The 57,117-nt window shown below is 70.0% G+C and carries 49 protein-coding genes, 2 tRNA genes, 1 pseudogene and 1 riboswitch (1 of these 53 only partly in view); of the genes and pseudogenes, 29 read left to right on the top strand and 23 right to left on the bottom strand.

Annotation, left to right across the window (positions count from 1 at the left end):
• The 4 genes from ACHUEU_RS13925 to ACHUEU_RS13910 form a co-directional block, all read right to left on the bottom strand.
• Positions 1 to 409: the 5' portion of a single-stranded DNA-binding protein gene (locus ACHUEU_RS13925; protein ID WP_394216729.1), read on the bottom strand. Its footprint begins 134 nt before the window's first position; only the first 409 of its 543 coding nucleotides appear in the window; its start codon is at positions 407 to 409; its stop codon lies off the left edge, out of view.
• 56 nt (positions 410 to 465) lie between these two features.
• Positions 466 to 756, bottom strand: a complete 291-nt coding sequence (gene rpsF, locus ACHUEU_RS13920; protein WP_394216728.1) for a 30S ribosomal protein S6 — start codon at positions 754 to 756, stop codon at positions 466 to 468.
• Positions 757 to 960: 204 nt separating this feature from the next.
• A complete protein-coding gene (locus ACHUEU_RS13915; RefSeq protein WP_394216727.1) occupies positions 961 to 3,522 on the bottom strand; it encodes a transglycosylase domain-containing protein in 2,562 nt (853 codons plus the stop codon).
• A 230-nt stretch (positions 3,523 to 3,752) separates the two neighbouring features.
• Positions 3,753 to 5,240, bottom strand: a complete 1,488-nt coding sequence (locus tag ACHUEU_RS13910) for a CCA tRNA nucleotidyltransferase (protein ID WP_394216726.1) — start codon at positions 5,238 to 5,240, stop codon at positions 3,753 to 3,755.
• A gap of 117 nt (positions 5,241 to 5,357) precedes the next feature.
• Here ACHUEU_RS13910 and ACHUEU_RS13905 point away from each other — a divergent pair, with 117 nt between their 5' ends.
• The 6 genes from ACHUEU_RS13905 to ACHUEU_RS13880 all read left to right on the top strand — a co-directional run bounded on the left by ACHUEU_RS13905 (position 5,358) and on the right by ACHUEU_RS13880 (position 13,950).
• Positions 5,358 to 7,718, top strand: a complete 2,361-nt coding sequence (locus ACHUEU_RS13905) for a DUF6049 family protein (protein WP_394216725.1) — start codon at positions 5,358 to 5,360, stop codon at positions 7,716 to 7,718.
• A complete protein-coding gene (gene murJ, locus ACHUEU_RS13900) occupies positions 7,715 to 9,454 on the top strand; it encodes a murein biosynthesis integral membrane protein MurJ (RefSeq protein ID WP_394216724.1) in 1,740 nt (579 codons plus the stop codon). The genes ACHUEU_RS13905 and murJ overlap by 4 nt, the downstream gene beginning before the upstream one ends.
• Before the next feature lie 54 nt (positions 9,455 to 9,508).
• Positions 9,509 to 11,797, top strand: coding sequence for a protein kinase family protein (locus tag ACHUEU_RS13895; RefSeq protein ID WP_394216723.1), 2,289 nt, complete (start codon positions 9,509 to 9,511; stop codon positions 11,795 to 11,797).
• An 86-nt stretch (positions 11,798 to 11,883) separates the two neighbouring features.
• Positions 11,884 to 12,360, top strand: a complete 477-nt coding sequence (locus ACHUEU_RS13890) for a hypothetical protein (RefSeq protein ID WP_394216722.1) — start codon at positions 11,884 to 11,886, stop codon at positions 12,358 to 12,360.
• Positions 12,361 to 12,457: 97 nt separating this feature from the next.
• On the top strand, positions 12,458 to 13,519 hold the full coding sequence (trxB, locus tag ACHUEU_RS13885) for a thioredoxin-disulfide reductase (protein ID WP_394216721.1): 1,062 nt from the start codon (positions 12,458 to 12,460) through the stop codon (positions 13,517 to 13,519).
• Positions 13,516 to 13,950: a hypothetical protein gene (locus ACHUEU_RS13880; RefSeq protein ID WP_394216720.1), complete on the top strand. Its 435-nt coding sequence runs from the start codon at positions 13,516 to 13,518 to the stop codon at positions 13,948 to 13,950. Before trxB ends, ACHUEU_RS13880 begins: the two co-directional genes overlap by 4 nt.
• A gap of 2,584 nt (positions 13,951 to 16,534) precedes the next feature.
• Here ACHUEU_RS13880 and ACHUEU_RS13875 read toward each other — a convergent pair.
• The 8 genes from ACHUEU_RS13875 to rpmH all read right to left on the bottom strand — a co-directional run bounded on the left by ACHUEU_RS13875 (position 16,535) and on the right by rpmH (position 22,854).
• Positions 16,535 to 18,292, bottom strand: coding sequence for a ParB/RepB/Spo0J family partition protein (locus ACHUEU_RS13875; RefSeq protein WP_394216719.1), 1,758 nt, complete (start codon positions 18,290 to 18,292; stop codon positions 16,535 to 16,537).
• A gap of 88 nt (positions 18,293 to 18,380) precedes the next feature.
• Entirely contained in the window at positions 18,381 to 19,262 is an 882-nt protein-coding gene (locus ACHUEU_RS13870) for a ParA family protein (protein WP_394216737.1), read from the bottom strand.
• Positions 19,263 to 19,296: 34 nt separating this feature from the next.
• On the bottom strand, positions 19,297 to 19,971 hold the full coding sequence (gene rsmG / locus ACHUEU_RS13865; protein ID WP_394216718.1) for a 16S rRNA (guanine(527)-N(7))-methyltransferase RsmG: 675 nt from the start codon (positions 19,969 to 19,971) through the stop codon (positions 19,297 to 19,299).
• A gap of 8 nt (positions 19,972 to 19,979) precedes the next feature.
• Entirely contained in the window at positions 19,980 to 20,747 is a 768-nt protein-coding gene (locus ACHUEU_RS13860; protein ID WP_394216717.1) for a R3H domain-containing nucleic acid-binding protein, read from the bottom strand.
• A gap of 68 nt (positions 20,748 to 20,815) precedes the next feature.
• Positions 20,816 to 21,919, bottom strand: a complete 1,104-nt coding sequence (gene yidC, locus ACHUEU_RS13855) for a membrane protein insertase YidC (protein ID WP_394216716.1) — start codon at positions 21,917 to 21,919, stop codon at positions 20,816 to 20,818.
• 85 nt (positions 21,920 to 22,004) lie between these two features.
• Entirely contained in the window at positions 22,005 to 22,310 is a 306-nt protein-coding gene (gene yidD, locus ACHUEU_RS13850; RefSeq protein WP_394216715.1) for a membrane protein insertion efficiency factor YidD, read from the bottom strand.
• The gene (rnpA, locus tag ACHUEU_RS13845; protein WP_394216714.1) at positions 22,307 to 22,675 is read right to left on the bottom strand and encodes a ribonuclease P protein component; all 369 of its coding nucleotides are present in this window, start codon (positions 22,673 to 22,675) and stop codon (positions 22,307 to 22,309) included. The genes yidD and rnpA overlap by 4 nt, the downstream gene beginning before the upstream one ends.
• A 41-nt stretch (positions 22,676 to 22,716) precedes the next feature.
• Positions 22,717 to 22,854, bottom strand: a complete 138-nt coding sequence (rpmH, locus tag ACHUEU_RS13840; protein WP_394216713.1) for a 50S ribosomal protein L34 — start codon at positions 22,852 to 22,854, stop codon at positions 22,717 to 22,719.
• Positions 22,855 to 23,268: 414 nt separating this feature from the next.
• Between rpmH and dnaA the strand changes: the two genes are divergently transcribed.
• The 11 genes from dnaA to ACHUEU_RS13785 all read left to right on the top strand — a co-directional run bounded on the left by dnaA (position 23,269) and on the right by ACHUEU_RS13785 (position 38,622).
• The gene (dnaA, locus tag ACHUEU_RS13835) at positions 23,269 to 24,969 is read left to right on the top strand and encodes a chromosomal replication initiator protein DnaA (RefSeq protein WP_394216712.1); all 1,701 of its coding nucleotides are present in this window, start codon (positions 23,269 to 23,271) and stop codon (positions 24,967 to 24,969) included.
• 642 nt (positions 24,970 to 25,611) lie between these two features.
• Positions 25,612 to 26,736 (top strand): DNA polymerase III subunit beta, encoded by a 1,125-nt coding sequence (gene dnaN / locus ACHUEU_RS13830; RefSeq protein ID WP_394216711.1) that lies wholly within the window; start codon positions 25,612 to 25,614, stop codon positions 26,734 to 26,736.
• Between the two features lie 19 nt (positions 26,737 to 26,755).
• Positions 26,756 to 28,015: a DNA replication/repair protein RecF gene (recF, locus tag ACHUEU_RS13825; protein WP_394216710.1), complete on the top strand. Its 1,260-nt coding sequence runs from the start codon at positions 26,756 to 26,758 to the stop codon at positions 28,013 to 28,015.
• Entirely contained in the window at positions 28,012 to 28,779 is a 768-nt protein-coding gene (locus ACHUEU_RS13820) for a DciA family protein (RefSeq protein ID WP_394216709.1), read from the top strand. The genes recF and ACHUEU_RS13820 overlap by 4 nt, the downstream gene beginning before the upstream one ends.
• 126 nt (positions 28,780 to 28,905) lie before the next feature.
• A riboswitch (FMN riboswitch) is annotated at positions 28,906 to 29,035 on the top strand.
• A 124-nt stretch (positions 29,036 to 29,159) separates the two neighbouring features.
• Positions 29,160 to 30,221 (top strand): bifunctional diaminohydroxyphosphoribosylaminopyrimidine deaminase/5-amino-6-(5-phosphoribosylamino)uracil reductase RibD, encoded by a 1,062-nt coding sequence (ribD, locus tag ACHUEU_RS13815; RefSeq protein WP_394216708.1) that lies wholly within the window; start codon positions 29,160 to 29,162, stop codon positions 30,219 to 30,221.
• 15 nt (positions 30,222 to 30,236) lie between these two features.
• Positions 30,237 to 30,851, top strand: coding sequence for a riboflavin synthase (locus tag ACHUEU_RS13810; protein WP_394216707.1), 615 nt, complete (start codon positions 30,237 to 30,239; stop codon positions 30,849 to 30,851).
• Positions 30,848 to 32,098, top strand: coding sequence for a 3,4-dihydroxy-2-butanone-4-phosphate synthase (ribB, locus tag ACHUEU_RS13805; protein ID WP_394216706.1), 1,251 nt, complete (start codon positions 30,848 to 30,850; stop codon positions 32,096 to 32,098). Before ACHUEU_RS13810 ends, ribB begins: the two co-directional genes overlap by 4 nt.
• Positions 32,095 to 32,586: a 6,7-dimethyl-8-ribityllumazine synthase gene (gene ribH, locus ACHUEU_RS13800; protein ID WP_394216705.1), complete on the top strand. Its 492-nt coding sequence runs from the start codon at positions 32,095 to 32,097 to the stop codon at positions 32,584 to 32,586. The genes ribB and ribH overlap by 4 nt, the downstream gene beginning before the upstream one ends.
• A gap of 415 nt (positions 32,587 to 33,001) precedes the next feature.
• The gene (gene gyrB / locus ACHUEU_RS13795) at positions 33,002 to 35,119 is read left to right on the top strand and encodes a DNA topoisomerase (ATP-hydrolyzing) subunit B (protein ID WP_394216736.1); all 2,118 of its coding nucleotides are present in this window, start codon (positions 33,002 to 33,004) and stop codon (positions 35,117 to 35,119) included.
• Between the two features lie 86 nt (positions 35,120 to 35,205).
• Positions 35,206 to 38,004: a DNA gyrase subunit A gene (gyrA, locus tag ACHUEU_RS13790; protein WP_394216704.1), complete on the top strand. Its 2,799-nt coding sequence runs from the start codon at positions 35,206 to 35,208 to the stop codon at positions 38,002 to 38,004.
• A gap of 3 nt (positions 38,005 to 38,007) precedes the next feature.
• Positions 38,008 to 38,622: a DUF3566 domain-containing protein gene (locus ACHUEU_RS13785; RefSeq protein ID WP_394216703.1), complete on the top strand. Its 615-nt coding sequence runs from the start codon at positions 38,008 to 38,010 to the stop codon at positions 38,620 to 38,622.
• A gap of 89 nt (positions 38,623 to 38,711) precedes the next feature.
• Here ACHUEU_RS13785 and ACHUEU_RS13780 read toward each other — a convergent pair whose 3' ends face one another.
• Complete coding sequence (locus ACHUEU_RS13780; protein ID WP_394216702.1) at positions 38,712 to 39,185, bottom strand: aminoacyl-tRNA deacylase; 474 nt, start codon at positions 39,183 to 39,185, stop codon at positions 38,712 to 38,714.
• Between the two features lie 88 nt (positions 39,186 to 39,273).
• Between ACHUEU_RS13780 and ACHUEU_RS13775 the strand changes: the two genes are divergently transcribed.
• Both ACHUEU_RS13775 and ACHUEU_RS13770 read left to right on the top strand, forming a co-directional pair.
• Positions 39,274 to 40,101 (top strand): hypothetical protein, encoded by an 828-nt coding sequence (locus ACHUEU_RS13775; protein ID WP_394216701.1) that lies wholly within the window; start codon positions 39,274 to 39,276, stop codon positions 40,099 to 40,101.
• 40 nt (positions 40,102 to 40,141) lie between these two features.
• Entirely contained in the window at positions 40,142 to 41,533 is a 1,392-nt protein-coding gene (locus ACHUEU_RS13770) for a cryptochrome/photolyase family protein (protein WP_394216700.1), read from the top strand.
• A gap of 35 nt (positions 41,534 to 41,568) precedes the next feature.
• Here the strand turns inward: ACHUEU_RS13770 and ACHUEU_RS13765 are convergent, their stop codons facing one another.
• The 4 genes from ACHUEU_RS13765 to ACHUEU_RS13750 all read right to left on the bottom strand — a co-directional run bounded on the left by ACHUEU_RS13765 (position 41,569) and on the right by ACHUEU_RS13750 (position 45,496).
• On the bottom strand, positions 41,569 to 43,155 hold the full coding sequence (locus ACHUEU_RS13765) for a molybdopterin-dependent oxidoreductase (protein WP_394216699.1): 1,587 nt from the start codon (positions 43,153 to 43,155) through the stop codon (positions 41,569 to 41,571).
• Positions 43,152 to 44,051, bottom strand: coding sequence for an anti-sigma factor domain-containing protein (locus ACHUEU_RS13760; protein WP_394216698.1), 900 nt, complete (start codon positions 44,049 to 44,051; stop codon positions 43,152 to 43,154). The genes ACHUEU_RS13765 and ACHUEU_RS13760 overlap by 4 nt, the downstream gene beginning before the upstream one ends.
• Entirely contained in the window at positions 44,048 to 44,680 is a 633-nt protein-coding gene (sigK, locus tag ACHUEU_RS13755) for an ECF RNA polymerase sigma factor SigK (RefSeq protein ID WP_394216697.1), read from the bottom strand. Before sigK ends, ACHUEU_RS13760 begins: the two co-directional genes overlap by 4 nt.
• A 93-nt stretch (positions 44,681 to 44,773) precedes the next feature.
• Positions 44,774 to 45,496, bottom strand: a complete 723-nt coding sequence (locus ACHUEU_RS13750; RefSeq protein WP_394216696.1) for a fasciclin domain-containing protein — start codon at positions 45,494 to 45,496, stop codon at positions 44,774 to 44,776.
• A 241-nt stretch (positions 45,497 to 45,737) separates the two neighbouring features.
• On the opposite strand from ACHUEU_RS13750, the gene ACHUEU_RS13745 reads away from it, so the two are divergent.
• The 5 genes from ACHUEU_RS13745 to ACHUEU_RS13725 all read left to right on the top strand — a co-directional run bounded on the left by ACHUEU_RS13745 (position 45,738) and on the right by ACHUEU_RS13725 (position 47,967).
• Positions 45,738 to 45,811, top strand: a tRNA-Ile gene (locus ACHUEU_RS13745).
• Positions 45,812 to 45,832: 21 nt separating this feature from the next.
• Positions 45,833 to 46,015, top strand: coding sequence for a DLW-39 family protein (locus tag ACHUEU_RS13740; RefSeq protein WP_394216695.1), 183 nt, complete (start codon positions 45,833 to 45,835; stop codon positions 46,013 to 46,015).
• A gap of 12 nt (positions 46,016 to 46,027) precedes the next feature.
• Positions 46,028 to 46,103: transfer RNA gene (locus ACHUEU_RS13735), tRNA-Ala, on the top strand.
• A 315-nt stretch (positions 46,104 to 46,418) separates the two neighbouring features.
• Positions 46,419 to 47,198 (top strand): CHRD domain-containing protein, encoded by a 780-nt coding sequence (locus ACHUEU_RS13730; RefSeq protein WP_394216694.1) that lies wholly within the window; start codon positions 46,419 to 46,421, stop codon positions 47,196 to 47,198.
• A gap of 1 nt (position 47,199) precedes the next feature.
• Positions 47,200 to 47,967, top strand: coding sequence for a class F sortase (locus tag ACHUEU_RS13725; protein WP_394216693.1), 768 nt, complete (start codon positions 47,200 to 47,202; stop codon positions 47,965 to 47,967).
• Positions 47,968 to 47,988: 21 nt separating this feature from the next.
• Here the strand turns inward: ACHUEU_RS13725 and ACHUEU_RS13720 are convergent, their stop codons facing one another.
• Positions 47,989 to 48,417: an Lrp/AsnC family transcriptional regulator gene (locus ACHUEU_RS13720; protein WP_394216692.1), complete on the bottom strand. Its 429-nt coding sequence runs from the start codon at positions 48,415 to 48,417 to the stop codon at positions 47,989 to 47,991.
• Between the two features lie 161 nt (positions 48,418 to 48,578).
• On the opposite strand from ACHUEU_RS13720, the gene ACHUEU_RS13715 reads away from it, so the two are divergent.
• Positions 48,579 to 49,199 carry a LysE family translocator gene (locus tag ACHUEU_RS13715; RefSeq protein ID WP_394216691.1) on the top strand — a complete coding sequence of 207 codons (621 nt, stop codon included), beginning with the start codon at positions 48,579 to 48,581 and terminating at the stop codon, positions 49,197 to 49,199.
• Positions 49,200 to 49,211: 12 nt separating this feature from the next.
• On the opposite strand, the gene ACHUEU_RS13710 is transcribed toward ACHUEU_RS13715, so the two are convergent.
• Positions 49,212 to 50,699 carry a helix-turn-helix domain-containing protein gene (locus ACHUEU_RS13710; RefSeq protein WP_394216690.1) on the bottom strand — a complete coding sequence of 496 codons (1,488 nt, stop codon included), beginning with the start codon at positions 50,697 to 50,699 and terminating at the stop codon, positions 49,212 to 49,214.
• A 159-nt stretch (positions 50,700 to 50,858) separates the two neighbouring features.
• Here ACHUEU_RS13710 and aceA point away from each other — a divergent pair, with 159 nt between their 5' ends.
• Entirely contained in the window at positions 50,859 to 52,196 is a 1,338-nt protein-coding gene (gene aceA / locus ACHUEU_RS13705; RefSeq protein ID WP_394216689.1) for an isocitrate lyase, read from the top strand.
• A gap of 123 nt (positions 52,197 to 52,319) precedes the next feature.
• Positions 52,320 to 54,005 carry a malate synthase A gene (gene aceB, locus ACHUEU_RS13700; RefSeq protein ID WP_394216688.1) on the top strand — a complete coding sequence of 562 codons (1,686 nt, stop codon included), beginning with the start codon at positions 52,320 to 52,322 and terminating at the stop codon, positions 54,003 to 54,005.
• 75 nt (positions 54,006 to 54,080) lie between these two features.
• Here aceB and ACHUEU_RS13695 read toward each other — a convergent pair whose 3' ends face one another.
• The 4 genes from ACHUEU_RS13695 to fdxA form a co-directional block, all read right to left on the bottom strand.
• Positions 54,081 to 55,061 carry an RNA polymerase sigma factor gene (locus ACHUEU_RS13695; RefSeq protein WP_394216687.1) on the bottom strand — a complete coding sequence of 327 codons (981 nt, stop codon included), beginning with the start codon at positions 55,059 to 55,061 and terminating at the stop codon, positions 54,081 to 54,083.
• Positions 55,058 to 55,465, bottom strand: coding sequence for a YciI family protein (locus ACHUEU_RS13690; protein WP_394216686.1), 408 nt, complete (start codon positions 55,463 to 55,465; stop codon positions 55,058 to 55,060). Before ACHUEU_RS13690 ends, ACHUEU_RS13695 begins: the two co-directional genes overlap by 4 nt.
• Positions 55,466 to 55,569: 104 nt before the next feature.
• Positions 55,570 to 55,956, bottom strand: a complete 387-nt coding sequence (locus ACHUEU_RS13685; protein WP_394216685.1) for a MerR family transcriptional regulator — start codon at positions 55,954 to 55,956, stop codon at positions 55,570 to 55,572.
• A 52-nt stretch (positions 55,957 to 56,008) separates the two neighbouring features.
• Positions 56,009 to 56,338 (bottom strand): ferredoxin, encoded by a 330-nt coding sequence (gene fdxA / locus ACHUEU_RS13680; protein ID WP_089065084.1) that lies wholly within the window; start codon positions 56,336 to 56,338, stop codon positions 56,009 to 56,011.
• A gap of 82 nt (positions 56,339 to 56,420) precedes the next feature.
• On the opposite strand from fdxA, the gene soxR reads away from it, so the two are divergent.
• Together soxR and ACHUEU_RS13670 are read left to right on the top strand one after the other, a co-directional pair.
• Positions 56,421 to 56,909, top strand: a complete 489-nt coding sequence (gene soxR / locus ACHUEU_RS13675) for a redox-sensitive transcriptional activator SoxR (RefSeq protein ID WP_394216684.1) — start codon at positions 56,421 to 56,423, stop codon at positions 56,907 to 56,909.
• A gap of 81 nt (positions 56,910 to 56,990) precedes the next feature.
• Positions 56,991 to 57,117 (top strand): annotated as a pseudogene (locus ACHUEU_RS13670) (superoxide dismutase); the annotation flags it as partial.

Here is a 57,117-nt window from a genome sequence, read left to right as displayed (position 1 = left end):
GGGGGGCGCCGCCGCCGAAACCGCCGCGACCTCCGCCGCCCCCGCGCTGGACCTTGTTGGCCTTCGCGGTGGCGTACTTGAGGGAGGGGCCGATCTCGTCGACGTCCAGCTCGATGCTGGTGCGGTTCTGACCTTCACGGTCGGTGAACGAGCGCTGCTTGAGACGGCCCTGCGCGACGACGCGGGTGCCCTTCTCGAGCGACTCGGCCACGTTCTCCGCGGCGTCGCGCCAGATGGAGCAGCGCAGGAACAGCGCCTCGCCGTCTTTCCACTCGTTCGCCTGACGGTCGAACATGCGGGGGGTCGACGCGATGGTGAACGACGCGACCGCGATGCCGGACTGCGTGAAACGCAGCTCGGGGTCGGCGGTGAGGTTGCCGATCACCGTGATGACGGTGTCATTCGCCATGGGTGCTCCTCTGCTCCGGGATGGGGTGGGGTGGTGCGGGTGTCAGCGGCAGCGGATCAGGCTGCGTCCAGACGCATGACCTTGGTGCGCATGACGGACTCGTTGAGCCCGAGCTGGCGATCCAGCTCCTGTGCGGTGGGGGCCTTCGCGGTGAAGCTGAGGACGATGTAGATGCCCTCGGACTTCTTGTCGATCTCGTAGGCGAACTTCCGCTTGCCCCAGACGTCGACGTTGTCGATGGTGCCGCCCTCGGTCGGAATGACCTGGACGAGCTTCTCGAAAGTTCCGGTGACGGTCCGCTCATCGACGGACGGGTCGAGGATGACGACCATTTCGTACTTGCGCATGTTCTGGTACCCACCTCCTGTGGTCTCTGCGGCCACGGTCTCTCCGTGGCAGGAGGGTTCATGCCATCCGGTCCGGGCATCGGCGATACCCGTCTCGGACCGGCCCAGCGTACCCGCGACGCCCCCCATCGGCCAGGGAACACCGCGGGGTGCGCGACGCATCACAGGCGAACACCCGGTGAGGGCGACCGATCGGGGCTCGCGTCAGAGTGTGTCGCCGTCGCCCTCGCCGTTCGCGGAGCCATCGCCCTGGCCGCCGGCGCTGGCCTCCTCGTCGCCGCCCTGCGCCTCTTCCTTCGGATTCTCGGTGGGCTGGGTGTTCTCGCCGCCCCCGTCGCCGGGCTCGGTGGTCGGCTGCTTCGTCGGCTTCTCGCTGGGCTCCTCGCTGGGCTCCTCCGACGGCTCCTCACTGGGCTCCTCGGACGGCTCCTCACTGGGCTCCTCCGACGGCTCCTCACTGGGCTCCTCGGACGGCTCCTCGCTGGGCTCCTGCGTCGGCTCGGGCGCCCGAGTGGTCGGCGGCGGCGGGGGCGGCGGCACGTAGCTGCGCTCCTGGGTCTCGTTGTCCAGCCGGACCTCGTCGGGGAAGTCGAGCATCTCCTGCCCCTCGAGGGAGGTGGACATGATGTCGCCCCAGACGTCGGCGGGGAACTGGCCGCCGGTCATGCTCTGCACGCCTCCGAAGGGGGTCAGCTGCTGCTCGGAACCGTCCTCCCCGGGCTGGAACATGCCCACGGCGGTGACCAGCTGCGGGGTGAAGCCCACGAACCAGGCGGAGCGGAAGCTCTCCGAGGTGCCGGTCTTGCCGGCGACCGGTCGGCCGTTCATGACGCCCTGCAGGCTCCGGGCGGAGCCCTCCGTCGGAGGTCCCTGGAGGGCGACGGTCGCATTGATCGCGACCTCCTCGTCCAGCATCCTCTCGTCCCCTCCCTCGTGCTCGTAACGGGTGGAGCCGTCGGAACGGGTCACCGACTCGACGATGTAGGAGTCGTGGTGCACGCCGCCGGAGGCGATGGTCGCGTAGACCTCGGCCATCTCGCTGACCGTCGGTGAGGCCGAGCCCAGCACGTTGGAGGGCACCGGCTCCAGGCCGGGGGTGTCCTCCGGCAGTCCGAGCTGGATGGCGGTCTCCATCGTGTTCTCCGGGCCGACCTCGATGTTCGCCTCGGCATAGGCGGTGTTGATCGAGCTGGTGGTCGCCTTCTGGAGGGACACCCGGCCGTAGTCGGTGTCGTTGTAGTTGTTGACCGTCCAGCCGCCGGGGACCTCGGAGAAGCTCTTGGGGGAGTTGCCGTCCCAGCGCGAGTCCAGCGGGAATCCCTGCTCGAGGGCGGTGATCAGGGTGAAGGTCTTGAAGATCGACCCGGCCTGCATGCGGGACTGGGTGGCGTCGTTCCGTGCCTGGGCCACGTAGTCCGCACCGCCGTACATCCCGCGGATCGCGCCGGTGGTGGGGTCGAGCGTCACGGTGCCGAGCCGGTTGTTCTCCGGGCGGTCATCGGGCAGGTTCTCGACGGCCTGGACGGTGTTCTCCTGGACCGCCGGATCGATCGTGGAGACGATGCGGAGACCACCGGTGTTGATCTCCTCCTCGGTGAAGCCCTGCGCGATCAGCTCCGTGCGCACTTCCGTCAGCAGGTACCCCTCGGGACCGCCGAGGGAGTTCTCGGTGTTCGGCTCAACGGTCTCGGGGAACTCGAGGGCGTCGGCCTCCGCCGGGGTCATCTGCTCCTCCGCGACCTGCCGGGTGATCACCCGGTCCCAGAGGTTCGTGGCCGTCTCGAGGTCGTTGTCGGGGTCGTAGGTCGAGGGGCTGGGGATCACGGCGACCAGCAGGGCCGCCTCGGCGTCGGTGAGCTCGGAGGCGTCCTTGCCGAAGTAGGCCTGCGAGGCCTCCTGCACGCCGTACGCACCGCGCCCGAAGTAGATGGTGTTGAGATAGCGCGAGAGGATCTCGTCCTTCGGCAGCTCCTGGTCGATCTTCAAGGCCATGATCGCTTCCTTGGCCTTGCCCACGTAGGAGGTCTCGGTACCCGTGTAGTACCGCTCGACGTACTGCATGGTGATCGTCGAGCCGCCCTGCCGGTCCCCGCCGACGACATTGTTGACCAGTGCGCGCACGATGCCGCGGGGGGAGACGCCGCGGTTCTCGTAGAAGCTCGCGTCCTCGCTGGCCACCACCGCCTGCTTGATGTTGTCGGGGATCTCGTCGGCCGGCAGCTCGGTGCGGTTGATCTCGCTGAACTGCCCCATCTCGGTCTCGCCGTCGGCGTAGTAGACGCGGGAGGTCTGGGCGAGGGCGAAGTCGGAGGGCTCGGGCACCTCGGTGTCGTTGTACAGCCAGACGGCGAAGCCGAGACCGGCCAGCACCATCAGCGCCATCGCGCCGACGATCAGCCGCAGCGAGGGGATCCAGCGCCAGGGGCTCTTCGCGCCGGCGCGCGGATAGTTCAGGAAGTTGGTGGCGGCGGCCTTCTTCGCGCGGCCCTTGGGCGCGGCGGCGGCGGCCGACGCGACCCCGGCGTGACGGGCCTTGACCGAGGTGCGCGAGGTGGGCGGCTTCGGAGCACCGGCGGCCGACGTCCGGCGACCGGTGCGGCTGCTGCCCTTGGAGGCAGGCGCTGTGCCGGAGGTCCTGGGAGCGGAGGACTTGGGCGTCGAGGCGCGACGCACTCCGGCGGCACGGCGGGCACCACCGGTCGTCGGCTTCGTCGATCGGCGCGATCGATCCGACGAGCCGCGGGACGAGCGTCGAGAGTCGCTCATGGCTGCTCCTGGTCCTTCGGGGGGCTCGGACATGTGCGGGCGCCGCGATCGTTCTCTTGCGCACCCAGCCATTCAGTATGACCACGACAGCACGCCGGACGGAACGACCCGGCGGCGAAGCACACAGGGTGTGCACGTCCGGTGCGGTGCCGCTCACATCGGTGCGGGCGGGCCCTCACACGACCTCCACACCCCACGGGAGGCGGCGCCACCGACCGAGCTCGCACCGGTCAGGATCCTTCGCGGGCCGCCCACCAGGTGCGGAGCTCCTCGATCGCCCGCTCCTCACCGAGCGGGCCGTGCTCCATCCGCAGCTCGAGCAGGTGCGTGTACGCCTCGCCGACCAGCCGACCGGGCGGAAGGTCGAGGAGCTCCATGATCCGGTTGCCGTCCAGGTCGGGGCGGATCCTCCCGATCTCCTCCTGCTCGGCGAGCTGATCGATCCGGGCCTCGAGCTCGTCATAGGCGCGGGCGAGGGTGCGGGCCTTGCGCCGGTTGCGGGTGGTGACATCGGCCCGGGTGAGACGGTGCAGGTGCTGCAGCAGGTCCCCGGCGTCGGTGACGTAGCGGCGCACCGCGGAGTCGGACCACAGCGAGTCGACGTAGCCGTGGAAGCGCAGATGCAGCTCGACCAGGCGGGCCACCTTCTTGGTGGTGTCCTTGTCGAAGGTCAGGGCCTTCATCCGCTTCGCGGCCATCTTCGCGCCCACGGTCTCGTGGAAGCGGAAGGTGACCACCCCGCCCTCCTCGAAGCGACGGGTGGCGGGCTTGCCGATGTCGTGCAGCAGCGCGGCCAGGCGCAGCACCAGGTCAGGAGCCTCGCAGGGGCCGGCGGAGCCGGCCGGGCTCTCCAGGTCGATCGCCTGATCCAGCACGGTGAGGGTGTGCTGGTAGACGTCCTTGTGGTGATGGTGCTCATCGATCTCGAGCTGCAGCGCGGGCAGCTCCGGCAGCACGTGCGCGGCCAGGCCCAGCTCGGTGAGCAGCTCGAGCCCGCCGCGCGGATGGGCACCGAGCATCAGCTTGACCAGCTCCTCCCGCACCCGCTCCGCGGAGACGATGGTGATCCGCTCGGCGAGCGCCTCGATCGCGTCGGCCGTGGCGTCCTCGATGCGGAAGCCGAGCTGGGCGACGAAGCGCACCGCACGCATCATCCGCAGCGGGTCGTCCGCGAAGGACTGCTCGGGGCCGACGGGGGTGCGCAGCACGGTGCGGGACAGGTCGGCGAGTCCGTCGAAGGGGTCCACCAGCTCGAGCGAGGGCAGGCGCACCGCCATCGCGTTGACGGTGAAGTCCCGCCGCGAGAGGTCGCCGGCCAGGGTGTCGCCGAACTCGACTTGCGGCTTGCGGCTGGTGGGGTCGTAGGACTCGGTGCGATAGGTGGTTATCTCGACCTTCACGCCGTCGCGCACACCGCCCAGCGTCCCGAAGTCGCGGCCCATGTCCCAGATCGCGCCGTCCTGGGTCCACTCCCGCAGGATCTGCTCGGTCTGCTCGGGGCGGGCGGACGTGGTGAAGTCGAGATCGGCGCTCGAACGGCCCAGCACCGCGTCCCGCACCGGCCCGCCGACGAGGGCGAGCTCGTGCCCGGCCGCCTCGAACATCCGCCCCAGCACGTGGATCTCCTCGGGCAGGGCCTGGAACATCGAGGCCGCGCGGCGGCGGGCGGTGTCGAGGCGCGGGGCGGTGCCGGCAGTCTCGTCGACGGGATCGGTCACGGGGGGTCCTGTCCTGGGTCGGGGCGCGGAGAGCGGGGACCTGCGCTGCATCACTGCCTTGTAGAGGTCTCGTGCACCTGCAGGCTCCCTACGGTAACGGCCGCTTACAGTGTCATCATGCCGTCGTCCCCGCCGTCCGTGCGCCCGATGCTCGCGGCGCTGCTGACGGTCCTGCTCCTCACCTCATCAGTGCTGGTGAGCGGCCCGGCGACCCTGCTTCCTGCTGCTCATGCCGCGCCCGGAGCCCTCACAGAGCTCACTCCTCGCGTCCCGTCCGCGCCCCCGCCCACGGCCGAGGACTCGCCGGTGAGCATGGATCTCGTCTCCCTCACCCCCACCTCGCTGGCCCCCGGCGGCACCCTCGAAGCACAGATCGACGTGACCAACACCTCCTCCGAGCCGCTGCCCGCCCTCACCCTCGAGCTGCGCACCCGCACTGCCCGGGTCACGGACCGCGAGGTGCTGTCGACCTGGCAGTCCGACACCTCTGCACAGCCCGTCGGCGAGGCGATCGCGAGCTCCGGGGCCCGCGACCGGCTCGACCCCGGGGAGTCGACCGTGCTCACGGTGCAGATCGATGCTGCGGAGCTCGGCTACTCCGAGGCGCCGTACTACTGGGGCACCCGCCGCCTCGCGCTCACCGTCGCCGCCGAGGAGGATCCGCTGGCCACGCTGCGCACCTTCGTGGTGTGGCGACCCCTGGAGGCGGAGGACAGGATCACGCAGTCCGTGCTGCTGCCGTTGGCCTCGGAGGATGCCTCGGCCATGGTCACGGACCCCGAAGGCTTCGAGACCTCCCTCGCAGCGGGACGGCTGGCCTCGGTGCGCGAGCTCGCCCGGCGCGAGGGCGTGGACTGGTGGATGGACCCGGCCCTGCTGGATCCCCCGAGGATGCCTGTGGACGCCGACGGGACGAGCTCGACCCCGCCCCCCACCGAGGCCGAGGACGCGCAGACGATCCCCGAGTACGCCCCCGAGCCGCGCTCCGCCGAGCTCGCAACCCTCCTCGAGGATGCGGCCGACGAGCGCACCGTGCTGTCCATGCCCTACGCCCGGTCCGACACGATCAGCCTGCGGGCCGCCGGCGCCGAGCAGCTCACAGAGGTGGTCCGCGAGCGCGGCGACCAGGCATGGGAGGACTCCGGCATCGCACCGCGAGGCTCGGCGCTGCGGGTCGACGGCGCCCACGCGGACGCGGACGCCCTCGAGGCGGTGCTCGCCGCGGGCGGCACCGCCGCGATCGTGCCCTCGAGCTCCCTGCGTCGCGACCCGAGCTCCTCCGTGACCCCCAGCTCCGTCGGGGTGTACCCCTCGACCCGCGAGGAGGGGGACGAGCTCACGCTGCTGGCCCCGGATCCGGAGCTCTCCTCCGAGTTCTCCCTGCTCACCGGCAGTTCCGACGCGGAACAGATTCGGCAGCGCCTGCTCGCGGAGACCGCGACCATCGCCTCCGAGTACACCCTGGCGCCGCGCCACCTGCTGATCTCCCCCTCGACCGATGCGGTGCTGGACCCCGCCGCGGCCGGTGCCGCCCTCGATGCGATGGAGGAGGCGCCCTGGCTCGTCAGCGGCAGCACGAGCACGCTGCTGGATGCCGCCGACCAGCAGGAATGGACCGGGGATCCGCGCAGCGAGAGCGGTGAACTGTACGCACTGGGCCGGATCGACCCCGTCGGGGTCCATCCCAGCGGGCCCTCCGAGACCGGGAGCTGGGAGCACTTGGCCGGCGCCGAGGATCCGCAGCTGCTGGACCCCGCAGCGCTCACCGAGCTCCAGGACGCCTGGACCGAGGTGGACACGCTCGCCACCGCGATGGAGGACGACGCCCCGCTGGACGCACCGCGCCGGGAGATCCTCGCCGGCACCTCGATCCGCTGGCGCGGTGCGCCCGAGATCCCGGCGACCCGCGCCCAGGAGGCCTCCGCCCTCTCCACCGCGCTGCAGGACCGCATCCAGGTGGTGCCCGCCTCCGGCTACAACGTCATCTCGGATGCGGTGAGCGTCCCGATCACGATCAGCAACGGACTGGACACCCCGATCACGGTGCGGATCGAGGTCACCTCCGACAAGCCCTTGGTGCAGGTCGGGAAGCCGGCGGTGGTCGAGGTCCCCGCCCGGGGCCAGCTCGATGCCGCGGTCGATGTCGAGGCGATCGCGAACGGCTCCGTCACCCTCACCACCGTGGTCACCACCACCGACGGTCGACCGCTGACCGCTCCGGTGCGCGTGCCCCTGACGGTCAACCCGTCATGGGAGAACTGGACCACGCTGCTGCTGGTCATCGCGATGGGTCTGCTGGTGGTGCTCGGAGTCGCCCGCGCCCGTCGCACCGGGGCCGCCACTCGGGCCCCGGGCTTCGCCGGCCCGGAGGATCCCGAGGAGCTGGCCCGTTCCGGGAGATCCACCCCGGATCGGGCTCCCGGTGCGGACCCCGCTCCCGACCCCGCATCCGCACCGACCGAGGAGGACCGCTCATGAGCACTGCCCGCCGGGTCCATCACGTCCCTCGTCACCGTCGTCACGGCATCCCCTCCAGCAGCTCTGCGCTGCTGCGGGCCAGCGTGGTGATGGCGGCGGGATCGATGATCTCGCGGCTGCTCGGCTTCGTGCGGAACTTCTTGTTCGGCGCGATCCTCGGCGGGTCGATGTCCGCCGCGGCGAACGCCTTCAGCGCGGCGAACACGCTGCCCAACACGATCTGGCTGCTGGTGGGCGGCGGCACGCTGAACGCGATCCTGGTGCCCGCGATCGTGCGCGCCGTGAAACGACCGGACCGCGGCAGCGACTACGTCTCGCGCCTGATGACCCTGGTGGCTGCGGTGTCCCTCGGGATCACCGCGGTGTGCCTGGTCGCGGTCCCGCTGCTGCTGACGCTCACCAGCGGCCTGCTGCCCACCGCGACCTACGCGCTCGCGGTGCAGATGGGCTACTGGATGATGCCGCAGATCTTCTTCTCGGCGCTCTATGTCATGTGCGGGCAGCTGCTGAACGCCCATGACTCCTTCGGCCCGTACCAGTGGGCTCCGGTGGTCAACAACCTCGTGGGCATCCTCGGCGCCGCCCTGTTCCTGGGACTGTGGGGCACCGTCGGCGATCCCGGCCAGTGGACGATGACGATGATCGTGACGATCGCCGCGATCAACGTGGGCGGCTCCGCGGCCCAGGTGCTGTTCCTGTTCTGGTACGTGCAGAAGCTGGACCTGCGGCTGCGGCCGAAGTGGGGGCTGCGCGGGCTGGGGCTGGGCAAGCTCAGCCGGATCGGGCTGTGGTCGCTGGCGATGCTGGGGCTCGGCCAGCTCGGCATCTGGGCCACGCGCTGGGCGACCGGCGGGGCGGTCCGGATGACGGAGCAGCTCCAGGACCAGCCGGACCTCGCGGCGAAGTATCCGGCGCTGCTCACCATGGAGTGGGCCTACCTGGCATTCATGATTCCCCAGGGGATCATCGCGGTCACCCTGGTCACCGCCGCGTTCCCCTCCATCTCCCGCAGTGCGGCCGACGCCGACCACGGCGGCGCCCTGGAGCGCTACAGCCGGACGAACCGGATGCTGGCAGTGCCGATGATGCTGTGCACGGCCGTGTTCATCGCCCTGTCGGGCCCGATCATGTGGGTCATCGGCGGCGGCACCGGCGAAGCCGCGGCCCGGGCCAACGGCACCGTGCTGGTCGCCTACATGCTCGGCCTGGTGCCCTTCGCCTCGCTGTACCTGATCAAGCGGGTGTTCTACGCCTATGAGGACGCCCGCACCCCGTTCATGGCGCAGATCCCGATCGCGGCGCTCACGGTGCTCTCCGTCCCGCTCATCCTGGCGCTGGTCGATCCGATGTACGCGGCGGCCTCCGCCGCCGGCACCATGAGCCTGGGCAGTGCGGTGGCGTGGCTGGTGGGCATCGGCCTGCTGCGCCGTCACGCCGGCCGGCACGGCACGCAGCCGCCGAGCACCCGCGCCGGGATGTCGCTGTTCTGGCGACTGGCGGCCTCCGCGCTGGTCAGCTGGGCCGCCGGAACCGGTCTGGTGCTGCTGGCGGAGGATCTGCTGTGGAGCCATCGCCTGCTGGCGGTGCTGCTCGGGGCGCTCATCGCCGGGGTGATGACCGTGGTGTTCACCGTGGTCGCCTACCTGCTGCAGGTGTCCGAGGTGCGGCGGCTGGTGGGGATGACACGGCGCAAGCTGGATGAGCTGACCCGCCGCACCACGAGAGTGACCTCGTAGCATGGTCGATGCACGCGACGGGCATCTCCCGCCGGACGACGAGAAGGACGGTCCGTGAACACGAACCCACAGCCGGACGCACTGCGCTCCCGGTGGACGCTGGAGGGACGCGTCCCTCTCTCCGGCGTCGCCGACGGTGCCGTGTGGCATCGTGCGCGCTCGATCTCCACCGGGGAGGGCGTGGTGCTGTTCGTGGTGCGGGGCGAGGCCGCCCTGGAGGCCGCCGACGCCGTGCGTCGCGCTTACCTGGTCGAGGATCCGCACCTGCTCGCGGTGAAGGACATCGTCGTGTTCGACGATCCGCGGGACACCAGGCCGGACCCGCCCGCCTCGGGTTCGGCGGACGGTCCCACGACGGTCGTCGAGTACTCGCTGCCGCCCGCCCCGCCGCTCGCCGCTCTGCTGGCCGAGGGGCCGCTGCACCCCGAGACCGCCCGCGCGATCATCGGGGAGGCCGCGACCGGGCTGGAGGCCGCCCGCCGGCGCGGGGTGCGCCACCAGTTCCTGGACTCCAACCGCGTCTTCGTCGACACCCGGTCCGGTGCGGTGGTGCTCCTGGGCATCGGGGTGGAGGCGGCCGCGCACCCCGGCCTCGACCGCTCCCGGGAGGTGGCGTCATTCCAGGACACCGCCGCCCTGGTCGCACTGCTGTACCGGGCGCTGACGGGGCGCAGCCCACGACACGACGCCACCGGCATCGTCCCCCGTCCCTCCACGCTCGTGGACACCACGATCACGGAGGACCTGGATCTGCTGTGCGACCTGGTGCTCAACGAGTCGGCTGACGAGATCCCCGAGACCACCCGTGAGCTGATCGAGGCGCTGCAGCCGTGGCAGTCCATCCCGGTGACCCTCGAGGCGTACTCACGCTCCGCGGAGCCCGCACCCGAGGCGGAGAGCACCTCGGACGACGAGCTGGAGAGCACGGCGCTGATGGCCGCCGTCCAGGACGAGGAATCCGCTCCTGACCAGGACACCGCACAGGATCAGGAAACCGCACCGGACCGGACCGACGAGGTGCAGCCCGACTCGGCGGCGGCGAAGGCGCTCGTCGAGGACCTCCACCTCGATCAGAAGCGGAGCACCAGTCCGTTCCCGGGGCATCTGGAGATCACTGCTCCTCCGGAGCCGACGACGGAGGGCGCTCCGACCACCGGACGCGGTGCTCAGGCTGCCGGCGGTGCCGCCGTCGGAGCGGCAGCGGCTGGCACAGCGACGGGCGCAGCGGCCTCCTGGGAGGTGGCCGACCGGACACCCGACCTCCCTTCCCGCACCGCCGGATCCCAGTGGCCGCTCGTCGGCACCGATGCCGGGGATGCACCGCTGGCCCCCGCATCCCCCACCCAGGGGGTGCCGGACCGGGTGCCGCAGAACGTCGGCCAGGCATCCACCCCCGCGGCGACGACCCCGGGCGGTTCCGCTGCGACGCCGTCGAGTCCCGTCGCCCACAGCGCGGATGCCGCGGCGACCACTCCGGTCCCGGTCACCGGGCGCACGGACCAGGTGGCTCCTGAGCGCGGGGACGGCCCGATCGTGATCCACGGGCGCGACCGCTCGGTGCTCGAGGAGCCCGAGCAGAGCACCGTGCCGTTCCAGCGCAGCTCCCTGCTGCGGGACGTGGTCGGGGTCGCGGTGAACACCGACGCCCCCGAGACCTACGCGATGGGCCCGCGGGACCAGGAGAAGCGCTCGCTGCAGTCGCAGTGGATCATCATCGGCGGCGCCATCGTGGTGATGATCGCGCTGGTCTTCGCACTGACCACGATCACCAGCGATATCCGCGACATCCTCGCGGATCCCCTGGCCACCTCCCCGGCGGCGACGACGGCCGCGCCCACCGAGGAGGAGACCGGAGAGGCCCCGGCCGAGCCCACCGAGGAGGTGACCGAGGAGGCGCTGCCCGCGCCCCAGATCGACGGCGTCGAGCTGCTCGCCCTGCCGGACGGGGAGGAACCGGACCATACCGATCAGCAGGAGCGGCTCACCGACGGCGACACCTCCACCTACTGGTCCACCCAGCACTACGCCAGCCCCGACTACGGCGGCCTCAAGGAGGGGGTGGGGATCCGGCTGCACTTCGCCGAGCCCTCGACCTTCACCGCCGTCACCGTCACCACGGCGCTGAACAACGGCGGCGCCATCGAGCTGCATGCCGTGAACGAGGACGGGTCCCCCGGGGAGGTGCTGGCCACCGGTGAGTTCGTCGCCGACGGCGAGGTCCGCCTGGAAGCACCGGAGACGATGGAGACGGACACGGTGATGCTGTGGATCCCGGATCTGCCGCCGGACAGTTCCGAGGACGGCCGCTTCCGGGCACGTATCGCGGAGATCCAGGTCGAATGAGCGAGCGGACGCCCGACCGTCCCTCCTCGCCGACCGGGAAGGGACGTGGATCGCGCCTCGGCTCCCTCCTCGGAATCCCTGTGCCCGTGGTGCTCCTTGCACTGATCGCCTCTGCACTGATGGGGGTCCAGCTGGCGGCTGCCCTGGAGCAGACCACCGCCACCCACGTCCGGGCCGGTTCGACCGCTGCCGACTCGCTGGGCGGGACCGGGAAGGTTTCCGTCGGCGTTCCCGTTGTCACGGAGAAGACCCTCGGCACCGAGGTGCAGCGCCTGATCGACTCCGGCACGATCCAACCGATGACGAGCTTCGACGCGGCGACCTGCCTCCAGGCGCAGGGGATCCCGGATTCGATCCTGATCATGGAGGAGGTCGCATGGGGCGGCGAGCAGACAGCAGGCTGGCTGCTGGTGCACGGACCGTCGGATCGCGAGACGCTGCGAGCCAACGGCGGCATCGTCTCCGCGACCGTCGTGCTTCCCACCTGCGGATCCACCGACAACGACCTCACACCCCAGCAGAACCGGCTCTGGTCCGGGGACGTGATGATCGGCTCCCTCTGACCTCGTTCCACGCGCCGGCCGCCGAGGGCGACCTGCTCCATACTTGGAGGCGGTCCTCCCGCTGACCGCCCGACCTCCCCATGGAAGGACAACCACCATGACGCAGCCCATCCAGGCTCTCGACATCCTCGGCGGCCCCGCCCCGGTCGCACAGCCCGCCGCCGCCGCGGGCACCCCGCAGGACGACACGATCCACGAGGTCGTGATCGTCGGCTCCGGCCCGGCCGGATACACCGCAGCCATCTACACCGCACGGGCAGAGATGAAGCCGATCGTGATCGCCGGCGCTCTCGATGCCGGCGGTGCCCTGATGACCACCACGGATGTGGAGAACTTCCCCGGTTTCCCCGAGGGGATCCAGGGGCCCGAGCTGATGACGAACCTGCAGGAGCAGGCCGAGCGCTTCGGTGCCGAGATCATCTACGAGGATGCGGTGGATCTGCAGCTGGCGGGCGCGGTCAAGCGGGTCACGCTCGAGGACGGCACCGTCTACCAGGCCAAGTCGCTGATCATCAGCACCGGCTCCGCCTATCGCAAGCTGGGGATCGACGGCGAGGACACGCTCTCCGGCAAGGGCGTGAGCTGGTGCGCGACCTGCGACGGCTTCTTCTTCAAGGACCAGGAGATCGTGGTCGTCGGCGGCGGAGACAGCGCGGTCGAGGAGGCCACGTTCCTGACCCGTTTCGGGAAGTCCGTCACCCTCGTCCACCGCCGGAATGCCCTGCGCGCCTCCAAGATCATGGCGCGGCGCGCCGAGGCGGATCCGAAGCTGAGCTTCGCGTGGAACAGCGAGATCGTCAGCATCAACGGCGCCGACAAGGTCGAGTCCGTGACCCTCCGCGACACCGTCACCGGTCAGGAGCGGGTGCTGCCCACGAACGCGGTCTTCGAGGCGATCGGCCACCTCCCACGCACCGATCTGCTGCGCGGGAAGCTCGAGCTGGACGACGAGGGATACATCGTCTGCATCGGCCGCTCCACGAATACTTCGGTGCCCGGGGTCTTCGCCGCCGGCGACGTCGTCGACCACACCTACCGCCAGGCGATCACCGCTGCCGGCACCGGCTGCCAGGCCGCCCTGGATGCGGAGCGCTGGCTGGCGGACACCGCAGCGGGCATCGATGTCGACGAGGCCGTGGCCCACACCGTCACCCAGTGAGCGCCGGTCTCCCTGCGGGGAGCGCACCGCCGGAGGACCGGGACGGAGCACCTCCGGCAGGGCAGGGCTCCGTCCCGGTCGTGGTGCTGGTCAGCGCACCCTGGGCGGGACCCGCACGTCCGGGCCCGACCGTGCTGCGGGAGCTCGGCCGTCGCTGGGGTACTGCGGTGCGGGTGCTGCTGGTCGAGGATCCGTCCGAACAGTTCCTGGAGGAGTGCTCGGTGGAGATGCTGCCCAACTGGCTGAAGCTCGTCCCCGTCACCGGAGCGAGCTCCGCCGCCGACTCGGAGGAAATGATCCTCGGGGCGCTCACGGGCACGGATCTCACCGGCGATGAGGTGACTCTGCCGGGGCCTTGGCGCCTCGTGCATCGTCGCACCGGAGCACAGCCCAAACATGTGATCGACGCCGAGTTCGGGCCCGGTCACTGAGGCTCGGCAGGGAGGTTCACGGCCCGCGTACATCTCGGGGTCGGCATGCCACGGCGTCTCGATTTGCTGTCAAATCATCCGGTACTGCGGCCTCTGACGTGCCAGGACGAGGTTGTCCACAGCGCTATCCACAAAGTTATCCACACCACGCGGTACCTACATCCACATGGTTGTCCACATTCTGATGTGGACAATCCGTGGTCTCACATGAGGTTGCGGGCGGCCAGGGCAATGGCTCTGACCTGCAGGGATGTAGTCGAATGACGAGCCAGAAGATCCCACGGCTCGTCGTTGCCCCTGACTATTTGCCTCGCGACTTCTTTTTGGACGTCTGCCGGTTGCTGAGTTGTCCACAAGTTTACGCACACTGTGCATAGCCGCCGTCCACGGACATTGTCGGGCGACTGTCCCGCCTCGCGATGACGATCACTGCGCGGCTCATAGGCGTTGCCGGTTCAGGTCGCCTGACGGGAGATCTCTCTGCGCTGCATCCGCAGTCCCCCAAAGTGCCTCGACTCCAAGGGTGGCGTTGAGCCTCTCTGGCCCCGGGGCCATTCGACGTTTCCCGTGAAACGTGCCCGCCGCCGGCTGGGAGGGGGATCAGGTCGACGGACGGTCGGCCCGATTGAGGACCCTCCGGCGAAAGGGTGGGGTCCACGTGAAACGTCACCGACGACGATTCGTGCGGTGTGTGCGTCATCTGCACGGCCCGTGCGCCTCGCATCTGCTGAATGAGGGATTGATCGCCCGGGACCGCAGTGATCGCCACCTTGTTTCACGTGAATTATGACAGTCGTGTGTACAGCGTCCACGAGATCGGATGCACACGGCACCACAAAGCGCGCTCGTGGTCTGGTATCCGTACGTTGAGACCATCGCGTACGCACCATCCGTAAGAGTTTCCCGTGAAACGCCAGATGGTGGCGGCCACCTGATGCAGCACTCTGAGGTGCGCTGAAGCGAACGGAGCGGACCGCACATCGTTTCCCATGAAACATCACCGTTGGAGTCAGCGTTCATGGCTATCTCGCGCCGGTGGAACGCAGCCCGCGCCCTCGACCCCTTGCTGATACGGAGGCGCAGTCGCCTGCCACGGTGAAGGAGACGCGATCCGTGATCTCTCCGCCAGGGCCGCACAGCCGTCCACACGATGCTGCACTCTCCGCAGGGAGCGAGCGCTGCGGGCTTGGCACAGGAGCCGTCATACAAGGTCGAGACGCGGTGTCGCGTTTCCTGTGGAACGCTCTCCGCGGCCTTCTCACCAGATCTATGTCGCTCGTGCATTCCCATGGCCAGACCGGGGTGTTTGTTCAGCATCAGAGAATCGAGAACCTCGGCGGTCGTGGTGGCGCCGGCGTGGACGTGCGGGAGACGTTTCACGGGAAACTCATTGTGCGTCGCGGACTTGGTGACCGAGTGCATCATCGTGATCGGATCCGTGCGGGCGGTCCTCGGAAGCGCAGACGGCCCAGCACACTCCGTCGCTGTTGACGTCCGGATATCTGACCCACAGCAGCGTTTCACGGGAAACAGTACGGTGGGAGGAGAAGCGCCTCCTGCCCACCCCTGGCACCCGACCCACCGTATCCGTGAGGGAAAGCAGTTCTCGGCTCACCAGAAATATGACGTTGCAGGGGATTCCCGGAGTCTGGTCACCGGTGGACCCTGTGGTTCCACGTGGAACGGACGATGTCCGCACGACGACGACGTCGCTCGATAGCCTCCGATGCCGCATTCTGGTGCACCACCCGCCTTCGAGCTGTTCCAACACATCGCTCCTGGATGCCGTCGCGTCAACGCAACACGTTTCCCGTGAAACGGGAAAGGGGAGTACGCCTGGTGATGAATGTGATCCCGGTACCATCCGGTCCACGTCAGTCTCCGAGTTCCACGGGAAACATGACTACGGGGATCTGATCTGAGCACACGTGTGCGATGGGCGCGAAGTGAGGGCATACCCGGCGCACCGCGTCGGTCCAGGTTCTTCCGCGGACGGTGCGGCCGCATGGCCCGTGTTCTTGCCGAGCGAGGCAGACGACAAAGCCGGCACGACGTTTCACACGAAACGCGAGTGGACAACAAGTACCGGACGGCATTGTGACTCTATGCAGAACGATGGCCCGAGCTCGACGTGATCATGACGCCCACAGAGAGTTTCCCGTGGAACGTCGCCTGAGTCTCTCCCCGCTATCCAGGAGTGGCTGCCCGAGCCCCGACGAGACTGTGCGCAGAGCATCAGGCGGGGGGCACGCATCGGACGCCGCCGCCCATGGAGCGGAGGGTCGTCGATCCCCTCCGGGGTGGTCACGATCGGTACCGAGACTCGGATTTCCACAAGGTTGTGCACATCGGTGGACAAAGCGAAAATCACGGCACGACCGGGGGTTTTGTCCGGAACAGCATTCCACCACGGCGACGACGGTGTGCAGACAGGAGAATGTTAGTGACGGTCAGGATCCTTATGTCAGGATGGTGTGTCCGAGTCCCGCTCCGCGTGTGGCTACAGGTCGGGGACACATTCCATGCTCGGACAGCACAGAGGGGACCCGCCCGAGCGGGTCCCCTCTGTGGTTGCGAGCCGAGATCAGCTCTTGTCGGTCTGGTCTCCCGTGGGGAGAGGGATGTCCAACCCCATGTTCTCGACGAGACGCTCGAGATCCTCGAGATTCGTGAACTCCAGGGTGACGCGTCCCTTGCGCTTGCCCACATCGATGCGGACCGGTGCTTCCAGTCGATTGGAGAGGCGACTGGTCAGATCGACGACATGCGGATCGTAGGTGCTGCGGCGCACCGTCCGGGTGGCGGGCTGCTGGCCTCCCCGCGCGACGAGGCGTTCCACGGCTCGGACGCTCAAGCCCTCCTGCACGATGCGCTGGGCGAGCTCCTCCATCAGCCGCGGATCATCGAGCGAGAGGAGAGCGCGAGCATGACCAGCGCTGATCGCACCACTGGCGAGCCGGCGCTGGACGAGCGCCGGCAGGCGCAGCAGGCGCAGGGTGTTGGTGATCTGGGGCCGCGAGCGACCGATGCGGTCCCCGAGCTCATCCTGTGTGCACCCGAAGTCGTCGAGCAGCTGCTGATAGGCGTTGGCCTCTTCCAGCGGGTTCAGCTGACTGCGATGCAGGTTCTCCAGCAGCGCGTCCCGCAGCAGATCATCGTCGCTGGTCTCGCGGATGATCGCGGGGATCGAGAGCAGACCGGCACGGCGCGCCGCCCGCCACCGGCGCTCGCCCATGACCAGCTCGAAGGACTCGCCGTCCTCGGTCACCGAGATCGGTCGCACGACCACCGGCTGGAGCACACCCACCTCGCGCAGCGAGTGGGCGAGCTCGTCGAGCTCGTCGTCGTCGAACATCGTGCGCGGGTTGCGAGGGTTCTCCCGCACCTCGTGGATCGGGATCTCCGCGAACTCGGCGCCCGGCACGCTGACCAGCCCCCGTCCCTGCGGAGCGTCGTGCTGCGGAGCATCGTCGGCGGCGGGATCCTGGGGCACGGTCTTCGGCTCTGGGACGGTCGGGGTGACCTCCTCCACCTTGACGACCGAGCTGTCCTCGGTCGGCTCGCCGGTGCCGGTGGCCGGGGCCGCGTCGGCAGCCGGACTCTCTGCCTCTGCGAGATCGCTGGTCGGCGTCGAGCTGGTCAAAGCCGCCGACGACGGTGCAGTGGTCGCCTGCTCCTCGGTCGCGGCGTCCGCGATTCTTGCGGCGGCATCCCTGGGGGTCGACGACGTCGAGCCGGAGGGCTTCGAGCCGGGGGACTTCGACTCGGAGGAGGACTTCGGTGCCGTGGCGGGGGTGGTGCTCTTCGCCGCGGTCGAGGGAGAGGCTGGTACGGCCTTCTCGGGCTTCGCAGTCCTGTTCCCGGACGACGTCGACCGGGTCGATGCCGTCCCCGAGGTCTTCGGAGTCGCTGCCGTGGTCCGCTTCTCTGCGCCACTGCTGCCCGTGCTCTTCGCGGCCCGACTGCCGGCGGTGGTGGTCGCGGAGGAGTCGGCGGCGGATTTCGCCGTGCCCTCGGTCTTCGCCGGCGACTTCGCAGAGCTGGGCACGGTGGTGCGACGCCCTGTGGCGCTCCCGGAACGGCTGCGGCGCTCGGCGGCGGCGCGGGCCATCCCGGTCGCCAGGTCATGGGCACCGGCCCGCTCGCGCTGGGCGCTCTCCTCCTCGCGGGACGCCTGCTCCCCGGAGAAGAACATATCCACCGGACGGGTGCTCCCGGAGTCGCCACCAGAGCTCGTGGCCGGGCGCGTGCGCGTACGAAGCTCCTGCTCAGGCGCAGGGGTCGAGCCGGCGCCCGGGATCAGGGCACCCAATCCTCGACCGAGTCCTCGCTTCTGCGTCATGGCCGTTGTCCTTCCGAGAAATATCGTCGCCGTCGGGGTGTCCACGGTCCCTGCGCGCATCATCGCGTCGAGGCCCCGTGGAACGGGGTCAGGGTGCGGAGCGGGAGTTCAGTTCATGGGCTGCTGCACGATACGCGAGCGCCCCGCTGGAGCTCGGATCGTAGGTCAGCACCGTCTGGCCGTAGCTCGGTGCCTCGGAGATCCGCACCGAGCGCGGGATCGAGGTCTCCAGCGTCTGCTCCGGGAAGTGATCACGGACGTCCTGCGCCACCTGCGCGGCCAGCCGGGTCCGGGCGTCGTACATCGTGAGCATGATCGTGGAGACCACCAGGTCCGGATTCAGGTGCTGGCGGATCAGATCGATGTTGTTCAGCAGCAGTGAGAGGCCCTCGAGGGCGTAGTACTCGGCCTGGATCGGGATCAGCACCTCGCGGGCGGCGACCAGGGCGTTGACCGTCAGCAGGCCGAGCGAGGGCGGGCAGTCGATGAGCACGTAGTCCAAGGGCTCCAGACCCTGCTGCTCGCGCTCCTCGAGAAGGTCCCGGATCGCGTTGCGCAGCCGGTTCTCGCGGGCCACCAGCGAGACCAGCTCGATCTCGGCCCCCGAGAGGTTGATCGTGGCCGGTGCACAGAACAGGCCCGTCATCTCGGGGACCTGCTGGATCACCTCGGACAGCGGCGCGGACTCGACCAGCACCTCGTACATGCTGGGCACCTCGGCATGGTGCTCGATGCTCAGCGCGGTGGAGGTGTTCCCCTGCGGGTCGGCATCGATCACCAGCACGTTCAACCCACCCATGGACAGCGCCGCAGCCACGTTCACGGTGGTGGAGGTCTTCCCGACCCCACCCTTCTGATTGGCCACGGTGATGATCCGGGTACCGCCCGATCGCGGGAAGTCAAGACCCTCGAGCTTCTTCCGGCGGGCATGATCCCGGGTGAGCTCACGCATCAGCGGGGTGTCTTCCATCGCGCCGTGCCCCGGGGAGGAGTCATCGCGCTGTTCAGCCACGTGCGTCTCCCTTCCTGGTCGCCTTCGCACGGCGACGCACTTGGACCACTGTAGTGGGAACCTCGACCTCGCCCTCCCCGTACAGCGAGGTGGTGGGATCCACCCCGCCGAGCCGGGCCAGGACCTTCTGTGCCTTCTCCACCTCGTCCGCCGCCGAGGAGCCCTTCATGGCCAGCAGCGAGCCGTCGTCGGCCGCCAGGGGCAGTGTCCAGCGGGCGAGCTTGTCGAGCGCGGCGACCGCCCGCGCCGTCACCACCTCGAAGCTGCGCTGCCCGTGCAGCTCCTCGGCCCGGGCCCGCACCACCTCGAGACCCAGGCCCAGCTCGGCGTCGACCTCCTCGAGCCAGGTGGTGCGACGCTGCATGGTCTCGATCAGGGTGACCTGCAGCTGCGGCCGGGCGATCGCGATCACCACACCGGGCAGGCCGGCGCCCGATCCGACATCGGCGAGCGTGCCGACCGGGTGGTCCAGAGCGTCGATCCCGTCGACCATCAGGGCGCAGTTGATCAGGTGCCGCTCCCAGAGCCGTTCGACCTCCCGCGGGCCGATCAGGCCGCGCTCGGGCCCCTGCTCGGCCAGCATCACGGCGAAGCGCTCGGCGAGCTCGAGACGATCGCCGAAGAGACGCTCGGCCGTCGGGCGGAGGGTGTCGGGAAGCGGATGCATGAAGGTCCTCAGGATGCCGGGTAGATCACGACATGACGGTTCTTGCCGTCACCGTCGGACTCCGAACGCAGACCCTCGCGCTTGGCGACGTCGTGGACGACCTTGCGCTCGAAGGGGTTCATCGCCCGCATCGGCACCGCGGCGCCGGACTCCTTCGCTTCGGCGATCGTCGTCGCGGCGAGCTCCTCGAGGCTGTTCTTGTGCTCCGCACGGAAGCCGCCGATGTCGAGCATCAACCGGGAGCGCTGTCCGGTGCGGGTCTGCACGGCCAGCCGTGCGAGCTCCTGGAGGGCGTCCAGCAGCTCACCCTTGGGCCGGTTGAGGCGGGCGAGCCGGTCCGCGCCGCGGATCTCCACGGAGGCCCGATCGCCGTCCACATCGATGTCCATGTCGCCGTCGAGATCGGTGATGTCCAAGAGCTCCTCGAGGTAGTCGGCGGCGATGTCACCCTCCTCCTCGAGGCGACGCAGACGCTCCTCGTCGGTCTCTCCGGAGTCCGCGTCCTCGTCGTCGGTCGTCGTGCTCGACGCCGTCTGCGCAGGATCGTCCGACACCGCGACGGTCCCTTCTGCCGCAGCAGGAGTCTGCGCGGAGAGGGAGGCGACGCTCGGGGCGCCGTCCGCTGCGGTGGTGGCGGGCGCAGCCCCATCGACCGTCCCGGGCGCCGGCGTCGTCCCGTTCATCGGTGCGGCCTCTGCCGCGTCGGCCTCGAAGGGCTGCTGCGAGCTGTTCTCCTCGGCCGCGGTCGAAGCAGGCGTGCCGTCGTTGACGTTCATTCGGTCCTCCGGGGAATCCTGGGGTGAGGGGATGTGCCCCGGGAGCGACTGTGCTCCCGGGGGCCAGGTCACTTCTTGCGCTTCTTCTTCGCGCCCTTGTTCAGGGCGTTGCTGGCCTGCTTCGGCGGGGTCGGCGCTTCACCCGCGGCCTCCCGGGCCCGGCGACGCTCCTCAGCGGCCTTCGCACGCAGCTCACGGGCCTGCTCGAGCTTCTCCTCGTCGGAGAGCTTCTTGCCGCCCTTGCTCTTGGAGGGCTGGACGCGGATCGGGGCCTCCGGCTCGGGCTCCGCGGAGACCTTCTTCGGCGGGGTGAAGTCCAACGGCTCCAGGCCCTTCTTCTCACGCTTGGCGTTGATGCGCGCGTGGCGCTCCTTCTCCGCGGCGGAGCCGGGGGTGGGAGCCGCGCTGATGACGATGTACTGCTGGACGAAGGTCCAGATGTTGGTGGTGAGCCAGTAGACGAGCACACCGATCGGCATGCCTGGACCCGTGATCACGTAGATGAACGGGAGCATGTACAGCATCATCTTCTGAGTGCTGGCCATGGGGCCCTCGAGGGCTGCCTTGGGCATGTTCTTCATGGTCAGGGACTTCTGGGTGAAGAAGGTGACCCCGGACATGCAGGCGATGATGAGCCCGGCGACGAGCTTGGTGGTGATCCCGCCGTCGTCGGAGCGCAGGAAGCTCTGCGCGATGGTGACGTTGCCGAAGAACGTCGAGTTCGAGGCGCTGAGGGCCAGCTGCTCGGTCAGCGGGCCGAAGGGATTGCCCTCCGCAGCGGCCGGCAGCTTGTTGTACAGCACCTGGAACAGGCCGAAGAAGATCGGCATCTGCAGCAGCATCGGCAGGCACGAGGAGAACGGACTGGCACCGGCCTCCTTGTACAGGGCCATGGTCTCCGCCGCCATCTTCTGGCGGGACTCCTGATCCGTCTTGCCCTTGTACTTCTTCTGCACGACCTGCAGTTCGGGCGAGACCATCTGCATCGCGCGCGAGGCACGGATCTGGCGCACGAACAGCGGGATGATCAGGGTCCGCACCACGACGGTGAGGCCCACGATGGACAGCACCCAGGTGAGACCGGAATCCGGCGCCATGAACACCGACAGCAGCGCATGGAACTTCACCATGAGCCATGCGACGGGCCACTCGATGGGATACAGGATGTTCATCGGCCTGGTCTTCCTGCCGCACGGATGCGCATGTCGCTCATGCGAGGTGTCGGCTGTGGTCGGGAGTCTTGGACAAGAGTAGGCCCTAGGGGGCCGGGCGCCGCAGTCGGCGTGGATTCCTCCACATGCCGGGGGCGGGCACCGGATCCAGCCCTCCCCGGGTGAACGGGTTGCAGCGCAGGATCCGCCCGGTGGTGAGCAGGAGACCCTTCACCGCGCCGTGCACCCGCAGGGCATCCATGCCGTACTGGGAGCACACCGGCTCGTACCGGCAGGCGGGCGGTGTGTAGGGGGAGATGCCCACCTGATAGCCGCGCACCGGCAGCATCAGCAGCCGGCGCGGCAGGTGGCGGAGACCGGAGCGGGGTGCGTGCTCCGCCGTCGGGCTCATCGGACGCTCTGGGAACGTCCGGCGAGCTTCCGCTCGGCGGTCGCGAGGGCCGAGTCGACGTCGGTCCGGAGGTCGGCGAAGGGCTGCTCGTCGATGCCGGGCAGCGCACGCAGCACGACGGCCGATCCCGGGGGCAGGGTCACCAGGTGCGGTCGGATGATCTCGCGCAGCCGTCGGGTGACCCGGTTGCGCACCACGGCGTTGCCGATCTTCTTGGACACGACGAAACCCACGCGGGGTGCCTCTCCGCCCTGCGTCAGCAGGGCGAGGTGCACGACCACGTGGGATCGGGCGCCGCGTCCGCCGCCACGGATGACGGCACGGAACTCGTCACCGGTGTGGAGCCGGTGGCGGGACCAGGTCACGGCACCACGGCCGACACGCGACGGTTCGTCTCGGCGTCGTCTCAGGCGGAGAGCGCGGCGCGGCCCTTGGAACGACGGGCGTTCAGGATGGAGCGGCCGGCGCGGGTGCTCATGCGGGCGCGGAAGCCGTGCTTCTTGGCGCGACGACGGATGTTCGGCTGGAACGTGCGCTTGCTCATGGTTCTCCTCGATCGTGGGCACCGACGTGCCCCTCGCGGTGGTCTGTGGTCTGCTGCACGAACGGGAAGTCCGGGCGCACCCGCCGGGACGGGGCGGCTGCCGAGGTCCGATCCGATGCCGGAGTGGGTCCACAGTGGATCCGGGAACCGTATCGGGACGGCGCGCAGCGCTGACTGGACGATTTTAGTCAGCAGGGTGCACGGGGTCAACGTCTCCGCGCTTCTGCGGCCCGGTTGTGGCCGGATTCTCACTCCGCATCGGCGTTTCCCGACGAACGACGCCGAAAGGACCGCGGGAGAGGACCGAGGGAGAGCAGGGCCTCACCGCGCACTGTCCACATCCTTGATCCACAATACAGAAGCTATTGTGGAAAACTGTTCCGACCCCCCGCTCGACCTCAAGGGAGTGACCTGATGAACGAGGCGAACGCCGACGCGATCTGGGAGCGCACGCTCCAGACCCTGCGCCGTGACGACACCGTGTCACAGCGGGTCATCGCCCTGCTCACCCTCTCCCGCCTGATGGCAGTCGTGGCGGACACTGCACTGGTCGCAGCCCCTTCCACCTCCGCGAAGGAGCTGTTCGAGCACCGGATCGCGAGCTCCCTGAAGGCGGCCCTGACCGAGGCCACGGGACGGGACATCCGCTTCGCGGTCACCGTCGACGAGTCGCTGCTGCTCGAGGGGGACTCCGCCGATCCGGCACCCCCACCCCCGCTGACCTCCTCCTCCACCCAGAACAGTGCACATTCTGTGGACAACTCTGTGGACAGCGTCCCCCAGGATGTCCACACGGCGCCGTTCCGTCGGGACGAGGGCTCGGTCCTGCCCTCGAGCGGCGAGCTGGGACGGGCCGCGCTGCCCCGGAGCACCTCCGCCGGCTCCCCGGGCGCCGCTCCCGGAGCGGAGCGCTTCGCCACCCATCGCAACTACCGCGGCCGGGCCGCCGACGATCCCAGCGCCTACGCCGGCCTCTCGGCCCTGACCGGGTCCTCGGCACCGTCCCCCGGTCCCGCACCGCGGCGACGGAGCAGCGTCGCAGAGGGCACGATCGTCGAGGACTCGCGCTTGAACAGCAAGTACACCTTCGACACCTTCGTGATCGGATCCTCGAACCGATTCGCCCAGGCTGCCGCCTCGGCGGTCTCGGAGACCCCTGCGAAGGCCTACAACCCGCTGTTCATCTATGGCGGCTCCGGCCTGGGCAAGACGCACCTGCTGCACGCCGTGGGGCACTACGCCCAGAGCCTCTACCCCGACGTCGTGGTGCGGTACGTGAACTCCGAGGAGTTCACCAACGAGTTCATCAACTCGGTGCAGTCCGGCCAGTTCGGCAAGGCGCAGGAGTTCCAGCGCCGCTACCGGGACATCGACATCCTGCTGATCGACGACATCCAGTTCCTGCAGCGGGCGCCGGAGACGATGGAGGCGTTCTTCCACACCTTCAACACGCTCTACAACTCGGACAAGCAGATCGTGATCACCTCCGACCTGCCCCCCAAGGAGCTGGGCGGCTTCGAGGACCGCATGCGCTCGCGCTTCGAGATGGGGCTGATGACCGACGTGCAGCCGCCGGACCTCGAGACCCGCATCGCGATCCTGCGCAAGAAGGTCGCCCAGGAGAACACCGGTGAGGTCCCGCATGACGTGCTCGAGTACATCGCCTCGCACATCGCCACCAACATCCGCGAGCTCGAGGGGGCGCTGATCCGCGTGCAGGCGCTGCACTCCCTGTCGCGGCAGCCCATGGACGTCACCCTCGCCGAGAGCGTGCTGAAGGATCTGCTCTCGCACGACGACGGCGCCCAGATCACCGCCTCGACGATCATCGCCCAGACCGCGACCTATTTCGGACTCTCCGTCGAGGAGATCGTGGGCACCGGCCGGTCGCGGCGACTGGTCTCGGCCCGCCAGATCGGCATGTACCTCTGCCGCGAGCTCACGGACATGCCGCTGATCAGGATCGGCGACGAGTTCGGCGGCCGCGACCACACCACCGTGATGCACGCCAACAAGAAGATCAGTGAGCTGATGAAGGAACGACGGGCGATCTTCAACCAGGTCACCGAGCTCACAGCCCGGATCAAGAGCTCGAGCTCCGCGACCCGGCAATGAGGGTCCGTGAGGATCCGCGATCGTGGCCGGATGCTGCACCGGACTGCTGTCCCCGATTCCGGGCAGTTCTTGTCACCGTGGGAAACAATGCTGGTCAGAGCGGAGTTCTCCCCAATTGTGGATAACTCTGTGGACACTGTGGAGTCACAGTCATCCAGGCAGGAGACGATGTGCACGGACGAATGACAGGAATCGGCCTTCTCTCGCTCGTCGTGCACAGTCGGCCCACGGTGCGCCGGGAGTCCTCCCCGCTTCATCCACGGCGACCGTGATCCGTGCGACCTGCAGTGATATGACTTGTCCACGGAATCCACAGCCGTGATGATGAGGACTGTCAGTACGTGCTCGGCGGTGGTGTGGACGGGGAGGGCGGTACGGGAGCGATCGCAGGACATGTCATCCGAGCGCTGGGGAACGACACGATTCCTTGACGAGGAGGAGCTCGGATCCTCGGTCCGGTGACGGTTCGCGCGCGCCGCCTGCGAGCCGAGCAGCGACGGTGAGCGGAGGAAGTCAAGTTCCGTCCCCGGTGTGTCGGCGGCCGCTGCCGGGAACCGATACGCTGTGCACCGTTCGACCACGCCGCTGGGCGGTGCGGTCACCCCTGTTCTGTCATTCGACCACTGCGAAGGAGTGGCAACGGTGAAGTTCCACCTCGATCGCGGCGTCCTGGGCGACGCCGTCTCCTGGGCCACCCGCACCCTCCCCGTCCGGCCGGCGATGCCGATCCTGCAGGGCGTGCGGATCATCGCCGATGCCGGCGGGGAGCTGCAGCTCTCGACCTTCGATTACGAGGTCAGCGCCCAGATCCGGCTCGAGGCAGAGGTCGAGCAGCCGGGTGAGGTGCTGGTCCAGGGCCGGATGCTCTCGGACATCGTGCGAGCCCTGCCCAACAAGGATGTGTCCATCGCTCTGGAGGGCACCAAGCTCCAGGTCCGCTGCGGCAGCGCCCGCTTCGCCCTGGCCACCCTCCCCGTCGAGGAGTACCCGCAGCTGCCGAGCATGCCCCCCGTCGCGGGATCCGTCGCCGCGGACGTGTTCTCCGAGGCGATCTCGCAGGTCACGGTCGCCGCGTCGAAGGATGACACCCTCCCGCTGCTGACCGGCGTCAAGGTCGAGATCAGCGGCGAGACGATGACGCTGATGTCCACCGACCGCTACCGGCTGGCGCTGCGCGAGCTGACCTGGAACCCCACCACTCCCGGTACGGAGCTCACCGCCCTGGTGCGCGGCCGCACCCTGCACGAGGTCGCCCGTTCCCTGGCCACCGGCGGCAGTGTCGAGATCGCCCTGTCCGAGGACGACTCGGCGACCCTGATCGGCTTCGAGGCCGGCGGCCGCCGCACCACCTCGACCCTGGTCGACGGCGAGTACCCGCCGGTGCGACGCCTGTTCCCCGACACCTCCGCGATCACCGCCGTGGTCGCCACCGCCAGCCTCATCGACGCCGTCAAGCGCGTCTCCCTGGTCGCCGAGCGCAACACCCCGGTCCGGCTGTCCTTCACCGAGGGACAGGTCGCCCTCGAGGCGGGTGCCGGTGACGATGCCCAGGCCAGCGAGGTCCTCGAAGCGCATCTGACGGGCGAGGACCTGGTCGTCGGCTTCAACTCCGGTTTCCTGCTCGACGGTCTCGGCGCCCTGGGCACCGACTTCGCTCGCCTCACCTTCACCGACTCGATCAAGCCATCGGTGATGACCGGCCAGGACTCGCTCGAGGGCGACCCCGACTCCTCGTACAGGTACCTGATCATGCCGATGCGGATCTGAGGGAGGGAGAGCTCCCTCCGTGCAGCTGACCGCACTCGACCTCACCGATTTCCGTTCCTACCCGCGGCTGAGCCTGTCGTTCCAGCCCGGCATCACGGTGCTCGTCGGCCAGAACGGCCAGGGCAAGACCAATATCGTCGAAGCGCTGTGGTATCTCGCGACGCTCTCCAGCCACCGGGTTCCCCACGACGCGGCTCTCGTGCATCGCGGGGAGAGCACCGCGATCGTCCGGGCGAGCTTCGTGCGCGCCGGCAGGCCCCTGCAGGTCGACCTCGAGATCACCCCGGGCAAGTCCAACCGGGCGCGGCTGCAGGGGCAGAACGTCTCCCGGTTGCGCGATCTGCTCGGTGAGGTGCGGGCGGTGCTGTTCGCTCCGGAGGATCTGGGCCTGATCAAGGCCGATCCCGAGGGACGGCGCCGCTTCCTGGATGAGCTGCTGTTCGAGATCGCCCCCCGCTTCGCCTCGGTCAAGGCTGACTACGATCGGGTGCTCAAGCAGCGCGGCAACCTGCTCAAGCAGATGCGCTCCCTGCGTCGCGGCGGCAGCGGTCGCAGCGTGGCCGGTCTGGATCCGGCCGACTCCGCAGCCTCGACGCTCGAGGTCTGGGACCAGCAGCTGTCCCGGTTCGGTGCCGAGCTGCTGCGGGCCCGGCTCCACCTGGTCAACCGGCTGAGCCCCCATCTGGGCTATTCCTATCTGCGGGTGTCGACCGATGAAGGCGCGGACCCGGGGCTCGACCTGCCGCCTGACCAGCGCGGCGAGGTGAACTCCCCGGCCTCGATCCGCTATCGCTCCTCCGTGCTCGAGGAGCTGGAAGCCCCTCTCGGTGCCCTGCCCGGGACCCGCGAGATCCAGGACGCGATGCTCGGGATGCTGGCGACCGGCCACGACGAGGAGATCGACCGCGGCGCGACCTTGACCGGGCCGCACCGCGATGACATGGAGATCCGACTCCACGACTTCCCGGCCAAGGGCTACGCGAGCCACGGCGAGTCCTGGTCGCTCGCGCTCGCGCTGCGGCTGGCCTCCTATGACCTGCTGCGGCTCGAGGAGGGGGACCTGGGCGACGGCGAACCGATCCTCATCCTCGACGACGTGTTCAGCGAGCTCGACACCCGCCGGCGCGAGCGCCTGGGCCGGATCGTCACGAACGCCTCGCAGGTCCTGATCACCACCGCCAACGATTCCGACATCCCCGACTCCCTCGACGGCGAGATCCATGTGATCGAGGTCAGTCTCGGCGACGCGGTCCCCCGCGGGAGCGGACCCCGGTCATGACCGGGACGGGGCGTTCGCGCACCGGTGAGGGCGGACCGGCGCGGCCGATCCTCGCCAATCCCTATGGTCTGGGCACCTGGTCCGCGGGAGGCGCACCGGCCGAGGAGGCGTCAGAGCCGCAGCGGCCGGCAGCGGCGCGGCTGCGGAGCGAGCGGAGCATGCGGCGACCTGAGGTCGATGCCGATCGCGCTGCTCCGCCGCCCGCCCCGGGAAAGGTCCTCTTCGATCCGCCGGAGCTCCCCTCGCCCGCGGATCCCTTCGAGCTCGCCCGTCGCACCGTGAACCGCTCCCGGGCGGCCGCCCGCGATCGCGGACTCTTCCCCATATCGGCGAAGACCCAGGCCAGGGATGTGAGGGACCGTTCGGGCCGGGCACCGGGCTATTCCGGCTCGCGCCCCGATCCCCGCGATCCGCAGGGCATCGAGAACGTGCTGAAGAAGGTGCTGGGGAACCTCGGCTGGAACGCGGGGATGAGCGCCGGGAGGGTGCTGGAGGAGTGGGACGACATCGTGGGCGAACGGCTCGCGACCCATTGCCGACCGGTCTCCTTCGACGAGGGGGTGCTGGTGGTCAGCGCCTCCTCCTCGGCCTGGGCCGCGCAGCTGCGGATGCTCACCCCCCAGCTGATCACCACGATCGAGGAGCGCGTCGGCTCGCACGTGATCTCCGAGCTGACGGTCACCGGTCCGGCCGCCGCCCAGCGCAGCTGGAAGAAGGGCCGCCGCACGGTGACCTGGCGCGGCCCCCGGGATACCTACGGCTGATCGACGTGCGAGGGACGAGCGGGAGGAGATCAGCCACGGGGGTGCCGGCTGAGGTGAGGCGCCGGTCATCCGAGGACATCGCCGCACCGCGGCCTGCTACGGTATGGCCAGACGAGCTGATGCAGCTCGCGTGCACTGGGGTCGGTGAAATTCCGAGCCGGCGGTGATAGTCCGCGACCCGATGGCCTCTGGCCCTCGGCTGACCAGGTGGAACTCCTGGACCGACGGTCAGAGTCCGGATGGGAAGCGCACGCGAACGATGTCCTCGGGCGCCCCGTCGCCGCGCACTCTCTGCGCCGCACGACGACCCCCGGTGATGTGGTTCCCGTCCCTCCTTCCTCTCCCTCCGGGTCCGCGAGCAGCGGAGTGGAGGAGAGACCATGCTGGACGCTGCCGAGCGGCGGGCCCTGGGCCGTGCCCTCGAGATCGCGGCCGATCCCGCCGTCCCGCTGGGTCCGAACCCGCGGGTGGGCTGTGTGCTGCTGAGCCCGGCCGGTGAGGTCCTCGCCGAGGGCCACCACCGGGGCGCCGGCACCGCGCACGCCGAGGCCGACGCCCTCGCCCGGGCCCGGACCGACGGGGTCACCACCTCCCTGACCGGTGCCACCGCCGTGGTCACCCTCGAACCCTGCGCGCACCGGGGTCGCACCGGCCCCTGCGCCGACGCCCTGATCGAGGCCGGCATCGGGAGGGTCGTGATCGCCCGGCAGGACCCGAATCCCGTGGCCACCGGCGGCATCCAACGGCTGCGGGAGGCCGGGATCGACGTCGACCTCGACGTCCCGAACGAGCTCGCCGCGGCCGTCGGGTCGCTGAATCGAGGCTGGGAGCACGGGCTGCAGCATGCCCGCCCCCTGGTGACCGCGAAGCTCGCCCTGACCCTCGACGGTCGAGCCGCCGCCGCGGACGGCACCAGCCAGTGGATCACCGGCCCGGCCGCGCGGGAGGAGGTCCACCGCTTGCGCACCACCTGTGACGCCGTGCTGGTGGGCACCGGCACCGCCCGCGCCGACGATCCCGCCCTCACCGCCCGTCGGCCCGACGGGGCACTGCATCCGCGCCAACCGCTGCGGGCCGTCATGGGCACCGGCCCCGCGCCCTCGCTGCCCGACATCGACGGCGCCGGGGAGCAGCTCCGCCTGCTCACCCATGACCCAGCGGACGCTCTGGACCTGCTGTTCGACCGCGGGATCCGGCACCTGCTGGTCGAGGGCGGCCCGATCGTCACCGCCGCCTTCCTGCGCGTCGAGCTGGTGGACGAGCTGATCGTCCATCTCGCGCCGACCCTGCTGGGCGCCGGCCGCCCGGCGGTCGAGGACCTCGCGATCACCACCCTCGCGGACCGTCTCGACCTCGACCTGGTCGACGTCGCGACCCTGCCCTCCGCAGGCGGCACCACCGACCTCCGCCTCACCCTCCGTCCCCGCCGCCGCACCGCCTGACCTGGAAGGACCACCATGTTCACCGGCATCATCGAAGAGCTCGGCACCGTCGAGCAGCTCACTGCGGGCACCGATCCCACCCGCCTGCGGATCCGTTCCCCGCACGTCCTGGAGGGCATCGCGCTCGGTGACTCGATCGCCGTCAGCGGCTGCTGTCTGACCGTCACCTCGGTCGAGGGCGAGCACTGGACGGCCGACGTCATCTCCACCACCCTGGCCGCCACCTCGCTCGGCGACCTCACCCCCGGCGACCCCGTGAACCTCGAACGCTGCGTGCGCGCCGACGGGCGCCTGGACGGCCACATCGTGCAGGGGCACGTGGACGGGGTCGGGGAGATCACCGGCCGGGACGAGGACGGCGGCACCACCCTGCTGCGCCTCACCCTGCCGGCCGGGCTGGCCCGCTATGTGGTCGCCAAGGGCTCCCTCGCCGTGGACGGCGTGAGCCTCACCGTCGCCGCGATCGAGGGGGACGAGGTCACCCTCGGGCTCATCCCCGAGACCCTCGCCCGCACCACCCTCGGCCGTCGCAGGATCGGCGATCGCGTGAACCTCGAGGTGGACGTGCTCGCGAAATACGTCGAGAAGCTCACCGCGACCCTGCTGCCCGCCACCGAGGAGACCCGATGAACACCCTGCGACTGGACCCCATCGAGGACGCGCTCGCCGCGCTCGCCGCCGGCCGCCCCGTCGTCGTCGTCGACGACGAGGACCGCGAGAACGAGGGCGACCTGATCCTGGCCGCCTCCGCTGCCACGCCCGCCCTGATCGGCTTCGCCGTGCGCCACTCCAGCGGACTGCTGTGCGCGCCGATGAGCGCCGCCCGGGCCGACGCCCTCGAGCTGCCGCTGATGGTGCGGGAGAACGCCGATCCCCTGCGCACTGCCTACACGGTGAGCGTCGACGCGAGCGCCGGCGTGACCACCGGGATCAGCGCCTCCGACCGTGCCCGCACCCTCCAGGTGCTCGCCGGTGAGGACAGCGCGCCCAGCGACCTGATCCGTCCCGGGCACGTGCTCCCGCTGCGCGCCAAGGACGGTGGTGTGCTCGAGCGCCGCGGCCACACCGAGGCCGCCGTGGACCTCACCCGCCTCGCGGGCCTGCCCGCGGTGGGGATGATCGTCGAACTGGTCCACGACGACGGCGAGATGATGCGGGGCCCCGCGCTGCGCGAGTTCGCCGACCACCACGATCTGCGGATGATCTCGATCGAGGACCTGGCCGCGCACCGTCGGCGCACTGACCGTCCGGCCCTGGAGATCACCGCGCCGGTCCCGCTGCCCACCCCGCACGGCAGCTTCGAGGCGTTCGCCGTGCGCGAGGGCACCGCCGAGCATCTGGTGCTGGTGCGCGGGGACGTCACCACCGCCGCACCGGTCCTGACCCGGGTGCACTCCGAGTGCGTGACCGGTGACGTGTTCGGCTCCCGCCGCTGCGACTGCGGTCCTCAGCTCCAGGAGTCCCTGTCCCGCATCGACGCGGCCGGACGCGGGGTGCTGATCCTGCTGCGCGGGCACGAGGGCCGCGGCATCGGTCTGGTGGAGAAGCTGCGGGCCTACGCCCTGCAGGATGCCGGCCGGGACACGGTCGATGCCAACCTCGATCTCGGCCTGCCCGTGGACTCCCGCTCCTTCGCGGCCGTGCCCGGCATCCTCGCCCACCTCGGGGTGAGCGCGGTCGAGCTGCTCACCCACAATCCGGAGAAGGCCCACGCCCTGGTCGGCGGGGGCGTCGAGGTGGCCGGGACCGTCGACCTCGACACCCATCCCACCCCGGAGAACCTCACCTATCTCACCACCAAGCGGGACCGACTGGGACACCGTCTCCGTGATCTCCCCGCCCTGCCCACCATCCCCACCGAAGGAGAGACCGCATGAGCGGCCACGGAAGCCCCACCGCCCCGATCCCCCACAGCAGCGACACCCGGCTCGCGATCGTCGCCGCGACCTGGCACCAGGAGGTCATGGACGGACTGCTCGCCGGTGCGCTGCGCGGCGCCGCCGAGGCCGGCATCGCCGAGCCCACGGTGGTGCGCGCGCCCGGCTCCTTCGAACTGCCGGTCCTCGCCGACGCCCTCGCCCGCGACCATAACGCGGTGGTGGCGCTCGGCGTCGTGATCCGCGGTGGCACCCCGCACTTCGAGTACGTGTGCGCGGCGGCGACCGACGGATTGACCCGGGTCGGCCTCGACCACGGCGTACCGGTCGGTTTCGGTCTCCTGACCTGCGATGACGAGAAACAGGCGCTGGATCGCGCCGGGCTGCCCGGCTCCGTCGAGGACAAAGGCTATGAAGCTGCGTCCGCGGCGCTGACCACGGCGCACGTGCTGGCGGGCCTGGCCGCGAGGCGCGAGGGAGGAGCCTGACGGGCTCACCACGAGAGAAGGCCCCTGTGCCGCCCGAACACCCCGGGCGGGGTACGGGACCTCGTCCCACGGCCTCCGGAGCCCGATTCGCGGCATCTCCGGGCCGTCTGAGGGGGACTGCACGTCGCGTCATCCACAGCTGTGACGGGTCGAATAGGTTCGGCGAGCGTTCTCCGCTAGAATCGAGGAGGTTCGGCCGACGTCTTCCGACGTCCCCGCGGACTTCTGCCGTCGGCATGCTCGTCGGATCCGGTCAGTCGCCGCTCTCGCGCGTACGCGCGCGCGGCATTGAGCGGGCCCCGCGCGTTCGTCGATGCTTCTGCCCGTGCGGTCCTGCCGAACCGCCCCGCCGCCATCCGAGCGGGGGACCCTGGACTGCGAGGAGCCACATCAGGTGAGCGACAGCGACCGCCCCATGCCCGATCCGGACGTGCCCACCGGCACCCCCGACCCGTCCCCCGGAGCGGGCGAGGCAGCGGCAGCGACCTCGATCACGCCCACCACCGCCGGTGAGCGCGCGGCACACGCCCCGGAGCACTACGACGCCTCGGACATCACCGTCCTCGAGGGCCTCGAGGCGGTCCGCAAGCGACCCGGCATGTACATCGGCTCCACCGGTGAGCGCGGCCTGCACCACATGGTCCAGGAGATCGTGGACAACTCGGTCGACGAGGCGATGGCCGGGCACGGGGACAGCATCGAGGTGACATTGCTGGAGGACGGCGGTGTGCGCTGCGTCGACCACGCCCGCGGCATCCCGGTGGCCATGCACCCCACCGAGGGAAAACCCGCTGTGGAGCTGGTGCTCACCGTGCTGCACGCCGGCGGCAAGTTCGGCGGCGGCGGCTACGCGGTCTCCGGCGGTCTGCACGGCGTGGGCTCCTCCGTCGTGAACGCCCTGTCCATCCGCATGGAGGTGGAGATCCGCCGTGACGGTCACGTCTGGCGCCAGAGCTACTCCCGCGGCGTGCCCACGACGGAGCTCGCGAAGGGCGAGGCGACCGGCGAGTCCGGCACCACCATCACCTTCTGGGCCGATGACGAGATCTTCGACGAGACCACCTACGACTTCGAGACGCTGCGCAAGCGATTCCAGCAGATGGCGTTCCTGAACAAGGGACTGCGCCTGACGCTGACCGACGAGCGCACGCCCGAGAGCGACGAGAGCGAGGACCACGAACTCGACCTCGTCGACGTCGCGCACGAGGACGAGGCGAAGGACTCCGGTCCGCGCACGATCTCCTATCTCTACGAGCGCGGCCTGCAGGACTTCGTCGAGTTCATCAACACCACCAAGCGCGCCGAGGTCATCCACCCCGAGATCATCTCCTTCGAGTCCGAGGACACCGAGGCGAAGATCTCGGTCGAGGTCGCGATGCAGTGGACCGGTGCCTACTCGGAGTCGGTGCACACCTACGCCAACACCATCAACACCCACGAGGGCGGCACCCACGAGGAGGGCTTCCGCTCCTCGCTGACCTCGATCGTGAACCGGTACGGGCGGGCGCAGGGCCTGCTCAAGGAGAAGGACGCCAACCTCACCGGGGAGGACATCCGCGAAGGCCTGACCGCGGTGATCTCCGTGAAGCTGGGTGAGCCCCAGTTCGAGGGCCAGACCAAGACCAAGCTCGGCAACACCATCGCCCGCACCTTCATGGTCAAGGTGATGACCGATCAGCTGCAGGACTGGTTCGCCTCCAACCCCCAGGAGGCCAAGTCCATCGTCATGAAGGGCCAGGCCGCCGCGGCCGCCCGCGAGGCCGCCCGCAAGGCCCGCGACGCCACCCGCCGCAAGTCCCCGCTGGAGACCGGCGGGATGCCCGGCAAGCTGCGCGACTGCTCCTCCCGCAATCCGGCCGAGTCCGAGATCTTCATCGTCGAGGGCGACTCCGCCGGCGGCTCGGCGGTGCTGGGCAGGGATCCGCGCACACAGGCGATCCTCCCCATCCGCGGCAAGATCCTCAACGTCGAGAAGGCGCGACTGGACCGGGCCCTGGACAACCAGGAGGTGCGCTCGCTGATCACCGCCTTCGGCACCGGGATCGGTGAGGACTTCGACGCCACCAAGCTGCGCTACCACAAGATCGTGCTGATGGCCGATGCCGACGTCGACGGCCAGCACATCTGCACCCTGCTGCTGACGCTGCTGTTCCGCTACATGCGCCCGCTGATCGAGCTGGGTCACGTGTTCATCGCGATGCCGCCGCTGTTCCGGCTGAAGTGGTCCAACGCCCCGCACGAGTACGTGTTCAGCAACGAGGAGCGCGACGAGCGTCTCGAGGCGGGCCGCGCGGCCGGCCGCCGCATCCCCCGGGACAACGGCATCCAGCGCTACAAGGGTCTGGGCGAGATGGACTGGAAGGAGCTGCAGTCCACCACCATGGACACGGCCACGCGCACCCTGAAGCAGGTCACGGTCGACGAGGCCGCCGACGCCGACACCATCTTCTCCGTCCTGATGGGCGATGACGTCGAGTCCCGCCGCCGCTTCATCCAGGAGAACGCCAAGGACGTCCGCTTCCTCGACATCTGACGACGGCCCCCGGAGCGGTGCCGGCCCGCCCGCGCGCCCCCGGGGACCCCATGAACCCTCGGCCCAGCTGAAAGGCCTCTTGCCCCATGAGTGACACCCCGCAGGACCCCACGAATCCCGACTCGACCCCGGAGGAGAGCGCGAGCTCAGAGCAGACCCCGACGCCCGCGCAGAGCGTCGGCGTCGGCGGCCAGGAGACGCCCGAGGGCACTCACGAGATCTCCGCCGACGAGGCGGCCTCGCGCACCGTGACCCTGGTGGACCCGCTGGACGAGGACGAGGTCGACCGCATCACGCAGGTCGATCTCAACCAGGAGATGCAGCGCTCCTACCTCGACTACGCGATGAGCGTCATCGTCTCCCGCGCCCTGCCGGACGTGCGCGACGGCCTCAAGCCCGTCCACCGCCGCATCGTCTACGCGATGTTCGACGGCGGCTACCGCCCCGACCGCTCCTTCTCCAAGTCCGCGAAGGTCGTCGGCGAGGTGATGGGCAACTACCACCCCCACGGCGACTCCGCGATCTATGACGCCATGGTGCGCCTGGTGCAGCCCTGGTCGCTGCGCTACCCGCTGATCCTGGGACAGGGCAACTTCGGCTCCGCCGGCGACGACGGCGCCGCGGCCCCGCGGTACACCGAGTGCAAGATGGCTCCGCTGGCCATGGAGCTGGTGCGGGACATCGAGCAGGACACCGTGGATATGCAGGGCAACTACGACAACACGGTCGACGAACCCACCGTGCTGCCCGCCCGCTTCCCGAACCTCCTGGTCAACGGCTCCGCCGGGATCGCGGTCGGCATGGCCACGAACATGCCGCCGCACAACCTGCGCGAGGTGGCCGAGGCGGTCCAGTGGCTGCTGACCAACCACGAGGCCACCAAGCCCGAGCTGCTCGAGGCCTGCCTGCGCTTCATCAAGGGCCCCGACTTCCCCTCCGGGGCGACGATCGTGGGCACCTCGGGGATCGAGGACGCCTACCGCAGCGGCCGCGGCTCGATCACCCAGCGCGCCGTGGTCTCCACCGAGGAGATCAACGGCCGGATGTCGCTGGTGGTCACCGAGCTGCCCTATCAGGTCAACCCCGACACCCTGGCGCGCAAGATCGCCGAGATGGTGAAGCTGGGCAAGATCAGCGGCATCGCCGACATCACCGACGAGACCTCCGGTCGCACCGGTCAGCGCCTGGTCATCACCCTGAAGCGGGACGCCGTGGCGAAGGTGGTGCTGAACAACCTCTTCAAGCACACCCAGCTGCAGGAGAACTTCTCCGCGAACATGCTGGCGCTGGCCGGCGGGGTGCCGCGCACCCTCTCGATCGACTCCTTCGTGCGCGAGTGGACCAAGCACCAGATCGACGTCATCGTGCGCCGCACGAGGTTCCGCCTGCGCAAGGCCGAGGAGCAGATCCACATCTTCCGCGGCTACCTCAAGGCGCTGGACGCGCTGGACGAGGTGATCGCGCTGATCCGCCGCTCCCCGGACGTCGACCAGGCCCGCACCGGGCTGATCGAGCTGCTGGAGATCGACGAGATCCAGGCCAATGCGATCCTCGCGATGCAGCTGCGCCGCCTGGCCGCCCTGGAGCGCCAGAAGATCATCGAGGAGCACGACAAGCTGCAGGCCCTGATCGAGGAGTACACCGCGATCCTGGCCGATCCGCAGAGGCAGCGGGACATCGTCTCCGAGGAGCTGCAGGAGATCGTCGACAAGTACGGCGACGACCGCCGCACCGAGATCCTCCCCTTCGCCGGGGACATGGCGATGGAGGACCTCATCCCCGAGGAGGACATGGTCGTCACCATCACCCGGGGCGGCTACGTCAAGCGCACCCGGGAGGACCAGTACCGGGCCCAGAAGCGCGGCGGCAAGGGGGTGCGCGGCGCCTCGCTGCGCGAGGACGACGTGGTCGAGCACTTCTTCACCACCACCACGCACCGCTGGCTGCTGTTCTTCACCAACCAGGGCCGGGTCTACCGCGCCAAGGGCTACGAGCTGCCCGAGGCGCCGCGGGATGCCAAGGGCCAGCACGTGGCCAACCTGATGGCCTTCCAGCCGGAGGAGCGCATCGCCTCGGTGCTCGCGATCGACAGCTACGAGGATGCCCAGTACCTGGTGCTGGCCACCGAGTCCGGACTGGTGAAGAAGACCGCCATGCCGGCCTTCGACTCCAGCCGCACCGGCGGGATCATCGCCATCAACCTGCGCGACATCGACGGTCCCGACGGCACCCAGCCGGACCGCGTGATCGCCGCCCGCGCCGTCGACGCCGACGACCAGATCCTGCTGGTCTCCCGCAACGGGCAGTCCGTGCGGATGCCCGCCGACGACGGCACGCTGCGCCCGACCGGGCGTGCCACCAGCGGTGTCACCGGCATGAAGTTCCGCCACGACGACCGGCTGCTGGCCATGGACGTGGTGCGGCCGGACAGCTTCGTGGTCACCGTGACCGACGGCGGCTTCGCCAAGCGCACCAGCATCGAGGAGTACCGCCTGCAGGGCCGTGGCGGTCTGGGTATCAGGGTCGCGAAGCTGCCGGACGATCGCGGTCACCTGGTCGGCGCCGCCGTCGTCGAGGAGTCCGACGAGCTGCTGGTGGTGATGGAGCGCGGCCGGGTGGTCCGCTCCAAGGTCTCCGAGGTGCCGGCCAAGGGCCGCACCACGATGGGAGTGGTCTTCGCCAAGCCCGATAAGCGCGACCGCATCCTGCTGGTCACCACCGGCCAGGAGTCCGAGGTCGACGAGGACGAGGCGGAGACGCCGGAGATCGTCGACACCGATCCCGCTGACGGCGCCCCCGAGGGTGTGAGCGAGGTGGACGATGTTCTAGGCTCTGACGAGTCCGCCCAGTCGTCGACCGACGACGCCGACCCGAACGAGGAGTGATCCGTGAGCACCAGTGACTCCAGGACCACCTCCGGGCCCTCCAGCCCGGCCGAGTCCACGTCCACGCTCCCGGCCTTCACGGAGAAGCCGTCGGCGCAGTCCCCCTCGTCGACGGGGACCTCGACGAAGGACGCCGGCCCGACGACCGACACCGGGGAGCAGACCATCGGCGCCGGCCGCGGCTCGGCGGCCCGGGGCGCCAGCCGCAGCCCGAAGAAGACCACCGGCATCGCCAACCCGGCCGAGACGGAGCGTCGCGGACCGCGCCGCGTGCGCCTCACGCTGGCGCGCCTGGATCCGTTCTCGGTGATGAAGCTGTCCTTCCTGGCGGCGATCGCGATCGGGATCGCCACCGTGGTCGCGGTGATCCTGCTGTGGAACCTGGTCGAGGCGATCGGCCTCTGGGGCCAGATCGATCAGCTGGGCCGGGATCTCAACGGCGGCGAGCCGCTGCCGTTCATGGAGTTCTTCACCTTCTCGAAGATGACCAGCTACGGGACCATCGTCGCGGTGGTGAACGTCGTGATCATCACCGCGCTCGGCACCCTGGGGGCCTTCCTGTACAACCTGGTGGCGGCGCTGCTGGGCGGACTGAAGATGACCTTCACCGACGAGTGAGGCCGGGCGGAGCCGCTCTGCGCCCGCCCCTCACCCGCCGCTCCGGGCGGGCACCCCGCCCGGGGTGCCCGCCCGGTCCGTTACCGAGGTCAGGCAGGCACAGTGATATCGGCGATCCGGGCGTCGAGATGGGCGAGGGCCGCTCCGGCGGGCACGGTCACCGCGACCCCGTGGGCGCCGGCACCGAGGGAGATCCTGCGCTCCGGACCGCTGGTGAGGTGGGCGTCGGCGATGACCGGCCAGGCGGTCCTCGCACCGAAGGGCGTGATGGTTCCGCGCTCGTACCCGGTGACCTCCTTCGCGACCTCCTGGTCCGGCATCGACAGCCGGTTCACGCCCAGCAGCGCCCGCAGCCGCGGCCAGGAGATCTCCCGGTCGCCGGGCACCAGCACGAACAGGAAATCCCCCTCACCACGCCGCACCACCAGGGTCTTGACGATGTCGCGGGGGTCGACGCCGCGCGCTGCTGCCGCCTCCGCGAGGGATCCCACCCGGCCGTGCCGGGTGATCTCGAAGTCCAGTCCCGAGGCCGTCAGGGCATCGAACGCACGCTGTTCGCTCATGGGCCCAGGGTAGACCCGCCGCCCGGACCGGCGTGAGAGTGGTCGCGGGATCCTGGGACGGCTGCGACGGCCTCGATAGGGTCGACCGATGGCTTCCCCGTCGCTCGAGATCCCCACCCGGCCCGCCGCACCGGAGGACTATCCCTGGCTCGGGCCCGCGGTGCGCTCGGCGATGCTGCTCAGCAGCGGGATCGTGGACCTGGACCCGAGCGGCGGCGTCGAGGCCCCGACCGAGCAGCTCGAACAGCCGTCGGTGGAGGTCGCGGCCATCGAGCAGGCCCTCGCTGCCGAGGGGGCGGCGCCGCTGGCCGAGCGCACGCTGGTGCTCGCCGTCGGCTCCAACCAGACCCCGCAGACCATTGCCCGCAAATACCGTCGCTCCGGTCACGCCATCCCGGTGGCCACGCCTTTCGTGCGCTGTACGGTGCACGATCTGGCCGTCGGGCATGTCGCCAGCATCGCTGCTCCGGGGTATCTGCCTGCCGCCCCGTACCGGTCCCCGGGGGAGCGGATGGAACTGGTCGCGACCTGGTTCGACGAGGCACAGCTGGCCGTGGTCGATGAGACCGAACCGAACTACGACCGCCTGCGGTTGTCCGCCGAGGAGTTCCCGCTCAGTCTCGCCACCGGCGAGCAGCCCGCAGTCTTCGACGTCTACGCCTCGCGCTGGGGGGTCCTCGCCGAGGGGCGTCCTCTGCCGCTTCGCCACCGGCAGCAGGAGATCTTCGACGAGCTCAGCGTCTTGACGGGTGAGGATCGCTTCATCGGGGATGCGGCCGAGGTCTGCGCCCGGATGGCCGAGACGCCGGAAGCCCTGTACGACCTGGTGTCCGCGCAGGGACTGGTTGCGCCCGACGGCCTGGCACGGGCCGCCGGGGCGCGGCATCCCCTGTCGCTGGGCTGGGCGGAGCAGTGATCCTCGGGCTCGCCAGGGTCGATGACGAGGGGGCCGGACGATGACCGGGATCTGGTGGGTGCGCGATGATCTTCGACTTCATGACAACCCTGCTCTCACAGCCGCTGCCGACGAGGGCCCCGTCATCGCCGTGCACATCGACGAGCAGATCGAGGGCGCCCGTCCTCTGGGTGGCGCCACGCGCTGGTGGCTGCACCACTCGTTGAGTCGTCTCGGGGAGCAGCTGCGAGAGCACGGAGTGCCCCTCGTGCTGGTCAGCGGGGATCCCGAGCAGCTGATCCCGCAGCTGGTTCGGGATTCCGGCGCCGACTCGGTGCGGTGGAGCCGCCGGTATCACGCCCCACGACGCACCGTGGACGCACGGGTGAAGACTGCGCTGCGCGAGGCAGGCGTGCGTGCAGAGAGCTTCCAGAGCTACCTCCTGCACGAGCCCTGGACCATCACGACGCAGGCCGGGTCGCCGTACCAGGTCTATTCGGCCTTCGCTCGGGCCTGCCGCGCCGCCGCCCCGCCCCGCTCCGGCATCGGCATGCCCTCGCATCTCACGGGCCCGGCAGACGGCGTCCGTGCAGGGGGTCACGAGATGCGCGCCTGGCGCAGTGCGAAGCACGTCGCACAGATCCTCGATCAACGGGCCTGGCTGCCGACCGCCCCGGACTGGGCGGGTGGTCTCCGGGAGGCCTGGACTCCGGGGGAAGCAGGAGCGAGGCGGAGACTCGATGCTCTCGAGGACGTGCTGGACGCCTACGCGGAGGATCGGGAACGCCCGGCCCTCGCAGGAACCTCGTCCCTCTCCCCGCATCTCCGGTTCGGCGAGGTCTCGCCGCACGAGGTGTGGCAACGCAGCCTGGAACTGGGCGGCGGCACGGGCCATGACGCGTTCCGCGCCGAGCTGCTCTGGCGCGAGTTCGCCTGGCACCGGCTGTTCCAGTTGCCGGATCTCGCCCACCGGAACGTCCGCGCGCAGTTCGACGCATTCGCATGGCGGGAGGACACCGAGGAGCTGCACGCCTGGCAGCACGGTCGTACCGGCATCGATCTGGTCGATGCCGGTATGCGACAGCTGTGGCGGACGGGCTGGATGCACAACCGGGTACGGCTGGTCGTGGGGTCCTTCCTGACGAAGAACCTGCGCCTGCACTGGAGCTGCGGGGAGCAGTGGTTCTGGGACACGCTGGTCGATGCCGACGAGGCGTCGAATCCGTTCAACTGGCAGTGGGTGGCCGGGACGGGAGACGATGCGGCGCCGTACTTCCGCGTGTTCAACCCCGAGCGGCAGCAGGAGCGCTTCGACCCCGAGGGACGCTACGTGCGGCAGTGGGTGCCCGAGATCGGAACGGCCGACCGGGATGCACCGATCGTGGATCTGAGCGCCTCTCGTCGTGATGCCCTCGCTGCGTACGAGGACGTCCGAGGCGCCTCCGGCCGCTGAGGCGCGAGGACGGAGTCCTGCTGCGGACCTCGGGCTCAGAGAACGCTGAAGCGCACGGTGTGCCAGCCGCTGGCCCCGTTCGGTGCCGGGTTCGCCCGCTGGGAGGTCTGGAGCTCGCCCTCGCCGTCGGTGGCGCGGACCGTGACCGAGTGGTCGCCGGGTTCGGCATCCTCCCAGCGCAGCGACCACTGCACCCAGGTGTCCGCGGAGACCTCGGCGCCCAGCTCGGCCTGGCGCCAGTCCCCGTCGTCGATCTGCACCTCGATCGAGGAGATGCCGCGCTGCTGCGCCCAGGCGGTCCCGCCGAGCATCACGGCTCCCTCGCCGTCCGGGCTCAGCTCCCCGAAGGAGCGGGGCACGTCCACGCGGGAGGCGATCTTGATCGGCCCGCGTTCGGTCCAGCCCCGGGTGGACCAGTAGGCGACGTCCTCAGCGAACGTGGTCACCTTCAGCTCGGTGAGCCACTTGGTCGCCGAGACGTAGCCGTACAGTCCCGGCACCACCATCCGCACCGGATAGCCGTGCTGGACCGGCAGCGGTTCGCCGTTCATGCCCACGGCGATCAGCGAGTCGCGGTCGTCGGTGAGGGCCTCGAGGGGAGTGGAGGCGGTGAACCCGTCGATCGACCGGGACAGGACCATGTCCGCCCCGTCCTTGACCCCGGCCCGCTCGAGCAGGGTGCGCACGGGGACTCCCAGCCAGGTCGCGTTGCCGGCGAGATCTCCGCCGACGGGGTTGGAGACGCAGGCCAGCGTCACCTGCTTCTCGATCATCGGCTCCTCGAGGAGCTGCGCGAAGTCCATCGTGAGCTCCTGGTCCACCAGACCGTGGATCCGCAGCTGCCAGGTGGTGGGGTCCACGCGCGGCACCGCGAGGGCGGTGTCGATCCGGTAGAACTCGCTGTTGGGAGTGACGAAGGGCGGCATGCCCGCGAGCTCGATCTGGGCATCCGCGGGGACCGGCTCCGCGGTGCTGCGCGGCGCCGGCAGCACGTACTGCGCGGACCGACGGGCGAGCTCGCGGCTCGCGGTGACGCTGCGCGCGGTCACGGCGGCGACCACGGCGAGCAGGCCCACGGCGCCGACGCCGAGCAGGGACCGCCGACGGGTCCAGGCGGCCCCGGCATCGCCCACGGCGGCGGGAGCGCGGACGGTGCGCAGCAGGAGCAGCAGGGTCGGGACCGCCACCACGGTGCCGAGCAGGGTGGGCACCACGTCGAGCACCGAGTTCTGGGCGCGGGTGAGCACGAGGACCATCGCGAGCACGCCGAGCCCGGCGAGCAGAGCGGCCGCCGGGCGGGGCCGGGTGGCCCCCAAGCGGCCGATCAGCGCGGTCAGCGCCGCGTACACCACGCTCATCGAGGCGAACAGCACCAGCTTGTCCCGGGTGCCGAACAGGCTGATCACCAGGTCCTTCACCCTGGGCGGGACGATGTCCACGAAGGCGCTGCCGACGGCCACGAAGGGCGCGGAGGAGGAGCTGAAGGCCAGCGAGAGCAGCTCGGCGACGGCCACCAGCACCAGCCCCGCGACCACCCCGGAGACCGCCGACCAGCCGGGAGCGGCGCGGGGGCCGGGAGCGGAGCGACGGGCGGGAGCGAGCCGGGGGGACGGGGAGCTCATGACAGCACCCCGGCCGCGATCGGCTCCGTCGTCGGCTGTGCCGAGCCTCCGGCCGGCTCGATGGTCAGGCCGACGGTCACGCCCTCCGGGATCGCACCGTCATGGATGACGGCGGCGGCCGGCTCCTCGAGCATCCCGGCGCTGGCGATACCGGAGTCGTCGATCATCCACAGCTGGTACGTCTCGTCCGCGGGCAGGGCGGGCAGATCCGCGGCCTGCATGAACATCGCCCCCTGCTCACGGGAGTACAGCAGCTGCAGGGAACCTCCCACCTGGGAGGGGATGGCCACATGCGCAGCATCGTCCGCGGCCAGGATCGTCGCGAGCGTGGCGCGCTCCGCCTCGGTGCTCGCCTGCTCGGAGGCCATGGCCTCGAGGCTTGCGCGGGCCTCCTGCTCGGCGGTGCGCTCGCTGTTCCACAGTCCGGCTCCGGCGATCGTGGTCAGCAGCAGCGCCGCCGCGGCGACCGTGGTCCAACGGTTCCGGCGCCTGCTCGCCCGGTAGCGGTCCAGGGAGACGACCTGCGCTGGCGGGCTCGGCGGCGCAGGGGCGTCCTCGGCCGACAGCGCTACAGGTCGCGGGGACGGGGCCGCGGCCGCTGCGACGGCGGGAGTCTCCGGCCCGGTCGCGTCGGTCCGGGGCGACTCCTCCTGCTCCGGGAGCGGGGAGAGCTGGCGGGTGGTGCCGATGCGAGCCATCACCGCGGCCTTCAGCTCCGGCCGCGGGGCCAGCGGGGGGAGGCCGCCGGCGAGCTCGGCGGCGGTCTCCTCGAAAGCGGCGGCCTCCGCGGCGGCCTCGGGATCCTCCTCGAGGTAGCGGCGCATCTGCTCGCGCTCCTCGGCGTCCAGTGCGTTCAGTGCCCAGGCACCGGTCATGGTGTGCTTCTGCTCGTTCACGAGGTCACCCCCAGTCGGTCCCGCAGCACGATCATGCCGTCACGGATCCGAGTCTTCGCCGTCCCGACGGGGATGTCGAGCAGGGCGGCCACCTCGCGATGGCTGTATCCGCCGAAGTAGGCGAGGCGGATCGCCTCGCTCTGCGGCGAGGTGAGCGCGCCCATCGCGGTCTGCACCCGCTGGCTCTCGACCCTCATGATCCCCTCCTCCTGCACATCCACGACCTGCTGCTCCAACTGCAGCAGACCTTCCTCGGAATCCCTGCGCCGCGCCGCTTCGCTCGAACGCACCGTGTCGACCGCGCGGCGGTGGGCGATGGTGCACAGCCAGCCTCGGGCGCTGCCGCGGTGGGCATCGAAGCGGGTGGCCTGCCGCCACACCTCCACGAACACCTCCTGCAGCACCTCCTCGCTCATCGCCACGTCCCGCACCACGCGCCGGATCAGTCCGAACAGCAGCGGTGCGGTGTCGTCGTACAGGTGGGAGAAGGCGTCCTCGTCGCCGAGGGCGATGCGGCCCAGCAGCTCAGCGGGCGTGGGTGCTCGGGGCTCGTCACCGTGCAGCGGGCGCACGGCCGCATCACCGGGTGACCGGCGCTCCGGATCGGCGGGGGTGGGCTCCGCAGGCATGCGACTCCTTCAGGACGGTGAGCCCGAGCGGACAGAGACGGGTGGGACGCCCATTGCTCGCCCGCCCAGGGCAACACTGCAGTGTCGTCCTGCTCAGCCCTGCTCCGCCATGGCCGGAGGCATCAGAACGGTATCGATCAGGTAGACGGTCGCATTCTGGGTCTGGACCCCGCCGCAGATCACGGCCGCATCACCCACCATCAGGTCGTCACCGCTGCCGGTGACCTCGACGTCCTCGCCCTCCACGGTGGTGAGGGTCCCGCCGATCTCGTCGGGGGAGAGCTGACCGGGCACCACGTGGTAGGTGAGCACCTCGGTGAGGCCCTCCGAGTCACCGGCCAGGGCCGTCAGGTCCGGTTCGGGGATCGCCGCGAAAGCGTCGTCCACCGGGGCGAACACGGTGAACTCGCCCCCGTCGAGGGTGTCGGCCAGGTCCACCTCCGGATTCAGCTCGCCCGAGATGGCCGAGGTCAGCGTGGTGAGCATCGGGTTGTTCGAGGCGGCGACGCTGACCGGGTCCTGGGCCATGCCCGCGACCGAGCCGGCGCCCTCGGGCACCATCGCCGCGTAGTCCGCGCAGCCCGGGCCGACCAGGTTCGCCGCCGGGTCCATGCTCATTTCGCCGCCGTCGTCGGAGGCCATACCGCCCCCGTCGGAGGCCATGCCGCCCTCCTCGGCGGACTGCCCCTGCGTGGCGGCGGGCTGCTCACCCTCGGAGCTCGGCGGATCCTCGCCCATCCCGCCGGAGCAGGCGCTCATCAGGGCTGCGGTGGCGACGAGAATGCCGAGACGGGGAAGGATCGTTGATCTGCTCATGACGAACTCCTTGGGGATGCTGCGGACACGCTCACGGTGCGAGCGCCGGACATCCCCAGGAGGGGGAGTCACCTCAGGGGTTCGGAGCCGGGAGGGGATCGGATGGGATGTGATCCGGTGAGACGGGGAGCGCTGTGACCTCGGAAACACCGACCTCCGCGAGGTGGACGCTGCGCCACGCGCGCCGTACAGTGGTTCGTCGGTGGTCGACATCCGGAGCTGCTCCGGCTGTGATCCCCATGGGCCTATAGCTCAGTCGGTTAGAGCGCTGTCCTGATAAGACAGAGGTCACTGGTTCAAGTCCAGTTAGGCCCACTTCGAGGATCGGAGGAACTCATGAAGAAGTTCATCACCGCCGCCGCCGTCCTGACGGGGACGTCGATCGCGGGACTCCTCGTATGGCGGAAGGTCGAATCCGACCACCTCCGCAATGATCTGTGGAACGAGGCGGAGCGCATCTCCGCCGAGCAGGACACCGAGTCGGCGACGGCACAGCCCGCACCGGCCCGCACCGTCTGATATTCCACGCACGGGGACTTAGCTCAGTTGGTAGAGCGGTAGCTTTGCAAGCTTCAGGTCAGGGGTTCGACCCCCCTAGTCTCCACCAGTCGGCAGGACGAGGCCCCCTCCCGGACCGGGAGGGGGCCTTCTGCCTTTCTGGACCGCAGCTCACCGGTGAGAGGCATAGTGCTGTTCGCGCTCCGGCGACCCGGCCACGCAGCCGACCGATCGTTCGGCTCCGTCAGTTCCTGCAGAACCCCAGGTGAGAGGCGATGACGGCACCGTCATCCGGCCCTGGACCCGCTGCGCGGCACCGCGTCGAGGATTCCCTCCAATCCGCTCGCCGTCGGGTTCCGAACCCCTCCTGGATCGCCGCCCCCGACGGCCGCAGGGTCGTCCGGCGTCCGACGAAGGAGTCATCATGCGTACGACGACGAAGCGACTGCTCCCCCTCTTCGCGGCCACGGTCGCCCTCGGCACGCTCGGCGCCTCCGGCGCTGCGCTGGCCGACGACCACGACGGCGGGCAGGGTTCCGCCACCCTCGAGGCGCACCTCAGCGAGCTGAACGACTCCGGAGCCTCCGGCACGGCGTGGATCACGCTCGACGGCAATGAGGTCACCGTGAAGCTCGACAGCTCCGGCATGCTCGCCGAGGCCCCGCACGCCCAGCACATCCACATCGGTGGCACCAACCAGTGCCCCGACCCGAACATGGAGGGCACCGGTGTCGACGGCGCGATCCGCACCACGGATGCGGCCGACTCCTACGGCGGCGTGCAGGTCTCGCTGACCAAGGAAGGGGACACCAGCCCCGACAGCGCCCTGGCCGTGGACCGCTTCCCGGTCGGTGACGCGACCTATGAGCGCACCTTCGAGGTCAATGACGACGTCGCCGCCAGCCTCGCCAAGGGTGATGGCTCCGTGGTGCTGCACGGTGTGGACCACAACGGCAACGGCGCCTACGACGGTGACCAGGAGTCCGATCTGGATCCGAGCCTGCCCTCGGAGGCCACCGATCCTGCTGCCTGCGGCACCCTCGACCTGGCCCAGATGGAGCAGTGGCCCGAGGGCGGCGCCGAGACCGGTGACGGCACCACCGCCGGCATCGAGCAGTCCGGCGCCCTGCTGGCCGGAGGCGGTCTGCTGACCGCAGCGGCTGCCGGTGGCTTCGCGCTGCGCCGCCGTCAGACCCAGAAGTGAGATGAGCCCTCAGGGAACATCCCGACAGAACGGCGGCCGTCGCACGGCGGCCGCCGTTCTGACGGTCCTCGGCCTGCTCGGCGCTGCTCTTCTGGTGTTCGCGCTGACCAGCCAGGTCGGTGCCCCACCGGAACCGCCGCTGCGCGCCAGCGGCGCGACGGCCGACGGCAGCGCTGAGGAGCCGTCGGACGACGGCGCCGAGCAGCCGTCGGACGGCGGGGGCGCCGAGGCGTCGCCCGTCCCGACCACTGCGGAGGCCGAACCCTCGGAGCAGGCCACCGCCGCCGCACCGGAGTCACCGGGGGTGACCCCGATGGACCCGTCGGAACCGACCGGGCTGCGGATCGACTCGATCGGCGTCGACGAGCAGGTGTTCCCGATCGGTCTCGGAGCGGAGGGGGAGCTGCTCGCCCCCCGCGGCGACCAGGCGGATCTGCCGGCCTGGTTCGAGGGCTCACCCACCCCGGGAGAGACCGGGCCCTCCGTCATCGAGGGCCACGTGACCTGGGGCGGCGATCCGTCGATCTTCTTCGAGCTCGGGGCGCTGGAATCCGGTGACCGCATCGAGGTGGACCGCCAGGACGGGACCGTCGCGACCTTCGAGGTCTACGACGCGGCCCGGTACCCCAAGGACGAGTTCCCCACGGTGGCCGTCTACGGCAGGACCGACGGTCCGGAGCTGCGCCTGATCACCTGCAGCGGCGACCTCGACGAGGACGAGCACCACCTGGACAACACCGTGATCTCCGCCCGGCTCATCGAGGGGTGAGGCCGCGCCGCCGGGACCCGACTACGCGGTGCGCAGCGAGCTGAACAGCAGGCTCGTCTGGGTGGAGTTCACGCCCGGGATGGCCCGGATCCGTTCGAGCACCAGATCGAAGTCGGAGAGGTTGCGGCAGCGCAGCTGGATCACCAGGTCCCAGGTCCCGGTGGTCGAGTGGAACTGCTCGATCTCCGGATAGCCGCGGATCTCGTGGACGATGTCGTGATTGCGGCGAGTGTCGGTCGCCACGAGCATCACGCCCTGCACGGAGTCCTGATCGAGGTCGCTGCTGACCCGGATCGTGAAGCCCTCGATCACCCCGGTGTCCACGAGGCGGTCGATCCGGGAGGTGACGGTCGAGCGATTGACCCCCAGCTCCCGCGCCAGGACCGCCACCGGGGTGCGGCTGTTGGAGCGCAGAAGGGCGATGAGGCGGTAGTCCAGGTCGTCGAGCACGCAGTCAGCGTAACGCCACCGGGCAGAGTGCTGGCGCATTCCGCATCCTGTCCGCAACTCGGCGATTGCGGCGCCACATCGCCGACCTCTATCTTCTCTCTTGGCCCAGGTGAGGGCCTGGTTTTCGGGAGGTCCTCCCGCGGAGAGTCGAAGGTGGCGAAGTGCTCGATGTGTCCGTCCTGCCCGCGTTCCTCGTGGCGGTGGTCGTGATCCTGGTGACCCCGGGACCCGACATGGCGTTCCTGGTGGCGACCGGGATCAATCAGGGTCGGAGGGCAGCGGTGCGCGGTGCCTTCGGCGTGACCTCCGCGATGACCGTCTGGGTGCTCGTCGCGGCGACGGGGCTGGGGGTCGCGCTGACGCAGCTGCCCGCCGCCCTCGATGCGATCCGGATCGCCGGCGCCGGCTACCTGGCCTACCTCGCGATCACCACCTGGCGCAGCGCCGGGGCCGAGATCGCGGAGGCGGGTTCGGTCCCGAACGTGTTCCGGCGCGGCTTCCTGGTGAACATCACCAACCCCAAGGTGGCGCTGTTCTTCGTGGCCTTCCTGCCCCAGTTCCTCGGCTCGGCGGGAGAGCACCCCCTCGCACAGATGCTCATGCTCGGCCTGCTGCTCCAGCTCATCGGGCTGATCGCGGACCTCACCATCGGCAGCACGGCCGGACTCTTCCGGGACGCCGTGCTCGGCCGGCGTCGCGTCCGCCTGGCCCTGGACGCCGTGGCGGGCACGGTCTACGGGGGCCTCGCCGTGCTCCTGCTGCTCGGGGTCGCGCGCGGATAGCGCGGGGGGCTCTCACGCCCCGTCGGCGGCCCCCGCCGGTGCATGCCGCTCGAGGAACTCGAGCATCGTCACCCGGTCCACCCCGGTGAAGGTGCCCGTCGGCATCGCTGCCAGCAACGAGGCGTGCAGCCGCGCGACCGGCCACACCGATCCCTCCCAGCGGTCCACCAGCGCGGGATCCGGCTCCCGGCAGCAGTGGGGATCCGGGCAGGAGGACGCGTGGCGCACGGTGGTCTCCCGGCCCCGGAACCACTTCGTGTGCTGGTAGGCGGTGCCCACCGAGATCGAGAACTCCCCGCCCGGGCCGGACTCGATGTGGGAGGTGCACCAGTAGGTGCCGCCCGGCTTGTCGGTGTACTGGCAGTACTGGCGCATCCGGTCCTCGCTGCGGAACACCCGCCGGGCGCTCCACCAGCGGCACACCCGCTGCCCCTCCACCGCCCCGAGGGCATCGGTCGGGAAGCGCACGGCATCGTTCTGGTACGCCTTGAGGATCGTGCCGGAGGCATGCACCTTCAGGAAGTGCACGGGGATGCCCAGATGATGGGTGGCCAGGTTCGTGAAGCGATGCGCCGCCGTCTCGTAGCTCACCGCGAACTCGTCGCGCAGGTCCTCGACGCTCAGCTCCCGCTGCGTCTTCGCGCTCTGCAGGACGTCCAGCGCCCCGCCCTCGGGCATCAGCAGCGCCGAGGCCAGGTAGTTCGTCTCCACCCTTTGGCGCAGCAGCTCGCCGTAGTCCGCGGGCTCGCCCTTGCCCAGCACGTGCGCGGCGATCGCCTGCAGCACCGTGGAGCGGGGATCCGAGGTGGATCGACCCAGCGGCAGATAGATCCGCATGTGCTCCGAATCGGTGATCGACCGGGTGGAGTGCGGCAGGTCCGGCACCGAGTGGAGGGAGAAGCCGAGCTTCGCCGCCAGCAGTGACACCTTGCTCTGGGAGAGGGGCCCGCCCCGATGCCCGATCTGCTCCAGCAGGTCGCGGGCCACCTCCTCGAGCGCGGCGTCATAGTTCCCGGCCCGGGACTGCTCCTCGCGCAGCTGCCCGTTGACCCGGCGGGCCTCCTCCGGGGTGGCCGCGCGCTCCTCGTGCAGGCGGCGCAGCTCCTCATGCAGCGCCAGGATGGTCTCGATCGCCGCATCGGAGAGGGACTTGCGCACCGGCAGCTCGGGCAGCGGAAGGCTCTGGTAGAGCGTTCCGGCCTGCACTCTCTCAAGGGCGATCTCGAGCGCGGCCCGACGGTTGGGCGGCTCGGGATCGAGCAGATCCTCCACCCCCACCTCGAGGACGCGGGCGATCCGGCGCAGCTCGCCGAGCTTCAGCTCGCGCCTGCCGTTCTCGATCACCGACAGCTGCGAGGGTGCCCGCTGCACGGCGGCGGCGAGCTCGGCCAGGGAGAGGCCGCGCTCCTGCCGCCGGGCGCGGATGCGCTGACCGATCAGCAGCGGATCGAAGTCGTCGTCGGCCGTCTCCCGGGGAGGTGCCGCCTCGTGGTGGGCCATGCGGACACGGTGCCACAGAAAAGTTCTGCTGAACAGAAATACCGCCGAAATTCTTCGAATATGGGGGTTCCGGGGATTCTGCGGGGCCCACAGAGTGTGACTACTCGATGAAATTCGTCGAGGACAGCACCGCCCATCGCACGACCCGAGGAGCCGACGATGACCACACCCACCTCTCCCACCACCCGGCCCGGCGCTCCCCGGCCCGGGGACCAGACCCTGACCGCCCAGGAGCTCGCCCGCGACTGGGAGATCGACCCCCGCTGGCGGAACGTGCGCCGCGACCACAGCGCCGAGGACGTCATCGCGCTGACCGGCCCGGTCCGGGAGGAGCGCACTCTCGCCCGCCGCGGGGCCGAGACCCTCTGGGACCTGATCGAGGAGAACACCACCGATCCCGAGCACTGGGTGCGGGCGCTCGGCGCGCTGACCGGCAACCAGGCCGTCCAGCAGGTCCGCGCCGGGCTGCAGGCCGTCTACCTCTCCGGCTGGCAGGTCGCGGCCGACGCCAACCTCTCGGGCAAGACCTATCCCGACCAGTCGCTCTACCCGGTCAACTCCGTGCCCGCCGTGGTGCGCCGGCTCAACCACGCCCTACAGCGCGCCGCCCAGATCGAGCATGCCGAGACCGGTTCCACCAGCCGCGACTGGATGGCCCCGATCGTCGCCGACGCCGAGGCCGGTTTCGGGGGCCCGCTGAACGCCTACGAGCTGATGCTCTCGATGATCGAGGCCGGTGCCGCCGGCGTGCACTGGGAGGATCAGCTGGCCAGCGAGAAGAAGTGCGGCCATATGGGCGGCAAGGTCCTGGTGCCCACCTCCCAGCATGTGCGCACCCTCAGCGCCGCGCGTCTCGCCGCGGACGTGGCGGGAGCGCCCACGGTGATCATCGCTCGCACCGATGCGCTCGCCGCGACCCTGCTGACCAGCGACATCGACGAGCGTGACCAGCCGTTCCTCACCGGGAAGCGCACCGCCGAGGGGTTCTTCGAGGTGAGCGGCGGGATCGAGCCGGTGATCGCCCGGGGCCTGGCCTATGCGGAATATGCGGACCTGCTGTGGGTCGAATCCGCCGAGCCGGATCTCGAGCTGGCCCGCACCTTCGCCGAGCGGATCCACCGCGACTTCCCCGAGCAGAAGCTCGCCTACAACTGCTCACCGAGCTTCAACTGGAAGCGGCACCTGGATGACGCCCAGATCGCCTCCTTCCAGCGAGAGCTCGCCGCGATGGGCTACGCCTTCCAGTTCATCACCCTGGCCGGCTTCCACTCGCTGAACCACGGGATGTTCGAGCTGGCCTCGGGATACCAGGAGCGGCAGATGAGTGCCTACGTCGAGCTGCAGGAGGCGGAGTTCGCCGCCGCGCAGCGCGGTTTCACCGCCCACAAGCACCAGGCCGAGGTGGGCACCGGGTACTTCGACCGGGTCGCCACCGCCCTGAACCCGGCCTCCAGCACCCTCGCGCTGGTCGGCTCCACCGAGACGGAGCAGTTCTGAACAGCGCTGCACTGCATCGCGCCCTACTGCACCGCGCTCTGCTGCACCGCGCAGCTCACCCCCGAATACCCGCCCGCGCCCCGCCGTCGGCCCCCACGCACCATCGTCACAAGGAGCAGGCCCATGACACTGACCCAGCACCAGCGACCCACCTCGACCAGCACCCGGACCTCGCGGCCGGGACCGAGCACCCCCTCCCCGAGCTGGATCGAGCAGCTCGGACCCTCCGAGCACCGCTTCGAGGAGATCCTCACCCCCGAGGCGATGAGCTTCCTCGCCGCGCTGCACGACCGCTTCGCCGCCCGCCGCTCCCAGCTGCTGACCGCCCGGGCGATGCGGCGCGAGTCGATCGCCGGCGGGGCGATGTTCGACTTCCGCCCCGAGACGGCCGCCATCCGGGACGACCCGACCTGGCGCGTCGCCGGTGCCGGTCCCGGCCTGGAGGACCGTCGGGTGGAGATCACCGGCCCCACCGATCGGAAGATGACCGTCAACGCGATGAACTCCGGGGCGGATGTGTGGCTGGCTGACGGCGAGGACGCCCTCAGCCCCACGTGGGCCAATGTCATCGGCGGGCAGCTGACCCTGCACGACGCGATCCGTCGGCGGATCGACTTCGTCACCGACGAGGGCACGCAGTACCGGCTGGGGGAGCGGACCCCCACCATCGTGTTCCGGCCGCGCGGCTGGCACCTGCCCGAGCAGCAGCTGCGGTACCAGCGGCCCGATGGACGCTCCTGTCGCACCTCCGGCTCGCTGGTGGACGCCGGGCTGTACCTGTTCCACAACGCCCACGAGCTGATCGCGCGGGGGGCCGGCCCCTACCTCTATCTCCCCAAGCTCGAGTCCGCGCAGGAGGCGCGGCTGTGGGACGAGGTGTTCACCTTCGCCGAGCACTGGCTCGGGATCGCGCACGGCACCATCCGGGCGACCGTCCTCATCGAGACGCTGCCGGCCGCTTTCGAGATGGACGAGATCCTCTTCGAGCTGCGGGACCACTGCGCGGGGCTGAACGCCGGGCGCTGGGACTACCTGTTCTCCGTGATCAAGCAGTTCCGCGACCGGGGCCGGATCCGGGTGCTGCCCGACCGTGATCAGCTCACCATGACGGTCCCGTTCATGCGGGCCTACACCGAGCTGCTGGTGAGCACCTGCCATCGCCGCGGCGCGCATGCGATCGGCGGGATGAGCGCCTTCATCCCCGACCGTCGCGATCCCGGGGTCACCGAGAACGCCGTCGCGAAGGTGCGGGAGGACAAGTCCCGCGAGGCGGCCGACGGCTTCGACGGCACCTGGGTCGCCCATCCCGACCTGATCCCCGCGGTCCGCGCCGAGTTCGACGCGGTGCTGGGGCAACGGCCCCACCAGCTGGAGCGGCTGCGCCAGGATGTGCACGTCACCGCCGCTGACCTGCTGGACCTGCGGGTCGAGGGCGGTGCCATCACCACCGCCGGCATCCGGCAGAACATCCGGGTGGCACTGCGCTACCTCGACTCCTGGCTGCAGGGGCAGGGAGCGGTGGCGATCGACCACCTGATGGAGGACGCCGCGACCGCAGAGATCTCCCGCTCCCAGCTGTGGCAGTGGATCAACCAGGGGATGCTCACCGAGGAGGGCATGCCGATCGTCAAGGAGCGGATCGAGTACTTCATCGACCGCGGCGCCGAGGAGCTCGCAGGCGCGCCAGGGCGAGGCGGCGGCGGGAGGAGCCGGCTCCCCGAGGCGACCGAGCTGCTGAAGGAGGCGGTGCTGGGGGAGGAGTTCCCCGCCTTCCTCACCACCGCGGCCTACGAGCGCCACCTCCGCTGACGCCCCCGCGGCACCCGCGCCGCTCCGGACGCGGGTGCCGCGGAGCAGCGCGCCGCGAGCACGGTGCGGCCGTCCTCACGCGGAGTTCAGTCGCGCGGCCTGACGCAGCAGATGATCCCGCTCCGCCGTGCTGGCGGCAGTCTGCGCCGCTGCGGCGTACAGCCGCGCTGCCAGGGCGGTGCCCCCATCGGCCTCATGAAGGTATGCCGCCACCGCCGCATGGCGCGGCAGGGTCTCCGCGAGCTCTGCGAGAGCCGCCAGCCCGGCCCGCGGGCCCGCGACCTCCCCGAGCGCCACCACCCGGTTCAGCCGGGCGATCGGGCTGTCCGTGAGCGCCACCAGCTCGTCGTACCACTCGAGGATCTGGGGCCAGTCGGTCTCCGGCGCGCTGGGCGCGTCCGCGTGCAGGGCGGCGATCGCGGCCTGGGCCTGGAACTCCCCGAGCAGCCCGTCGACCTCCGGATGGGCGCGCACGGACCGTAGCTGCCGGGTGAGGCGGATCGCCTCCCCGGAGAGGTCGACGTCCCCCGAGTAGCCCTCGTTGAAGATCAGGTAGAGCACCTGGAGCACGGTGGCGACGTCCCCTGGCCGGTCGAGCCGCTGCCCGGCCAGGGTGCGCTTGGCCCGGGAGATGCGCTGGGCCATGGTCGCCTCGGGCACCAGGTAGGCGGCCGCGATCTGGCGGGTGGTGAGCCCGCCGATGGCCCGCAGCGTGAGGGCGATCGCCGAGGCCGGGGTCAGCGACGGGTGCGCGCACAGGAAGAACAGCTCCAGCGAATCGTCGGCCGCGGGGACCGACCCGGGAGCGGGATCGTGCGCGAACCGCTCCTCCCGGTGATGGCGGGCATCCTCGGCCCGCACCTGGTCGAGGAACTTCCGCCACGCGACGGTCACCAGCCAGCCCTGCGGATCCCGGGGCGGCTCGCGCTCCCAGGCCGCGAGCGCTGCGACCAGTGCGTCCTGCACGGCGTCCTCCGCCGCCGCGAAGTCCGCCCCGCGGCGGCGGAGGATGCCGATCACCGTGGGCACCAGCTCCCGCAGCCGGGACTCGTTCATCCCGTGGTCGGGGGTGTCACGCCGTACAAGGGGCGCAGCTCGAGCCACTCGTGGATCGGCGCGCCGTCCTTGCCGGGCGCGGCCGAGAGCTCCCCGGCGAGCTCGATCGCCCGCTCGTGAGTGTCCACGTCGATGATCATCCAGCCGGCGATGAGGTCCTTGGTCTCCGCGAACGGCCCGTCGGTGACCGGGGGGCGTCCCTCCCCGTCGAAGCGCACCCAGAGCCCCTCGGGGGAGAGGGCCTGGGAATCCACGTACTCACCGCTCCGGGTGAGCCGGTCGGCGAAGTCGTTCATGTACGCCAGGTGGGCATCGACCTCGTCGGGGGTCCACCGGTCCATCGGCACGTCGTTCACGGCGGCGGGCGCGCCGCGGTAATGCTTGAGCAGCAGGTACTTGGCCATGATGTCTCTCCTTCGAGCGGTGCGAGCCATTGTGCTCGCGTGCACCCCGGGGACGGAACCGGCCGACGGTTCTCGACATCTCCCGAGACCATGGCCCGGAGGGGTCAGCAGCGCTCGTGCTCCTCGAGGACCTCGTCGAGGATCTCCGCGGTGTCGTGGAGCCGGGCGATCTCCCGGGCGAGCCGCTCCCGGTGGACGCGCAGCGCGGCGAGGGAGCCGGCGGTGTCATGGACGCCGCACAGGACGGGCAGCACCGGCGCGATCTCGGTGCTGGACAGGCCCGCCGCGAAGAGCCGCTGCACCAGCAGCACCCGGTCCACGGCCTCGGCATCGAAGCGCCTGTGCCCGGCCGCGGTGCGTCGCGGCGTGAGCAGGCCCTGCTCCTCGTAGTAGCGCAGCGATCGCGGGCTCACACCCGTGTGAGAGGAGAGCTCCCCGATGCTCAGGAGCGCCTGCGGAGCAGAGCTCACAGGGGCGGCAGATGCGGTCATGCCCGCAGTCTAGGCAGCAGAAGGCTGCAGATCGGGGAACCTGCCACGCGTGTCAGGCCAGCGGATTGGGCTGCGGGGGCAGCGCCTCGACGAGCGGGTGGTCCTTGTCGATCACGCCCATCTTCGCCGCGCCGCCGGGGGCTCCGAGGTCATCGAAGAAGTCGACGTTGGCGTCGTAGTACTCGGCCCACTGGTCGGGGGTGTCGTCCTCGTAGAAGATCGCCTCGACCGGGCACACGGGCTCGCAGGCACCGCAGTCCACACATTCGTCGGGCTGGATGTAGAGCATCCGATTGCCCTCGTAGATGCAGTCCACCGGGCATTCGTCCACGCAGGCGCGATCCTTCACGTCCACGCACGGCAGGGCGATCACGTAGGTCATGGGGGTCCTTCCCGAGGTGTTGCCTTGGAGTGTAGGATCTCAAGCGTACTTGAGGTCAAGGCGTGAGCGGAAGGGGGGCGGCGTGGGTCCTGCGCGTGAGCCCGACGAGCTGCTGACCATCGGCGAGATGAGTCGCCGCACGGGCGTGGCGGCCTCCGCCCTGCGCTACTACGAGGAGCTGGGCCTGGTGGGCTCGGTGCGCACCGGCGGCAACCAGCGCCGCTATCCGCGCCACATGCTGCGCCGGGTCTCGCTGATCTCCGTCGCCAAGCGACTGGGCATGCCGCTGGCCGACGTGAAGGAGGCGTTCGGCGAGGTCCCGATGGAGAGCACCCCCTCGCACGCCGACTGGCAGCGCGCCTCCCGACAGTGGAAGAAGAAGCTCGAGGAGCGGCGGCGCGCGATCGAACGGCTCGAGCACGAGCTCACCGGCTGCATCGGCTGCGGCTGCCTCTCCCTGAAGGCCTGCGCACTGCTGAACCCCGACGATGCCCTCGCCGCGACCGGTGCCGGGCCGCGCCGACTGGAGGACGTCGCCGAGGACGAGGAGTACGCCGATGACGAACCGTGACGATCCGCTTTGCCTTCAAGTGCGCTTGACGTTCTATGGTCACGCCATACGCTGAACGCCCACCTCACGAAAGGACCGATGATGGCTGAGTACACGCTTCCTGAGCTCGATTACGACTACGGGGCGCTGGCTCCTTCGATCTCCGGCAAGATCATGGAGCTGCACCACTCCAAGCACCACGCGACCTATGTCAAGGGCGCGAACACGG

Source organism: Brachybacterium vulturis (genome assembly GCF_043641765.1).
In the GTDB taxonomy this organism is placed as follows: Bacteria; Actinomycetota; Actinomycetes; order Actinomycetales; family Dermabacteraceae; genus Brachybacterium; species Brachybacterium vulturis_A.
The sequence above is the reverse complement of the archived record's forward strand: the minus strand, read 5'-3'. Positions and strand labels throughout refer to the sequence as shown.

Bases quoted from the DNA above. Each gene is read 5' to 3' on its own strand.
- rpsF (WP_394216728.1), bottom strand. From the start codon at position 756: ATGCGCAAGTACGAAATGGTCGTCATCCTCGACCCGTCCGTCGATGAG.
- ACHUEU_RS13915 (WP_394216727.1), bottom strand. From the start codon at position 3,522: ATGAGCGACTCTCGACGCTCGTCCCGCGGCTCGTCGGATCGATCGCGC.
- ACHUEU_RS13905 (WP_394216725.1), top strand. From the start codon at position 5,358: ATGCCGTCGTCCCCGCCGTCCGTGCGCCCGATGCTCGCGGCGCTGCTG.
- murJ (WP_394216724.1), top strand. From the start codon at position 7,715: ATGAGCACTGCCCGCCGGGTCCATCACGTCCCTCGTCACCGTCGTCAC.
- trxB (WP_394216721.1), top strand. From the start codon at position 12,458: ATGACGCAGCCCATCCAGGCTCTCGACATCCTCGGCGGCCCCGCCCCG.
- ACHUEU_RS13875 (WP_394216719.1), bottom strand. From the start codon at position 18,292: ATGACGCAGAAGCGAGGACTCGGTCGAGGATTGGGTGCCCTGATCCCG.
- ACHUEU_RS13870 (WP_394216737.1), bottom strand. From the start codon at position 19,262: ATGGAAGACACCCCGCTGATGCGTGAGCTCACCCGGGATCATGCCCGC.
- rsmG (WP_394216718.1), bottom strand. From the start codon at position 19,971: ATGCATCCGCTTCCCGACACCCTCCGCCCGACGGCCGAGCGTCTCTTC.
- ACHUEU_RS13860 (WP_394216717.1), bottom strand. From the start codon at position 20,747: ATGAACGTCAACGACGGCACGCCTGCTTCGACCGCGGCCGAGGAGAAC.
- yidC (WP_394216716.1), bottom strand. From the start codon at position 21,919: ATGAACATCCTGTATCCCATCGAGTGGCCCGTCGCATGGCTCATGGTG.
- yidD (WP_394216715.1), bottom strand. From the start codon at position 22,310: ATGAGCCCGACGGCGGAGCACGCACCCCGCTCCGGTCTCCGCCACCTG.
- rpmH (WP_394216713.1), bottom strand. From the start codon at position 22,854: ATGAGCAAGCGCACGTTCCAGCCGAACATCCGTCGTCGCGCCAAGAAG.
- dnaA (WP_394216712.1), top strand. From the start codon at position 23,269: ATGAACGAGGCGAACGCCGACGCGATCTGGGAGCGCACGCTCCAGACC.
- ACHUEU_RS13820 (WP_394216709.1), top strand. From the start codon at position 28,012: ATGACCGGGACGGGGCGTTCGCGCACCGGTGAGGGCGGACCGGCGCGG.
- ribD (WP_394216708.1), top strand. From the start codon at position 29,160: ATGCTGGACGCTGCCGAGCGGCGGGCCCTGGGCCGTGCCCTCGAGATC.
- ACHUEU_RS13810 (WP_394216707.1), top strand. From the start codon at position 30,237: ATGTTCACCGGCATCATCGAAGAGCTCGGCACCGTCGAGCAGCTCACT.
- ribB (WP_394216706.1), top strand. From the start codon at position 30,848: ATGAACACCCTGCGACTGGACCCCATCGAGGACGCGCTCGCCGCGCTC.
- ribH (WP_394216705.1), top strand. From the start codon at position 32,095: ATGAGCGGCCACGGAAGCCCCACCGCCCCGATCCCCCACAGCAGCGAC.
- gyrB (WP_394216736.1), top strand. From the start codon at position 33,002: ATGCCCGATCCGGACGTGCCCACCGGCACCCCCGACCCGTCCCCCGGA.
- gyrA (WP_394216704.1), top strand. From the start codon at position 35,206: ATGAGTGACACCCCGCAGGACCCCACGAATCCCGACTCGACCCCGGAG.
- ACHUEU_RS13780 (WP_394216702.1), bottom strand. From the start codon at position 39,185: ATGAGCGAACAGCGTGCGTTCGATGCCCTGACGGCCTCGGGACTGGAC.
- ACHUEU_RS13775 (WP_394216701.1), top strand. From the start codon at position 39,274: ATGGCTTCCCCGTCGCTCGAGATCCCCACCCGGCCCGCCGCACCGGAG.
- ACHUEU_RS13770 (WP_394216700.1), top strand. From the start codon at position 40,142: ATGACCGGGATCTGGTGGGTGCGCGATGATCTTCGACTTCATGACAAC.
- ACHUEU_RS13765 (WP_394216699.1), bottom strand. From the start codon at position 43,155: ATGAGCTCCCCGTCCCCCCGGCTCGCTCCCGCCCGTCGCTCCGCTCCC.
- sigK (WP_394216697.1), bottom strand. From the start codon at position 44,680: ATGCCTGCGGAGCCCACCCCCGCCGATCCGGAGCGCCGGTCACCCGGT.
- ACHUEU_RS13750 (WP_394216696.1), bottom strand. From the start codon at position 45,496: ATGAGCAGATCAACGATCCTTCCCCGTCTCGGCATTCTCGTCGCCACC.
- ACHUEU_RS13740 (WP_394216695.1), top strand. From the start codon at position 45,833: ATGAAGAAGTTCATCACCGCCGCCGCCGTCCTGACGGGGACGTCGATC.
- ACHUEU_RS13730 (WP_394216694.1), top strand. From the start codon at position 46,419: ATGCGTACGACGACGAAGCGACTGCTCCCCCTCTTCGCGGCCACGGTC.
- ACHUEU_RS13725 (WP_394216693.1), top strand. From the start codon at position 47,200: ATGAGCCCTCAGGGAACATCCCGACAGAACGGCGGCCGTCGCACGGCG.
- ACHUEU_RS13710 (WP_394216690.1), bottom strand. From the start codon at position 50,699: ATGGCCCACCACGAGGCGGCACCTCCCCGGGAGACGGCCGACGACGAC.
- aceA (WP_394216689.1), top strand. From the start codon at position 50,859: ATGACCACACCCACCTCTCCCACCACCCGGCCCGGCGCTCCCCGGCCC.
- aceB (WP_394216688.1), top strand. From the start codon at position 52,320: ATGACACTGACCCAGCACCAGCGACCCACCTCGACCAGCACCCGGACC.
- ACHUEU_RS13695 (WP_394216687.1), bottom strand. From the start codon at position 55,061: ATGAACGAGTCCCGGCTGCGGGAGCTGGTGCCCACGGTGATCGGCATC.
- ACHUEU_RS13690 (WP_394216686.1), bottom strand. From the start codon at position 55,465: ATGGCCAAGTACCTGCTGCTCAAGCATTACCGCGGCGCGCCCGCCGCC.
- ACHUEU_RS13685 (WP_394216685.1), bottom strand. From the start codon at position 55,956: ATGACCGCATCTGCCGCCCCTGTGAGCTCTGCTCCGCAGGCGCTCCTG.
- fdxA (WP_089065084.1), bottom strand. From the start codon at position 56,338: ATGACCTACGTGATCGCCCTGCCGTGCGTGGACGTGAAGGATCGCGCC.